Below are 54309 nucleotides of genomic sequence, written 5' to 3' on the forward strand. Positions count from 1 at the left end.
CTGCACACCGGCCCCGGCCAAGGACCCCGCCACACCACCTGGACCCTCCGCAACGGCCTGCAGATCACCACCCGACCCGAACCCCTGCCCGGCTGCGAAGACCCAACCGGGCGGTGAGCACCCCCAAGCCAGGACGAGGGCCCGGGGTCAGTCCGCCGTGTCGCCGCGCGCCCTGCGGGCACTGCGGTACGCCGGCTCGCGCAGCCGGGTCACCCAGGCGTACGGCGGCAGTCCCGGTAGGGGGTGCAGCACCGGGTCGAACGACACGTCGGCGTCCGCGGCGGTGCCGGGGGCGTCGTCCAGGCGCAGGGTGGCGAACGGATGCCAGGCGCCCGTGCCGCGAGCCCAGGCCAGCTCGACGGTGCGCTCACCCTGCGGGAGCGCGCGCAGGAGCACCGGCCCGCTCGCCGTCCGGTAGGGCAGCAGCGTGGTCATGGGCCGCTGGGGCGTGAACGCCGGCACGAGAGCGAAGCGCGTGAGCGGCCCGGTGCCGGTGGTGGAGAACAGCAGGTCGCCGTGCCGTCCGCCGTCGAGCTCGACGCGCACGGCGAGGCCGAAGACGTCTGGCGACGGTGCCGGCAGGCCGACGGCGCGCGACCAGCGCACCACCACGTCGTCGGTGCCCGCGGCGTCGAGCCAGGCGACGCCGGACGCCACCGCACCGCCGAACCGCTCGAGCACCCCCCGCGTCACCGCGCCGCGCGGGTGCAGGGGCTTGGCGGCGGGGCGCACCGCGTCGACCGCCCTGGTGGCGACGCGCAGCACCTGGCCGCCGGCGGTGCTGGCGGCTCGGGCGGCTCGGGCGGCTGGTGCGACGACGTCCATGGAACCCACCTACCCTCTCGACGCGGCGGCACGCGTCACCGCGGCGAGATGCCCCACGTCGCCTGGTGCTCGTCACCCGGCTCGAGGACGACGACCCCGGCCGCCCCGCGGTCGGTGGCGTTGAACGCGTCCGGCGGGCAGGTCATCGGCTCGACCGCCACGCCCCGGCGCCGCAGGGACGGCGGCAGCGTGTCGCCCGTGAACACCTGGGCGTACCCGTAGGCGGCGTCGGCCCACAGCTCGACGCCGCCGTCCGGGCCGTGCAACCGGGCCCGCCAGCGGCCGTCGCCGTCGCGGGCCAGGTCGGCGTAGGCGGTGTCGAGGACGCGGTCGCCGATGGGGTGCGGCTCGCGCAGGTCAGCGGGCGTGCCGTCGACCGCGCGCCGGCCCGTGGGGATGCCGCGCGCGTCGGTGTCGAAGCAGGTGGCGGCCGGCAGGGTGAGCGTGGCGTCGTCGACCAGCGCGGTACCGGCCGTCAGGTAGGGGTGCGCGCCGGTGCCGTAGAGGCAGCGGCGGTTGCCGACGTTGCGGGCGCGGGTGCTCACGGTGAGGCCGTCGTCGTCGAGCCGGTAGGTCACGTGGCAGTCCAGCGAGGTCGGCCACCCCGGCTGCGGCGGCACGACGTACCGCCAGGTCACCGCGTCGCCGCGGACGTCCACCGGCTGCCAGGTGACCCAGCGGGCGAGGCCGTGGATGGCGGTGTCGTGCTCGGGCTCGGTGAGGGCCAGCTGCTGGGCGCCGTCGAGCTCGTAGCGGCCCCCGGCGATGCGGTTCGGCCACGGGATGAGGCTCTGGCCCCGGCCCCCCGAGGGCCGCTCGTCCTCCGCGAACCCGTCGACGAGGTCGCGACCGTCGTAGCGGTAGGCGCGCAGGCCCGCGGCGACGGCCACCGTGTGGGCTTCGTGCCGGCCGTGCCGGATCGTCACCTGCTCGCCGCTGGGCGGCAGGGGCTGCGGGGTGCGCACCGGGCGGTCGAGGCTCATGCGCGCATTCTGGCGCAGTGAGGTCAGGCGCTGCCGGAGGTCGTGGACGACGAGCCGGTGGCCGACGGGCTGGGCGCCGGCGCGGTCCCGCGCTGGTGCTGGTCATCCGGCCTGGGTCCGTCCGGTCGCGCGCCCACCATCACGGCCGTCAGCGTCGTCCCGCTCTTGGTCGCGAGCACGCTGACGGTGTCGCCCTTCTTCAGTGACGTGATGCCACCCGACCGGGCCGCGACGCGCGTGGTCGAGGTGATGGCGTACGTCGCCGTGTAGCCGTCAGAGCTCTTGAGCGACAGGCTCTTCGCCGACACGGCGGTCACCGCGCCGGTCTGCACCACGACGGTCTCGGTGCCCGTGCCGTCGCGCTGCGGGACGACCAGCTCGCCGTGCAGCGCGCCGCGCGGGGCCATCATGGCGAACCCTCCAGGGCCACCGCGCCCGTGGTGCCCGCCGGGGCCCCAGCCCCCGCGCGCGTCACCGTCGCCGTCCGGGTCGCCGGGCTGTCCGGAGGGCTGACCGGAGGGCTGACCGGAGGGTGCCGTGGGCGAGCCGGTCGCGCTGGCCAGCCGGACCTCGTCGCCGCCCTGCTGGTGGTCGGCGACGAAGGCGGTGGCGCCCACCGCGCCGATGGCCAGCGCGGTGGCGAAGCCGGCCACGGTCAGCGCGCGGCGCGGGCGTCGGCCCGGCCCGCCGGGCTGCTCGGACGGCGCAGCGGACGGCGCAGCAGACGACGCAGCAGAGGGTGCAGCGGAGGAGAAGTCCGGGACCTCAGGGGTGCTCATACCCCCCAGGGTTCGTCACCTTCCTGAGAACCACACCGCCCCAACCTGCCAGTTCCCTGTGAACCAGCGCTCGAACCGGCGGCGCTACCGGGGCTCAGGCGTTGCGGACGGCGGCCGCGGCCTGCAGCCCGAGGATCTCGACGGCCTGCTCGCGCATCTCGACCTTGCGGATCTTGCCCGTCACGGTCATCGGGAAGGCGTCGGTGACGTGCACGTAGCGGGGCACCTTGTAGTGCGCGATCTGGCCGGTGCAGAACTCGCGCACCGCCTCGACGCTCAGCGGCTCGGCACCCGGCTTCATGATCACCCAGGCCATGAGCTCCTCGCCGTACCGCTCGTCGGGCACGCCCACCACCGAGACGTCGGCGACGTCGGGGTGGGTGTAGAGGAACTCCTCGACCTCGCGCGGATAGACGTTCTCGCCACCGCGGATCACGAGGTCCTTGATGCGACCGACGATGTTGACGTACCCCTCGGCGTCCATCGTGGCCAGGTCGCCGGTGTGCATCCAGCGGGCGGCGTCGATGGCCTCGGCGGTCTTGTCGGGCTCGTTCCAGTAGCCGAGCATCACGGTGTGCCCGCGGGTGCACAGCTCGCCGGCGGTGCCGCGCGGCACGGTGAGCCCGGTGACGGGGTCGACGACCTTGCTCTCCAGGTGCGGCATGGTGCGCCCGACCGTCTCGGTGCGGCGCGCGAGGTCGTCGTCCGTGCGGGTCATGGTCGACACCGGCGAGGTCTCGGTCATGCCGTACGAGATGGCCACCTCGCTCATGTGCATCTCGTTGACCACGCGCTTCATCACCTCGACCGGGCACGGCGAGCCGGCCATGATCCCGGTGCGCAGGGTCGACAGGTCGTAGTCGGCGAAGTCGGCCAGACCCAGCTCGGCGATGAACATCGTCGGGACGCCGTACAGCGAGGTGCAGCGCTCGTCCTGCACCGTCTGCAGCGTGGCGGCCGGGTCGAACGACGGCGCCGGGATCACCATGCACGCGCCGTGCGAGGTGGCCGCGAGGTTGCCCATCACCATGCCGAAGCAGTGGTAGAAGGGCACCGGGATGCAGATCCGGTCGAGCTCGCTGTAGTGCACGAGCTCGCCGACGAAGAAGCCGTTGTTGAGGATGTTGTGGTGCGACAGCGTCGCGCCCTTGGGAAAGCCCGTCGTCCCGGACGTGTACTGGATGTTGATCGGGTCGTCGAAGGCCAGCTGCGCCTCGCGCTCGGCCAGCCGGTGGTGGTCGACGTCGCCGCCGCGCTCGGCCAGGTCGCGCCAGGACTGCTCGCCGATGAAGACGACGTCCTCCAGGCCGGGGCAGTCGTCGCGCACCTGCTCGACCATGCCCCGGTAGTCCGACGTCTTGTGCGCCACCGCGCTCACCAGCAGCCGCATGCCCGACTGGTTCACCACGTAGGCGAGCTCGTGCGAGCGGTAGGCCGGGTTGACGTTCACCAGGATCGCGCCGACCTTCGCGGTCGCGTACTGCAGCAGCACCCACTCCGCGCAGTTCGGCGCCCAGATGCCGACCCGGTCGCCCTTCTCGATGCCGCGATCGAGCAGCCCCAGCGCGAGCTCGTCGACCTCGACATCCAGCTCGCTGTAGGTCCACCGCCGGTGCGTCGGCACGTCGACCAGCGCCTCGCGGTCGCCCCATCGCGCCACCGTGCGCTCGAGGTTCGCGCCGATCGTCTCGCCGAGCAGCGGGGTGTCGGACGTGGCGGAGGTGTACGAGAGCGCAGCGGAAGCGGTCGAGGCGGTCATGGCGTCATCCTGTCGCGTCGGCCACCGCCACGGAAGGCTCTGGAGAGCGCAACCGAGCCACGCTGTACGCCGCCGCGCCGAGCAGGCCGATCGCCATGACGACGAGCAGGATCCGGTAGTCGACGAATCCCACGAGCGCCGCGCCCGCGAGGATCGACAACAGCTGCGGCCCACCGGTGAGGAACTCGAACGCCGTGAACACCCGACCCTGCAGCGGTGCGGGCGCGTGCTTCTGCAGCAGCGTCGTGAGAGCCACGATGACGGCGGGCAGCCCGGCCCCGACCACCAGCGCGCCGAGGCCCACGACGACCACCGAGCGGCTCGACACCAGCAGGCACCCGGCCCCCATCAGCGCCAGGCCGAGGGGAACCAGCCGCGTCTCCCCCACCCGGTTGATGAGCAGGGTGACGGCGAGACCGGACGCCACCGCGCCGACGCCCTGCACCGTCATGAGCACCCCGAGGAACGCCACCGGACGGCCGAGGCCCTGGTCGACGACGGCGAGGAACACGCTCTCCCCCATACCGATCGCGAGCAGCGAGATCACCGTCGCGAGCACCGTGGCCCGCAGCACGGGCACCGCCCACAGGTGACGCGCGCCGAGGGTGGCGTCGTGCAGCACGTGGTGCTCGCGGGGGCCGCGCTCGGGCTCGGGCTCGGTGACGCGCATGAGCGCGAGGGCTCCAGCCGACAGCAGGAACGTCGCGGCGTCGAGCACCGCCACCGCCGGTCCGCCGAACGCCGCGAACAGCCCCGCCCCGGTCAGCGGCCCGACCAGGCGCAGCGCCTCGCGCACGGTGCTCAGGCTGCCGTTGGCCGGGCCGAGCAGCTGCTCGGGGACGATCGAGGGCAGCAGCGCCGAGCGCGCCGACTGGAAGAAGACGAGCGAGGCACCGTAGAGGAACGCCACGACGAACAGCAGCCACACGTCGCCGCGATCGCGCACGAGCAGGAGCAGCAGGACGACCGCGCAGGTGACGACGTCGGTCACGATCATCACGGTGCGACGACGGAACCGGTCGATCACCAGACCGCCGAACGGCGCCAGCAGCGAGGGCAGGACGAGCGCGGCGAAGACGCTGCCGGCGATCGAGTTCGACCCGGTGAGCTGCTTGGCCCACATGGCCAGCACGAGCAGCATCGCGGTGTCGCCGAACATCGACAGGGTCTGGCCGCTCAGCAGCAGGCGCAGGTCGCGGTGGCGCAGGAGGTCACGCACGGGAACTCCCCTTCTCATCGGCGCGGGGGAAGCCCACGGCGTCCAGGTGGACGAGTCGCGCGTCGTCCGGACGGCGACTCGGGTCGACGACGCGCTCGGCGTACGGACGCCAGAGCTCGTGCAGCTGCTCGTGCAGGTGAGCCAGCTCGTCGGCGGTGAGGTAGCCGTTGAACGTCACCTCCATCGCCGCCTTCTGCCACTCCTCGGGCAGCTCGTCGCGGCTGCGCTGGTAGTCGGCGTACAGCTCGGCGTCGTGCCGGCGGAACTGCTGGGTGAGGGCCTGCGCCGCCGCGCGCTCACCTGCGGGGGCGTCGGGGCCGGTGTCCCACCGGTGCCCGGTGGCCACCGACCGCCACGGCCGGTTGCGCCCCTTGCCCCCCTCGGCCTCTTCGACGAAGCCGTACTTGGCGAGCTGGCGCAGGTGGAACGAGCAGGACGCCGGCGACTCGCCCACGAGGTCGGCACACTGGGTGGCGGTCAGCGGCCCGCGCAGCGCGAGGTGCTCGAGCAGGCGCAGCCGCAGGGGGTGGGCCAGGGCGCGCATCGAGCGGGCGTCCGAGATGTCGCGGACGGGCAGGTCGGGCTGGTCATCGCTCACGGCGATGAAAGTAGTCTTTCGAAAGAGTTCTTGTCAATAGGTCAGAGCAGCTGCCCCGCCACCTGCTCCAGCACCGCCTCGTCCCCGGCGTAGACGCCCTCGGCCCGCGGCCAGTGCGTGACGACGTCGGTGAAGCCGAGCTCCTCGGCCCGGCCCAGCGCGTCGGCGAAGACCTCCGCCGAGCTGAGCGAGAACACGGCACCGGAGTCGAGGTTGAGGTAGCGGCGCACCGCGCCGCCTTCGCGCCCGGCCGCCTCCAACGCCTCGTCGAAGCGCCGGCTGAGCTCGCCCACGCCCCGCCACCAGGCGTCCTGCCCCGCTTCGGCCGCCGTGGCCCCCGTCGTCGCCCAGCCGTCGCCGAGCGTGGCCGCCACGGCCATGGCTCGCGGCCCGTTGGCCGCCACGACGAACGGCGGCCGACGTGGTCCGATCGGGCCGGACACCATGCGCGCCTCGACCGCCTCGAACCACTGCCCGCGCCAGGTCGTCGACGACTGCGTCAGCAGCAGGTCCAGCAGCCTGACGAACTCCTGCAACCGCTCGACCCGCTCGCGCGGCGTGAGCTCGTCCTGGCCCAGCACCCTGGCGTCCCAGCCGGTCCCGCCCGCGCCGACCCCCAGCACGAAGCGCGCGCCGCTGACGTCGTCGAGGCTCATGACCTCCTTGGCGAAGGGCACCGGATGGCGGTAGTTCGGCGAGGCGACCCACGTGCCGAGCTCGATGCGCTCGGTCACGGTGGCGGCCGCGGTGAGCGTCGGCACCGTGGCGAACCACGGCTCGTCCGCCAGGCTCTGCCACGCGAGGTGGTCGTAGGTCCACGCGTGGTCGAAGCCCATGGCCTCCACCGCGCGCCAGCGCGCCGCTGCCTGCGACCACCGCTGCTGCGGCAGGACGACGACCCCGACCCGGACCTTGCGCTCGCTGGCTGGCACGGGCGCCAGCCTAGGTGCGCCGACCGCGTAGCGTGGTCCGGATGGCATCGCGTCGACCGGCTGCACCGCGCAGCCTCGCGGACGAGCTGCGGTCGTGGGACGACGCGCGGCTCGTCGCGCTGCTGCGCGCCCGCCCCGACCTGGTGACGCCGGTGCCGCCCGACCTCGCCTCGCTCGCCGCGCGCGCCACCACCCGCGCGAGCGTCCACCGCGCGCTCGACGGCCTCGACGCCTTCACCCTCCAGGTGCTCGACGCCCTCGCGGCGCTCGACGAGCCGGCCGCCCGCAAGGACGTCGCTCGCCTGCTCGGCCTGCGCGTGGGGGACGTCGGCGCGTCCGTCGACCTGCTGCGCGACCTCGCGCTCGTGTGGGGCCGCGACGACGCGCTGCGCCTGGTGCTCACCGTGCGCGACGCCGTGGGGCCGTTCCCCGCAGGCCTCGGGCCGCCGTCCGCTACGCCCCTGCCGTCGGGCGCCGAGCTCGCCGCGCTGCTCGCCTCAGCCCCCGCCGGGGTCGATGACGTCCTGGCCCGGCTCACCTGGGGCCCGCCGGTGGGGGCCTTCCCGCGCGCCGACCGGCTGGTCGACCCCGACAGCCAGTCGCCCGTGGAGTGGCTGCTGGCTCGTCGCCTGCTCGCCGCGGCCGACCCGGCCCACGTGGTGCTGCCCCGCGAGGTCGGCCTGCACCTGCGGGGTGGTCGCGTGCACGCCGAGGTACGCCGTGAGCCGCCCGCGTGGGACGCCACCGGCCGCGACGTCACCGCCGTCGACTCCGCCGCAGGGGCGGCAGCCGGTGAGCTGCTGCGCTGGGTGGGCGAGCTCGGTGAGCTCTGGGGCGCCGCCCCGCCCAGCGTGCTGCGCGCGGGAGGCCTCGGGGTGCGCGACCTGCGGCGCACCGCGCTCGCGCTCGACGTCCCCGAGCCGGCGGCGGCGCTCGTCATCGAGGTGGCGTTCTCCGCGGGCCTCGTGGCCGACGACGGCGAGGTGGGGGCCTCGTGGCTGCCCACGCCGGCGTTCGACGCGTGGGCTGCCGCGGCGCCTCCGGCGCGGTGGGCGCAGCTGGCGCGGGCCTGGCTCACGTCATCGCGCGTGCCCGGTCTCGTGGGCACGCGCGACGAGAAGGACTCTCCCCGCGCCGCGCTGTCGGACGCGGTCGATCGTCCGGTGGCCGCCATCGTGCGCGCCGACACCCTGCGCGAGCTCGCCGACGCCTCGCCCGGATACGCCCCCACGTCGGCCGCCCTGCTCGACCGGCTGCGCTGGCGCCGCCCCCGCCGCACCGGCCGGCTGCACGACCAGCTGGTCGCCTGGACGCTCAGCGAGGCCGAGCTGCTGGGCGTGACGGGCCGCGGCGCGCTGTCGTCGGCCGGCCGGTCCCTGCTCGCCGGCGAGGGCGTCGACGACACCATCGCAACCATCGGGCGCCTGCTGGCGAAGCCGATCGACCACGTGCTGCTGCAGGCCGACCTCACGGCCGTCGCGCCCGGGCCCCTCGACACAACCGTCGGACGGCTCATGCAGCTGAGCGCCGACGTCGAGTCGCGGGGCGGGGCCACGGTCTACCGGTTCGGGCCCTCGAGCGTGCGCCGGGCCCTGGACGCCGGGGCCTCGGCCGACCAGCTGCTCGCCGACCTCGCCGCCGCGAGCCGCACCCCGGTGCCGCAGCCGCTGGAGTACCTCGTGCGCGACGTCGCCCGACGGCACGGTCGCGTGCGGGTGGGCTCGGCGTCGGCCTACGTGCGCAGCGACGACGAGGGCGTGCTGCGCGAGCTGCTGGCCGACCGGCGCGCCGCCGCCCTGCAGCTGCGGGCGCTGGCGCCCACGGTGCTGGCGAGCCCGGCCGATCCGGCGACGGTGCTCGGCGCCCTGCGTGAACTGGGCCTGGCCCCGGCGGCCGAGTCGGCGCAGGGCGAGGTCGTGGTGCGTCGTCCCGACGCCCGGCGCACCCCGCCGCGCCGCCCACCTGAGCCACACCGCGGGCGCGCCGTCGCACCCGCCGACCCGCTGCTCGAGGCGGTGGCCCGGGCCCTGCGATCGACGGCCCGGCACGCCCCGGCCGGCAGCGACGAGCAGCCGCGGCTCACCCCCGGCGAGCCCGCCGACACGCTGGCCCGGCTGCGCGAGGCCGTCGCGACGTCCGCGCGCATCTGGATCGGCTACGCCGACGGCAACGGGCGCGTGGAGCGCCGCGTCGTGCAGCCGCTGTCGGTGGACGGCGGGCGGGTCACGGCGTTCGACCACGCGAGCGAGCAGGTACGGACGTTCTCGGTGCACCGAGTCACCGGGGTGGCCCCGGCCGACGCCGCGAGTCCCTAGGCTGGACGTCGAGAGCGCCGGCCCATCACCTGCCGGCACGGACGAAGGGGACGGGCGTGGCAGACGAGAACGCACGGGACGAGGCCAGCAGCTCCGACGAGACGCAGGCGGTCGGCGGCGAGCCCACGCGGGCCGTACCCGAGCAGCCGGCCAACCCCTGGTCGAGCCCGGCGAGCGAGACGCCGTCCGCTGCGGTGCAGCAGCCCGATCAGCCGCCGCAGCAGCCCTACGGGCAGCCGCAGCAGCCGCAGTACGGGCAGCCCCAGTTCGGGCAGCCCCAGCAGCCGCAGTACGGGCAGCCGCAGTACGGGCAGCCGCAGTACGGGCAGCCGCAGCCTCAGCAGCCGCAGTACGGGCAGCAGCAGTACGGGCAGCCCGGCTACGCCGTCGGCCCCACCGGACCGGCGACGGCGGGCCGGGCCACTGCGGTGCTGATCACCGGCATCGCCTCACTGGTGCTGCTCTTCTCCTGCATCGGCTTCATCCCGGCGATCGTGGCGCTGGTGCTCGCGCCGGGCGCCGAGCGGGAGATCAACGCCTCGCAGGGCCGGCTCACGGGACTCGGCCAGGTGCGCGCGGGCAAGATCTGCTCGTGGATCACGATCGGGGTCACGGTGCTCTTCCTGATCGTGCTCGTCGGCCTCTTCGCCTTCCGGGGCTCCTGGGACAACACCAACGGTTACAGCTACTGACCCACGAGCCCCCGGACGGCGCCGCTCAGGTCAGGCAGAACTCGTTGCCCTCGACGTCCTGCATCACCATGAAGTGCCTGCCCTCCTCGAACCGCCACTCCAGCCGGCGGGCGCCGAGACCCTCGAGCCGCTCGACGGCGGCCATCACGGCGTCGTCACGCTCCTGAGCCGTGGCCTGCGGGTCGCTGATCCGCAGGTCGAGGTGGAGGCGGTTCTTCACGGTCTTGCCCTCGGGGACCTTCTGGAAGAACAGCCGCGGTCCGGCGCCGTCGGGGTCGACGACGGCCCACTTGGAGTCCCACTGGTCCTGCGGGACGCCCCACGCCTGCAGCGCGTCCTCCCAGGTCGCGAAGCCGGGCGGCGGCGGGTCGGTGACGTACCCGAGGGCGGCGGCCCAGAAGTCACCGACCGCTCGGGGCGAGGCGCAGTCGAACACGATCTGAACGGTGGTTGCCATGGCGGCACCGTGCCACCCGCCACCGACAGTCGCGATGCCTGAGACAATCGAGCGGTGACTGACGGCCCCCTCATCGTGCAGAGCGACAAGACGCTGCTGCTCGAGGTCGACCACGACGCCGCCGACGCCTGCCGCCGCGCGATCGCGCCGTTCGCCGAGCTCGAGCGCGCGCCGGAGCACGTGCACACCTACCGCCTGACCCCCCTCGGCCTGTGGAACGCCCGGGCCGCGGGCCACGACGCCGAGCAGGTCGTCGACACGCTGCTGACGTACTCGCGCTACCCCGTGCCGCACGCCCTGCTGGTCGACGTCGCCGAGACGATGGACCGCTTCGGCCGCCTGCGCCTGGAGAAGCACCCGACGCACGGCCTGGTGCTGCACGCCACCGACGTCCCGGTGCTCGAGGAGGTGCTGCGCAGCAAGAAGGTGCAGCCGCTCATGGGCACGCGGGTCGACCGCGAGACCGTGGTCGTGCACCCCAGCGAGCGCGGCCACCTCAAGCAGGTGCTGCTCAAGCTGGGCTGGCCGGCCGAGGACCTCGCCGGCTACGTCAACGGCGAGGCCCACCCCATCGCGCTCGACGAGAGCACCTGGCACCTGCGGCCCTACCAGTCCGAGGCCGTCGACGGGTTCTGGCACGGGGGCTCGGGCGTCGTGGTGCTGCCCTGCGGTGCGGGCAAGACCCTCGTCGGCGCCGGGGCGATGGCCCGCGCCAGCGCGACGACGCTGATCCTCGTGACCAACACGGTCTCGGCGCGGCAGTGGCGCGAGGAGCTGCTGCGCCGCACCACGCTCACCGAGGACGAGATCGGCGAGTACTCCGGCGCCCGCAAGGAGATCCGCCCGGTCACCATCGCGACGTACCAGGTGCTCACGGTGAAGCGGAAGGGCGTCTACCCGCACCTCGACCTGCTCGACGCCCGGGACTGGGGCCTGATCCTCTACGACGAGGTGCACCTGCTGCCCGCTCCGATCTTCCGGATGACGGCAGACCTCCAGGCGCGCCGCCGGCTCGGCCTCACCGCCACCCTCGTGCGCGAGGACGGCCGCGAGGGCGACGTGTTCAGCCTCATCGGCCCCAAGCGCTACGACGCGCCGTGGAAGGACATCGAGGCGCAGGGCTACATCGCGCCCGCCGACTGCGTCGAGGTGCGGGTGACCCTGCCGGACGCCGAGCGCCTGGCCTACGCGACGGCCGAGCCCGACGTCCGCTACCGGCTGGCCGCCTCCAGCGACGTCAAGACCCGAGTGGTCGAGCAGCTGGTGGCCCAGCACCGCGGCGAGCCCACGCTGGTCATCGGCCAGTACATCGACCAGCTCGACGAGCTGGGCGAGCACCTCGGCGCCCCGGTCATCAAGGGCGAGACGACCGTGGCCGAGCGCCAGCGGCTGTTCGAGGCCTTCCGCACCGGCGAGATCGACCTGCTCGTGGTGAGCAAGGTGGCGAACTTCTCGATCGACCTGCCGGAGGCGAGCGTCGCCATCCAGGTGTCGGGCAGCTTCGGTTCGCGCCAGGAGGAGGCCCAGCGCCTCGGGCGGGTGCTGCGACCCAAGGGCGACGGCCGCGCCGCGCGGTTCTACACCATCGTCGCGCGCGACACCGTCGACGCTGACTTCGCCGCGCACCGGCAGCGGTTCCTGGCCGAGCAGGGCTACGCCTACCGCATCGTCGACGCCGGCGACCTGCAGCAGGCCGACGAGCCCGACGCCTGACCCCGCCAGCCGACCCGGTGGACGACGGCAGCGTACGGCCAGGACGCAGCCGACGTTCAGCGAACTCCCAGGCTGAGCGCGCAGACTGGGAGGCATGTCAGCCACCAGCGCGCCCGAGGCCCGCCTGCTCGTGGTCGAGGACGAGCCCAACATCCGCGAGCTGCTCTCGACGTCCCTGCGCTTCGCAGGGTTCGAGGTGCACACCGCAGGGGACGGCCAGACGGCGCTGCGGCTCGCCGAGTCGACCCGCCCCGACCTGCTGGTGCTCGACGTCATGCTCCCCGACATGGACGGTTTCTCGGTGACGCGCCGGCTGCGCGACCAGGGCCGTCAGGTGCCGGTCGTCTTCCTCACCGCCCGCGACGACACCCACGACAAGGTGACCGGCCTGACCGTCGGCGGCGACGACTACGTGACCAAGCCGTTCAGCCTCGAGGAGGTCGTCGCGCGCATCCGCGCCGTGCTGCGCCGCACCGGGGGCCCGGGCGGCGACGACGGCGCGCGCCTGGTCTTCGCCGACCTGGAGATGGACGAGGACTCCCACGAGGTGCACCGCGGCGACCGGGCGATCGACCTGTCGCCCACCGAGTTCAAGCTGCTGCGCTACCTGATGCTCAACCCCAACCGCGTGCTGTCGAAGGCGCAGATCCTCGACCACGTCTGGGACTACGACTTCCGCGGCGAGTCGGGCATCGTCGAGTCCTACATCTCCTACCTGCGACGCAAGATCGACGCCGACTCCGACACCCCGCTGATCCACACCAAGCGCGGCGTCGGCTACGTCCTGCGACTCCCCCCCGGCCATGCCTGAGCTCCGCCGCCCACGCTTTCCTCGGCTCGCGCAGCTCTCGCTGCGCGACCGGCTCGTCGCCGTCCTCGTGGTGCTCGCCCTCGCGGCCCTCGCCGTCACCGGGGCGACCGCGGTGGCCCTGCTGCGCGGCGAGCTGATCAGCAAGGTCGACGACCAGATCGTCGCCAGCGAGCGCGCCTTCGTCGGCGGCCCGCAGGACGCCCCTGACACCTCGCCGGCACCCCGTGGCCTGCCGACGTCCACCTTCGGCATCGTCATCTTCGACGCCGGCTTCACCCGGCTGCTCGGCCGCCAGGTCGGGACGTCGGCCCCCGACCTCGACGAGGTCACCCCGCGGGCCATCGAGCAGCACGACGGCCGGCCGTTCACCGTCGACGCCGACGGTGGCTCCGGCCGCTGGCGCGTGGTGGCCGTCCGCGTCACCGACAACCACGGTCTGGGCGACGGGACGCTCGTCATCGGGCAGAGCCTCGCGGGCGTGCAGGACACCGTGACCCGCATGGCCGTGCTGCTCGTCGTGGTCGGCCTGTCGGTGCTCGTGCTCGTGGGGCTGCTCGGCTGGCTCGTCGTGCGGCAGGCCCTGCGCCCGCTGCGCCGGGTCGAGGACGTCGCCGGCGCCATCGCCGCCGGTGACCTCACCCAGCGCGTCCCCGAGCACCCGACGTCCACCGAGGTCGGGCGGCTGTCGGCCGCGCTCAACGAGATGCTCGCCCAGATCGAACGGGCGTTCGCCGCCCGAGAGGCGTCCGAGGAGCGCATGCGCCGGTTCGTCGCCGACGCCAGCCACGAGCTGCGCACCCCGCTGGCCGCCGTGCGGGGGTACGCCGAGCTGTACCGGCAGGGCGCCGTCAGCAGCCCCGACGACGTCGCGTCGGCCATGCGCCGGATCGAGGACGAGGCCACGCGCATGGGCGGTCTCGTCGACGACCTGCTCATGCTCGCCCGGCTCGACGAGCAGCGCCCCGGGCGCCGCAGCCCCGTCGACCTCACCGTCGTGGCCGCCGACGTCGTCCAGGACGCGCGCGCGCTCGACACCTCGCGCACCGTCTCCCTCGTCGGTCGCGGCGCCCCGGTGCAGCCGACGGTGGTGCTGGGAGACGAGGCGCACCTGCGCCAGGTCGTCACCAACCTCGTCGCGAACGCGTTGCGGCACACCCCACCCGGCACACCGATCGAGCTGGCAGTCGGCCCGGACGCCGGCTACGGCGTGCTGGAGGTGCGCGACCACGGGCAGGGCATCGAGCCCGAGCAGGTGCACCAGGTGTTCGAGCGATTCTTCCGCGCCGACGCCTCCCGCCAGCGGGCCTCCGGCGGCTCGGGACTCGGGCTCGCCATCGTCGCCGCCATCGTGGCCGCGCACCACGGGCAGGTCGGCGTGAGCCAGACGCCGGGCGGCGGCGCCACCTTCGCCGTGCGGGTGCCGGTGGTGCCCGACCCCGAGACCGCCACCCCGCCGAGGTTCACAGGTGGCTCCCAGGCAGTGTCAAGGGTCCGGCCAAGCTGATGCGGTCTGCTGGAGTCAAGCCAGCAACCGAGAGGTGACATCAGATGACCCACCCGACGCACGACACGCAGACCAACGACCCGCAGGTGCACTGGTACGGAGCCGAGCAGCCCACCCAGCCGCAGCCGTACCCGCAGCCGCAGCCTCCGCTCGGGCCGCCCCCGGCCGCTTCCGAGCCGCCCACCGGTGGCGGTCGCGGCCGGCGCCGCTGGGTCGACGTCGGCGTCGCCGCGCTCGTGGCCGCCGTGGTGGCTGGCGGCACGACCGCCGGCGTGGTGGCCGCCACCGACGACAACCAGCCCGTGGCCGCGACCTCGTCGTCGAGCACCGACGCCGGGTCGTCGAGCGTCAAGGCGCCGGTCACCCAGCCCGCCGGCCAACCCGTCGACTGGACCAAGGTCGCCAAGGCCGTGGAGCCCAGCGTCGTCGCGATCTCCAACCGCTCGCAGTTCTCGCTCAGCGAGGGCTCGGGCGTCATCCTCGACGACAAGGGCCACGTGCTCACGAACAACCACGTCGTCGCCGGTGCCAGCCAGGGTGGCCACCTCACCGTCACCCTCAACGACGGCCGGTCGTACCAGGCCTCGATCGTCGGCACCGACCCGTCCACCGACCTCGCCGTCATCGTCATGAAGGGCGCCACGAACCTCACCCCGGCCACCCTGGGTGACTCCGACGCCGTGCAGGTCGGCGCGCCGGTGATGGCCGTCGGCAACCCGCTCGGCCTGGCGGGCACCGTGACGACCGGCATCGTCAGCGCCCTCGACCGGCCGGTGACGACGTCCACCGAGTCCGAGGGCGGCCCGGCCGCCCTGCAAGGTGGCGGCACGCCGGTGGTCACCAACGCCATCCAGACCGACGCCGCCGTCAACCCGGGCAACTCCGGTGGGGCGCTCGTCGACGCCACCGGGCGCGTGATCGGCATCCCGTCGTCCATCGCCACGCTGGGTCAGTCGTCCGGTGGGCAGTCCGGCAGCATCGGCCTCGGCTTCTCGATCCCGATCAACGAGGCCAAGTCCATCGCCGACCAGCTGCTCGCCGACGGCAGCGCGGAGCACCCGTTCCTCGGCATCTCGCTGAAGGACGGCCAGATCACCCAGGGCGCCGCGCAGCGCGCCGCCGTGACCGTCGTGCAGGTGCAGCCGGGCAGCCCGGCCGACGCCGCGGGCCTGAAGGCCGGCGACGCGATCATCGCCGTCGACGGTGAGTCGGTGAACTCCGCGGAGTCCCTCGTGGCGCAGATCCGCGAGCGCGCGGTCGGTGACACGGTGAAGCTGACGCTGGTGCGCGACGGCAAGCAGCTCGACGTCACCGCCAAGCTCACGGCTCGCGCGTCGCAGTAGCGCCGAGCCGCAGCAGGCGGCCCCGCGCCGCCAGCGCGAGCACGAGAGCAGCACAGCCCGCGGCCACCGGGACGGCGAACGCCGCCCGGTGGCCGCCGGCGTCTGCGAGCAGTCCCCCGCCGCTGCTGCCAGCGGCGTAGCCGACGATCACCGCACTCGACAGCAGGGTCATCACGGTGGCCGCCCGCTCGAAGGGAGCGGACCGCTCCACCAGCGCGTAGAGCACGATCAGGTACGGCGCCACGGCACAGCCGAGCAGCAGGACGGCGCCCGCGGCCCAGCGCACCGACCCGACGAGCAGCAGGGGCGCGGCGAGCAGCGCGAGCGCCCCGGCGAAGGCCACCAGGCGGTCGGCCAGACGGAAGGCCGGCGGCAGGCCCGCGCTCGCCAACCCGGCCACCGCGCTGCCGACGCCGAGCAGCGCGTAGACCAGGCCGGCGGCACCAGGGCGACCGACCTCGGCGCTCAGGCTGGTGACCCCCACCTGCGTGCCGCCGAACACCAGGCCGAGCATGGCCCCGGCAGCGAGCAGCGTCGCGATGGCACCGCGACGCAGCGGCCGTGGGCCCGGCTCCCCCGCGACCTCGGCCGCGGCCTGCGGGTGCGCGTCGTGGCGCGGCCGCACGAGCGCCGCCGTGGGGTGCAGCGCGAACGCCAGGGCGGCGGTGAGCGACAGCCCGGCCGTCACCACGGGCCCCAGCCAGGGCCCGGCGGCGGACGCCAGCACCCCGACGAGCGCGGGCCCGGCGACGAAGCTGACCTCGTCGGTGGCGCTCTCGACCGCGAACGCCTCGGTGAGCCGGCGCGACCTGTCGTGGCGAGCTGCCCGCCGCACGATGGCGACCCACCGCACGCGCGCGAGCGGCCCGATCTGCGGGGCGAACAGTCCCGCCGCGGCGGCCACCAGCAGCAGCACCGCGGTCGGTGCCGCGCTGCGCGTCACCGCCACCACCGCGAGCATGCCGGCCGCGTACGCCACCGCTCCCACGGTGAGCACCCCGCGCTGACCCCACCGGTCGGCGAGCGCACCCGAGACCGGAGCCCCTACGGCCGAGCCGATGCCGATGGCCGCCGCCGCGAGACCGCCGGTGCCGTAGCTGCCGGTGCGGTCGGCCACCAGCAGCAGCACGCCGAGCTGCCCCATCGCCAGCGGCAGCTTGGCGGCCAGCCCGAGGGGGACGAAGGAGCGCCCGGCCAACCGCACGAGGGCAGAAGCGGCGGACGGCGTCACGCCCTCGAGAGTAGAGTCGCCGCTCGTGCCTGCCGCCGATCCCCTCGCCGCCGAGCAGGCGCACCTCAGCCACGCGCGCCGGCAGCTGGCCCGCATGCGCGAGCGCACGCTGTCGCTCGAGGCGCACGGCGGTGACGCCGTCTCCAGCGAGTACCTCGCCGCCACGCTCTACCGCCGCGCCGCCGCGTTGACCGACGACCCGACGTCCACGTTGTTCTTCGGGCGCATCGACACCGACGGCACGAACCCGACCGACGCCAACGGGCAACCCGAGCGCTGGTACGTCGGACGCCGGCACGTCGCCGACGAGGCCGGTGACCCGGTGGTGGTCGACTGGCGCGCGGACGTGTCCCGCGCCTTCTACCGCGCCAGCCGGGCCGAGCCCCTGGGCGTGCGGCTGCGCCGGCGCTTCGGCGTCGACCGCGGCCAGATCACCGCCTACGAGGACGAGCACCTCACCGACACCTCCGAGGCCGACCGCACCAGCCAGATCCTGGCCGGCGAGATCGAGCGACCGCGCGTCGGCCCGATGCGCGACATCGTCGCCACCATCCAGCCCGAGCAGGACGAGATCGTGCGCGCGGACGTCACCACGACGGTCTGCGTGCAAGGTGCGCCTGGCACGGGCAAGACGGCCGTGGGCCTGCACCGCGCCGCGTGGCTGCTCTACGCCTACCGCGAGCGGCTCGCCCGCAGCGGCGTGCTGGTCGTGGGTCCGAACCGCGCGTTCCTCGAGCACGTCGGCGCGGTGCTGCCGGCGCTGGGCGAGGTCGAGGTGTCGCACACCACCGTCGAGCAGCTGACGGCGACGATCCGCCTGCGCGCCAACGACTCTGCCGACGTCGCGGCGCTCAAGGGCGACGCCCGGCTGGCCGAGGTGCTGCACCGGGCGGTGTGGGCGTCGGTGCGCGAGCCGGACGACGCGCTCGTCGTGCCACGGGGGTCGCGGCGTTGGCGCGTGCCGACGCATGAGGTGCGCGAGATCGTCGCCGAGCTGCGCGCGCGGGGTGTGCGCTACTCCGCGGCGCGGGCCATGCTGCCCCACCGCCTGGCGCACGCGGTGCTCGTCCAGATGGAGTCGGCCGGTGACTCCCCCGATGACCGCGTGCAGGGCGCCGTCGCACGCTCACGTCCGGTGAAGGCGTACGCCGACGCGGTGTGGCCGGCGGTCGACGGCCCGCGTCTGCTGCTGCGCCTGTGGTCGGACGCCACGTTCCTCGCCGCCTGCGCCGACGGCGTGCTCACCCCCGAGGAGCAGGCGCTGCTGCTGTGGGACCGGCCGGCGAAGGGCACGCGCAGCGCGCCGTGGACGGCGGCCGACGCGGTGCTGCTCGACGAGGTCGCCGACGTCCTGGAGCGCACGCCGTCGCTCGGTCACGTAGTGCTCGACGAGGCGCAGGACCTCTCGCCGATGCAGCTGCGCGCGGTCGGGCGCCGCTGCTCGACCGGGTCGATGACCGTGCTCGGCGACATCGCGCAGGGCACCACGCCGTGGGCGACGCGCTCGTGGGCCGAGTCGCTGCAGCACCTCGGCCAGGACGGCGCGCACGTCGAGGAGCTCGTCCGCGGCTTCCGCGTGCCCACGGCCGTCATCGACTTCGCGGCCCGCCTGCTGCCGCACATGGCGCCCGGCCTCGCCGCACCGGTCTCTGTGCGCGACGACCCAGGGCAGCTGTCCGTCGTCCGGGTGAGCGACGGCGCGCTCGCCGCCGCGACCACCGCTGCTGTGCGCGACGCGCTCGCCCACGAGGGGTCGGTGGGGCTGATCGTCGCGGACGCGCAAGTGGCCGACACCTCACACGCGCTGGCCGACGCCGGCCTGGAGCACCTGCGGCTCGGACGCGACGACGAGCTGGATGCCGGCGCCGCCGACCACGAGGACGGCACCCACCGCCTGCACCTGGTGCCGGCGACGGTCGCCAAGGGCCTGGAGTTCGACCGCGTCGTCGTCGTCGAGCCGCGAGCCATCGCCGCCGCCGAGCCGGACGAGCGCACCGGCCTGCGCCGGCTCTACGTCGTGCTCACCCGTGCGGTCACGGGCCTGACCGTCGTCCACGCCCGCGACCTGCCCGCACCCCTCAGCGGCGCCTGACCCGGCAAATTCCCAAGAACTTGCACGCCTGGGCCGCGCCAGGCGCACAAGTTCTTGGGAATTTGCCGGTAGGTGGCGTGGGGCGGGGTCAGCGGCGGGCGATGAGCCAGATCACGATGCCCACGACGACCAGTGCGGCGACCCAGGGGCCGTAGCGCTTGAGCAGCACCGGCCCGACGACGCCACCGAGGTTGATCTCGGCGGTCGGCGGCGGGATCGGCGCGGCCGGCACGGGCACCGGCGCAGCACCCACGGGCGGCTCGCTGGCTGCTGCCGCGGCCGTGAGCTCGGCGGTGGTGGGCTCGGCCTCGGTGGTCGGCCCGGCGACCGCGGCCGCCTCCGGTGCGCTGACCGCCTCGGCCTCGACCGGAGCAGCCTCGTCCGGAGCAGCCTCGCCCAGCCGGGTCACCAGGCAGGCGGCGAACTGGTCGAGCAGCTTGGTGCCGACGTCCTGGATCACGCCGCGCCCGAACTGCGCGGGCCGTCCGGTGATCTTGAGCTCGGTGTCGACGACGACGCGCGTGCCCTCACCCTCGGGCTCGAGGTGCGCGCGGATCGTCGCACCGGCCGTGCCGTTGCCCCGCTTGTCCTTGCCCTGCGCCTCGATCACCGCCTGGTAGGTGGTGTCGTCGCGCGAGACCCAGAGCCCCTTGCCGGCGTACTGCAGGGCGATGGGCCCGAGCTTCACCTTGGCCGTGCCGTGGAACTCGTCCCCCTCGACCGAGGTGATCGTGGCGCCCGGCAGGCACGGGGCGATGCGCTCGATGTCGGTGAACGCCGACCACGCCTCGTCGATGCCGATGGGGACGGTGAAGGTGTGCTGGAGGTCCATCGCCCGGCCTCAGACGCCGGCGGCGGCGACGACGGCGCGGCCGGTAAGCACACCGGCGAGGTGCCGGCGGTAGTCGGCGTCCGCGTTGCTGTCGGACGGTGGCGTTGTGCCCGCAGCCGCTGCGGCGCAGGCACTGCGCACCGACTCGGCGGTCGGCGACAGCCCGACGAGCGCCTGCTCGACCTCTCGAGCCCGCACGGGCACCGACCCCATGTTGGTGAGCCCGACGCGCGCCTCGGCGATCGAGCCGCCGTCGACGCGCAGCGCCACGGCCGCACCCACGATCGCCCAGGCCTGCGAGATGCGGTTGAACTTCTCGTAGTGGGCACCCCAGCCGGTGTACTTCGGCACGCGCACCTGCACGAGCAGCTCGTCCTCGCCGACGGCCGTGGTGAACAGGTCCTCGAAGAACTCGGCCGCCGCGACGGTGCGCCGCGCGCCGCCCGGCCCCGCGATCACCATCTCGGCGTCGAGGGCGAGGGCGGGAGCCGGCAGGTCACCGGCCGGGTCGGCGTGCACCAGGGCACCGCCGAACGTGCCGCGGTGGCGCACCTGCGGGTCGGCCACGGTCTCGGTGGTGAGCGCGAGGAGCAGCGCGTGCTGCCGCACGACGTCGCTGCGCATCACCGCGTCGTGCGTCGCCATGGCGCCGATGACGACCGCGTCGCCGTCGTCTCGGATGTCGGCCAGGTCGGTGATGCGGCCGAGGTCGACGACCACCTCGGGGGCCGCGAGCCGCATGCGCAGCACCGGCAGCAGGCTCTGCCCACCGGCCAGCACCTTGACGTCACGGCCGTCGGAGACCGCCTGCCCGAGCAGCTGCACGGCCTCGTCGACCGACGTCGGCGCGTGGTAGTCGAACGGCGCCGGGATCATGACGCGCTCCCTTCCTGGATGGCGCGCCAGACCCGTTGCGGTGACATCGGCATCTCGACGTCCTTCACCCCCAGGTGGCGCAGCGCGTCGACCACCGAGTTGACCACGGCAGGAGTCGAGGCGATCGTGCCCGCTTCGCCGACTCCCTTGACGCCCAACGGGTTCGTGGTCGACGGCGTGGTGGTGCGGTCGGTGACGAAGTGCGGCAGGTCGGCCGCGCTCGGCACGAGGTAGTCGACGAAGGTCGCCGTCGTCAGCGTGCCCTGGTCGTCGTAGACGGCCTCCTCGTACAGCGCCTGGGCGATGCCCTGCGCGAGGCCGCCGTGCACCTGCCCCTCGACGATGAGCGGGTTCACCACCTCACCGATGTCGTCGACGCACACGTACGAGCGGATCTTCACCTGGCCGGTCTCGGTGTCGACCTCCGTGGCGCACAGATGGGTGCCGTGCGGGAACGAGAAGTCCTCGGGGTCGAAGGTCGCGTCGGAGTCGAGCGTCGGCTCGATGCCGTCCGGCAGGTTATGGCCCTGGAACGCCGCGAACGCGATCTCACCCATCGACACCGCCTGGTCGGTGCCGCGCACGGTGAACTTGCCGTCGCCGAACTCCAGGTCGTCGGCACTGGCCTCGAGCAGGTGCGCAGCCATCACCTTGGCCTTCTCCACGACCTTCTCGGCCGCCTTCACCACGGCGATCCCGCCGACCACGAGCGAGCGCGACCCGTAGGTGTCGAGGCCCTTGTGGGCGATCTGGGTGTCGCCGTGCAGCACCTCGACCTCCTCGAACGGCACGCCGAGCCGGTCGGCCACGATCTGGCTGAACGCCGTCTCGTGGCCCTGGCCGTGCGCGCTCGCGCCCGTGACGACCTCGACCTTGCCGGTGGGCAGCATCCGGATCGACGCGGACTCCCAGCCGCCGCCGACGTAGCTGAGCGCGCCCAGCACCCGCGACGGCGCCAGACCGCACATCTCGGTGAACGTCGAGACGCCGATGCCCAGCTGCACCGTGTCGCCGCGCTCGCGCCGCTCGGCCTGCTCGCGGCGCAGCCCCGCGTAGTCGAAGAGCTCGGTCGCCTTGGCCGTCGCCGCCTCGTAGTTGCCCGAGTCGTACGTCATGCCCGCCACCGTGGTGAACGGGAACTGGTCGTGCCGGATCCAGTTCTGCTCGCGCACCTCGATGGGGTCGCGGCCGAGCTCGGCGGCCAGCTCGTCCATCATCCGCTCGATGGCGAACGTCGCCTCGGGGCGCCCGGCCCCGCGGTAGGCGTCGGTCCAGGCCTTGTTGGTGAACACGTTGGTGCAGGTGAACCGGTAGGCGTCGAAGCGGTAGATGCCGTTGAACATGAACGCGCCGAGGATCGGCACGCCCGACGTCACGAGCCCCAAATAGGCACCCATGTCGGCCAGCAGGTCGACCTTCATCCCGGTCACCGTGCCGTCCTTGCGGGCCGCGAGGGTGAGCCGCTGGATCTGGTCGCGCCCGTGGTGGGCCGTCATGATCGACTCGGTGCGCGTCTCGGTGCTCTTGCAGGGCTTGGCGAGCCGCCGCGCGACGATGAACGTCACGAGCTCCTCGGGCGTGAACTGCAGCTTGCCGCCGAAGCCGCCGCCGACGTCCGGGGCGATCACGCGGATCTTGCTCTCGGGCACGCCCGTCACGAGCGCCAGGAAGATCCGCACGAAGTGCGGCACCTGCGTGGCGGTCCACATCGTGATCTGCTCGCTCGTCGGGTCGACGACGACCGAGCGCGGCTCCATGAACGCCGGCACGAGCCGCTGCTGGCGGAACGTGCGCTCGATGACGACGCCGTCCTGGCGGGCCGCCTCGATCGCGGCGTCGACGTCGGTGCCGCTGCCGGCCTCCGCCGAGTCGTAGACCCACGTGGCGCTGATGTTGCTGCCGAGGTCGGGGTGCGCCAGGTCGGCGCCGTCCTCGATGGCGGTCGGCATGTCGAGCACCGGGGGCAGCTCGTCGTAGTCGACGTCGACCAGCTCCGCGGCGTCGCGCGCCTCACGCAGGCTGCGGGCCGCGACGACGGCCACGGCCTCACCGGCGAACGCCACGTGGTCGACGGCGAGCGCCGGGTGCCGCGGCGCCTTCATGTCCGCGGTGATCGGCCAGGCGTTGGGCAGGCTGCCCTGCTCGGCGTCGAGGTCCGCCCCCGTGAAGACCGCGATGACGCCGGGGGCCTCCTTCGCCGCGCTCGTGTCGATGGACGTGATGCGGGCGTGGGCGAACGGGCTGCGCACGTACGCCAGGTGCAGCATGCCCGGCAGCGTGAGGTTGTCGGTCCAGCGGGTGCGCCCGGTGACCAGGCGCGCGTCCTCCTTGCGCCGTCGCGCGCGGCCGAGCTCGCGCCCGCCTTCGTCGGCGACGTCGGCGGGCCGGTCGTCGACGGCGGTCACTGAGCACCTCCCGCCGCGGCCTGCACGGCCTTGACGATGTTCTGGTAGCCCGTGCACCGGCACAGGTTGCCCTCGAGGTTGTGTCGCACGTCCGCCTCGGACGGGTTCGGGTTGTCCTTCAGCAGGGCCACCGACTGCATGATCATCCCCGGCGTGCAGAAGCCGCACTGCAACGCGTGGTTCTCGTGGAAGGCCTGCTGCACCGGGTGCAGCTGCCCGTCGGTGGCGAGCCCCTCGATCGTCGTCACCTCGCGGCCGTCGGCCTGCACCGCGAGCACGGAACACGACTTCACGCTCTGGCCGTCCAGGTGCACGGTGCAGGCGCCGCAGCTGCTCGTGTCGCACCCGATGACGGTGCCGACCTTGCCGAGCGTCTCGCGCAGGTACTGCACCAGCAGCATCCGCGGTTCGACGTCGTCGGTGTACTGGGTTCCGTCGACGGTGACGGTCACACGGGTCATGCGGCCTCCTGGGGCGAACGCGCGAACCTGCGGTGTACACGCATCTCACCCCGGGGGGTATCAGCGGCGCAAGGGGTCATCGGCGGTCGGCGCGATTTCTCCCCACACCGGCTCGCTCAGGGGGCGTCGGCCGCGCCGGGCTGCACCAGCCCCGTCTCGTACGCCAGCACCACCGCCTGCACGCGGTCGCGCAGGTCGAGCTTGCCGAGCACGCGCCCGACGTGGGTCTTGACGGTCGCCTCGCCCAGCACGAGCTGCGCGGCGATCTCGGCGTTCGACAGGCCGCGGGCCACCAGACGCAGCACCTCGAGCTCGCGCGCGCTGAGGGCCGCGAGCGGCGGGGGCACACCCTGCGCCGGGTCGGGCAGCCGGCAGAACCGCTCGACGACCCGGCGCGTGATGGCCGGTGCGAGCAGCGACTCGCCGCGCGCGACGACGCGCACGCCGGCGACGAGCTGATCGCGCGGGACGTCCTTGAGCAGGAAGCCGCTCGCCCCGGCTCGCATGGCGCGGTAGACGTACTCGTCGAGGTCGAACGTGGTGAGCACCAGCACCCGGGGCGGGTTCGGTACGTGCGCGAGCCGACGCGTGGCCTCGATGCCGTCGAGCCGGGGCATCCGGATGTCCATGAGCACCACGTCCGGCGCCAGCTCGCGCGCCCGGCGCAGGCACTCCTCGCCGTCCGCGGCCTCGCCGACCACCTCGAAGTCCGGCTCGAGGTCGAGGATCATCCGGAAGCCGGCGCGCACGAGCTCCTGGTCGTCGACCAGCAGGATGCGGGTCACGCGTCCCACCGCCTGTCTGCGTCCCACCGATGGGGCTGGCGCGGCAGGCTCGCCCGGACGACGAACCCGCCGTCCGGCGTCGGCCCGAGGTCCAGCCGGCCTCCGACGAGACTGACCCGCTCGCGGACGCCGACCAGGCCGTGGCCGCCGGGTGCCACGGCTGGGTGCTGGGGACGACCGGCGGCGTTGCGCACCTCGACGGTCACCGCGTCGTCCGCGTGCTGCACCAGCACGGCCGTGGAGGCGCGGCCCGCGTGCTTGAGCACGTTGGTGAGGGCCTCCTGCACGATCCGGTACGCCGACAGGTCGGCGCCCACCGGCAGCGCCACCGCCGGCCCGGTCACCTCGAGCCGCACCGGCAGGCCCGCCGCGCGCACCGACGCCACGAGCTCCTCGACGTCGGCGAGCCCGGGCTGGGGGTGCACCGTCTCGTCACCGTCGGGCCGCAGCAGAGCGAGCAGCTGACGCATCTCGTCGAGCACCTCGCGGGCGCTGGTGCGGATGACGTCGAGCGGCTCGCGCGCGCGCTCGGGGTCGACGTCCAGCACCGCCTGCGCGGCGTCGGCCTGCACCGCGATGACGCTGACGCCGTGCGCCACGACGTCGTGCAGCTCGCGCGCGATGCGGGCGCGCTCCTCGGCCACGGCCAGGCGCGCCCGCTCGCCGGAGTTGAGCTCGGCCACCATCGCCCGGGCTCGCCACTGCGTGACCAGCCGGCCGAGCAGCCACGCGCCGCCGAACACCACGACGACGAACAGGTAGTCGTGCCCGTGCTCCAGCCACTCCTGCAGCCACAGCACGCCGACCACGGCCGCACCACCCGCCGCCGCCCGGGCCTCGTTCCAGGCGACGGCCACCGAGTAGGCCGTGACGAGGTAGGTGGCGAAGGCCCACAGCGACCCCGGCTCCTGCGCCAGCACGGTCTGCACGAGCCCCGGCACCAGCACGAGGGCGAGGGTGAGGGCGGGCACCCGCGAACGCCACGCGAGCCCGGCGCTCATCAGCAGGGCCACGGGCACGGTGAGCGCCACCGGGCCGTCGTCGGGCAGGCCGAGCGCGGCACTGGGCACCGCGAGCAGGGCCAGCACGACGGCGAGCAGGACGTCGTTCCGCGGCAGCCAACCCCTCACCTGGGCCACAGTAGGGCGGCACGGGGGTGCGCGGCGTCCACCTCGAGGGTGAGAGGTGTCGCCCGGACGGCGGATCGGCGGCCCACGAAGGTCACCCGAGCGGTGCGTGGGTCGAGATCGCGGGCGGACGTGCCGGACGGGTCGCGGGCGCGACGGTGGTGGCACCAACCGCACCACCGAAGGAGCCACCATGCACCACCCCCTCGTCCCCAGCCGCTTTGCCGGCGCCGGCTTGCTCGCCGGCGTGCTCGCGTTCAGCGCCGGCGACCTGCTGCGCCGCGTCGTCGAGCCGACGGACGCGTCGTCGGCCGCGGCCATCACGGCGTCGGTCGACGCCCAGACCGGGCTGTGGCTGGCCGCCGGGCTGCTCGAGCTCGCGTCGGCGGCGCTGCTGCTGGTGGGCGCGCTGTCGGCCAGGCGGCTGGCCTCGGCCCGTGGCGCCCGGCTCACCGCGATCGGCGGCGGCCTGCTCGTCGCGGGCGCGGTCGCCTCGGTCGGCCACACGATCGGGTACTTCGGCACCTACGCGGGGTACGCCGACAGCGGGCTCGACGCGTCGACGCTGAACGGGCTGAGCCAGGCGAACGACGTCCTCGGCGGCGTGGCCATCGCCGTGTTCATGCTCGGGATGCTGCTGGGGCCGGTGCTGCTCACGATCGGCTTGCGGCGCGCCGGCGTCGTGCCGATCTGGGTACCCGTCGCGGCCGTGGTGTTCGTCGTCGCCGGAGCGGTGAGCGGGGTCGCCGCGGGTGTCGTCGGCCTGCTGGCCGGCCTCGCGTCGCTCGGCGTCGTGGGCGCCACCATGCTGCGCGCGGCGGCGTCCCGTCCGAGCGCAGCGACGGGCGCCGACCCGGCCGCCGCCCTCGCCTGACCACCACGCCAAAATCCCCGGAACTTGTACGCCTGGGCTGGGGCAGGCGTACAAGTTCCGGGGATTTCGGCGTCACGGGGCGGGCGCGGCGTTCGCCGGCTCGTCCGCGGTGTGGTGGATCGGGCCCTGCAGCTCGGTCAGCCGCTGCCCGCGCCCGCCCCACCGCAGCTGCACGATCTCGGCCGCCACCGAGACGGCCGTCTCCTCGGGCGTGCGCGCACCGAGGTCGAGGCCGATCGGCGAGCTGAGCCGGGCCACCTCGACGTCGTCCAGACCCGCCTCCCGCAGCCGCACCAACCGGTCGTCGTGGGTGCGCCGCGAGCCCATGGCCCCGACGTACGCCACCGGCAGGCGCAACGCCACCTCGAGCACGGGCACGTCGAACTTCGGGTCGTGCGTCAGCACCGCCAGCACCGTGCGCTCGTCGACCCGGCCGGCGTCCGCCTCGGCCTGCAGGTACTGGTGCGGCCACCGGACGACGACCTCGTCGGCGTCCGGGAACCGCGAGCGCGTCGCGAACACGGGCCGGGCGTCGCACACCGTCACGTGGTAGCCGAGGAACGAGCCCATCCGCGCGACGGCGGCCGCGAAGTCGATGGCGCCGAAGACGATCATCCGTGGCTTCGGCGCGTACGACGCCACGAAGACGCGCATGCCCTCGCCCCGCCGTTCGCCGTCCGGGCCGTAGGTGAGCGTCTCGGTGCGCCCAGCCGCGAGCAGGCCGCGCGCGTCGTCGACGACCGCGTCGTCGGCGCGCTGCGAGCCGAGGTCGCCGACCACCGGCTCACCCTCGGGCCGGACGACGAGCCGGCGTCCGCGCACCGCGGCGTCCGGGTGCTCGATCACCGTGCACACCGCCACCGGCCGGCCGGCCGCGATGTCGTCGGCGACGGCGGCCAGCTCGGGGAACGAGTCAGGGTCGACCCGCTCGACGTAGACGTCCAGGATGCCGCCGCAGGTGAGCCCGACGGCGAACGCGTCGTCGTCGCTCACGCCATAGCGTTGCAGCGCAGGGCTCCCGGACTCGATCACCTCCTGTCCCAGCTCGTAGACGGCGCCCTCGACGCAGCCGCCGCTCACGCTGCCGACGGCCTCGCCGTCGGGCCCCACGAGCATCGCCGCACCGGCCTGCCGCGGCGCCGAGCGCCAGGTGGCCACCACGGTGGCCATCGCGGCGGGACGCCCCGCGCGCCACCAGTCGAGCAGGGACGGGAGCACGTCACGCACGGCCCACCACCTCCATGAGCTGGGTGTACGCCGCCACCGAGTGACCGGCGACGAAGTCGTCAACGTACGGCAGCACCGCTGCGATCCCGCCCTGCACCGGTTCGTAACCGGCCTTGCCCCGGTGCGGGTTGACCCACACGATCCGGTGCGCCAGCCGCGACAGCCGCTGCACCTGCTCGCCCAGCAGCGCGGGGTCGCCACGCTCCCAGCCGTCCGAGCAGATCACCACCACGGCACCACGCGCCACGCCCCGCTGCCCCCAGCGGTCGACGAACGCCTGCAGGGTCTCCCCCAGGCGCGTCCCGCCCGACCAGTCGGGCACCTGCTGGCCGGCCGCGCGCAACCCGGTCTCGACGTCGCGGTGCTGCAGCGCCGTCGTCACGCGCGTGAGGCGCGTGCCGAGCGTGAAGACCTCGACGCGCGCCGGCCCGTGGCCGACCCCCGAGCGCAGGTGCGCGTGCGCGAGGCGCAGCAGCACCTCGGCGTACGGCGCCATCGAGCCCGACACGTCGACCAGCCACACCACCCGACGCGGACGCCGCCCGGCCCGGCGGTAGCGCAGCGGCCCGGGCTCCCCCGCCCGCCGCAGCTCCTCGCGCAGCGTGCGGCGCACGTCCAGGCGCCCTCGGCCGGCTGGGCGCTGGCGCGAGGAACGCCGGCTCGGCACCTGCACCGGCAGCGCGGCGAGCAGCCGGTTGACCTCGTCGCGGGCCACCGGGTCGAGATCGGCGACGTCACGGTGGCGCAGCACCTCGGTGGCGCTGGCGGCGGCGCGCAGCGGGTCGTCGTCGGGTGGGCCAGCTTCGCCGGGCTGCCCCGTGTCGAGCCGGGCCATGGCCCCCACCTGCACGGGGGGTGGCGCGGACAGCGTCAACCGCCCCGGCTCGCCGCCGAACCAGTCGGCGAAGGCGAGGTCGTAGAGCCGCTGGTGGTCGGGGTCGCTGCACAGCGTGGCGCGGCCGGCCCAGTAGACGTGCGCCCGCTGGTCGGCGCCCAGCTCGGCGGCGCAGGTGAGGAAGGCGGTCGTGCGGTCGAGCGTGACGGGCACCCCCGCCGCCCGGACGGCACGGGCGAACCCCGCGAGCGCGCGCGTGACGTCGGGCACCGGGTCCGTGCGAGCGCTCACGGCCGGGCGCCCCTCAGCCCGCGAGCAGCCGGTCGAGCCCGTCGCGCACGCGCTGGGCGTCCTCGCGGTACTTCAGCACCGCACCGAGCGTGCTGGCGGCGGTCTCGGCGTCGAGCTCGGTCGCGCCGAGCTCGAGCAGGCAGCGCGCCCAGTCGAGCGACTCGGCCACGCCGGGCGGCTTCAGCAGCCCGAACGTGCGCAGCCGCTGGCTGGCTGCGGCCACCTGCTCGGCCAGCCGCTGCGGCACCTCGGGGATGCGCGCCCGCACGATCTCGACCTCGCGGGCCAGCGACGGGTGCTCGACCCAGTGGTAGAGGCAGCGTCGCTTCAGCGCGTCGTGCACCTCGCGCGTGCGGTTGCTCGTGAGCACGACCACCGGCGGCGTCGCGGCGCTCACCGTGCCGAGCTCGGGCACCGTGACGGCGTACGTCGACAGCACCTCGAGCAGGAAGGCCTCGAACTCGTCGTCCGCGCGGTCGACCTCGTCGACGAGCAGCACGCTCGGGCTCGTGCGCAACGCCTGCAGCACGGGCCGGGCCAGCAGGAACCGCTCGTCGAACAGCGAGCGCTCGGCGCTCTCGACGTCCACGGGCTGCTCGCCGCGCGTGGCCTCCAGCGCCCGCAGGTGCAGCACCTGGCGGGTGACGTCCCAGTCGTAGAGGGCCTGGCTGGCGTCGATGCCCTCGTAGCACTGCAGCCGGATCAGCGGCGCGCCCGCCACCTGGGCGAGGGCCTCCGCGAGCGCCGTCTTGCCCGTGCCCGGCTCGCCCTCCAGCAGCAGCGGGCGGTGCAGGCGCAGCGCGAGCCACGCGATCGTGGCCAGCCCCGGGTCGGGCAGGTAGCCCGTGGCGCGCAGGGCGTCGGCCAGGGACTCGGCGCTGTCCGGCACCGGCTGCGCGGTCATGGGCTCAGCATGACACCACCGCCCGCGCAGTCGGGCAGGATGGAGCGTATGGAGCTCCTCGGCGGCTGGGTCCGGCACACGCGACGGCTGGCGCCCGGCGTCGACCGCACCGACCTCGAGGCGGCCGGCCTCGACCTGCTCGCTCGGTACGAGGAGCCGCACCGGTACTACCACGACCAGAGGCACCTCAGCGAGGTCGTGGCGGCCGTCGCGCTGCTCGCCGAGCACGCCCGCGACCTGTCGGCGGTGATGCTGGCCGCCTGGTGGCACGACGCGATCTACATCGTGGGGGCCGACGAGAACGAGGAGGCCAGCGCCCGCCTGGCCACTGCCACCCTCGCCTCCTGGGACGCCGACCCCGACCGCGTCCTGCACGTCGGCGACCTCGTGCGGCTCACCGCCACCCACGACCCCGAGCCGCAGGACGCCGACGGCCAGGTGCTCTGCGACGCCGACCTCGCGATCCTCGCGAGCCCACCGCACCGCTACGCCACCTACACCGCCGACGTCCGCCGCGAGTTCGCGATCGTGCCGGACGACGCCTTCCGGGCCGGACGCTCCCAGCTGCTTCGGGGGCTGCTGGAGCGCCCGCAGATCTACCGCACGCCCTCGGCGCACGAGCGCTGGGAGGCGGCGGCCCGGGCCAACGTCGGGGCCGAGCTGCGTGAACTCGCCCGCGAGGCCTGACTCCACCTCTAGACTCCCGCGAATGCGCAGCCACCTGTTTGACGAGGCCCTGCAGGAGAAGCAGTCCACCGAGGCGTGGACCATGCAGAGCTCCAAGATGCTCAAGGTCACGCTCGGCACAGACGTGCTGTCCGCCAAGGGGGCGATGGTCGCCTACCAGGGCAACGTGCAGTTCCACCACGAAGGCGCCGGCAGCGTCAACAAGATGCTGAAGAAGATGCTGACGTCGGAGGACACGCCGCTCATGCGCGTCTCGGGCCAGGGCGAGGTCTTCTTCGCCCGCCTGGCGCAGGACATCTTCACCGTGCAGCTCGAGGGCGACGCGATCAGCATCGACGGCGCCAACCTGCTCGCGTTCGACGCCTCGCTCAGCTGGGACATCCACCGGGTGCAGGGCGCCGGCGTCTTCAGCGGCGGCCTGTTCAACGTCGTCCTCAGCGGGCACGGCCAGGTGGCGCTCACCAGCGACGGGCCGCCGATGCTGCTCGACTGCTCGCAGCAGCCGACGTTCGTCGACATCCAGGCGGCCGTGGCGTGGTCGGCGAACCTCGTACCGCAGGTGCGCAGCAGCATGAACGTGAAGTCCCTGCTGCGCGGCGGCAGCGGCGAGGCCTTCCAGTACGCCTTCCACGGCCCGGGCTTCGTCGTCGTGCAGCCGAGCGAGAGCGAGGTCGGCGGCACCCAGCCGCAGCAGGGCGGCCAAGGTCCCGGCGGCATCGTCGGCAACCTCTTCGGCTGAGGGTCAGCGCCGGGCTGCGAGCCAGTCGACGAGCGGCCACCACCGCGGCGGGTCGGCACCGACGTCGGCAGCGCTCAGCCAGCGCGCGCCGTCCGGCACCGGCGCGGCCGCCGCGACGTCGGCCCGCAGCACCGTGCGCCAGGTGGCGCGGCTGAGGTCGGGGCCGGCGTCGCGCAGCGGTGACGTGCGCTCGTGCGCACACAGGTGCGCGCCGGCCACGTCGGCTCCCGCGGCGCGCGCGGCGTCCAGAGACAGCAGGTCCCAGCCGTCGTCCCCGGACCCGGCGAGCACCTCGGGCCCGCGCGAGCGCTGCACGAGCACGACGACGGGCGACGGCACCGGGGCGGCCAGCCGCGAGGCGATGAGGTCCCACCACAGGTGCTCGCCCACGGGTCCGGAGGCGATCACGCGCTCGCCCTTGCGCTTCGGCCGCCGCAGCCCGCTGCCCTGCAGCGCGCGCAGCAGGTCGCGCGAGGCCACGGGCAGCGCCCCCGCACTCACCAGGGCGTCGTAGCGGTCGGCCGGCACGTCGTAGTGATCGCCCTCGAAGGCCCGGCGCGGCACCGCCAGCCGGTCGGCGAAGGCGTGCAGCTCCTCGTACGACGTGTCGCTGGCCAGGTGCGACCACAGCCGCCCGTGCGCCGGCCACGACGGCGGGTCGATGAGCACTGCCACCCCTCGAGGGTAGGTGGCCGGAGCCTGTGGATGACGGCCGAGCCGCACCCGCCGGTTCCTCTAGCGTCGAAGGCTCACGGCGGACGAGCCGGACGGCGACAGAGAGGGCACAGCATGAGCACGCAGTTCCAGGTCGACACCGACCGCATCCAGGCGGCGGCCGGTGACGTGCACCGGATCAGCGCCGACATCGAGCGAGAGGTCGGCGCGATGATGACCCGGCTCGTGGGCCTGCAGGACGCCTGGCGGGGCCAGGCGGCCGGGCGCTTCCAGGAGGTCGCGACCGAGTGGCGCGGGGCCCAGGCCCACGTGCGCGAGGCGCTCGATCAGATCAGCCGCCTGCTCGGTCAGGCCGGCCAGCAGTACGCCGCCGCTGAGCAGGCGACGGCGGCGCTGTTCCGCTGACGTGCGCTCCCGTCGCGGGTGATCTGCGCCACGATCCCCGGCGTGGCGGCGCGCGCACCCTGCCGAGGTTCGATACAACAGGAGGGCAGACACGACGAGGCCCCTCCAAGTATGAGTTGGAGGGGCCTCGCGTGTGTGCGGGCTGCGGCTCGACTCGGTCGTAACCTGCCGGCCACCGGGTTGACGCCCTGCGCTCCGCCCGACCAGGCCCGCGCGTCCCGAGCACCTCGTCAACGGTGCTCCCCGAGCGGCAAGCCGCCCAGGTACGGAACGCCGGTCTCCTGACCGTCCACCTCAGCCTTGTCGGCGCCGTCCGGCCCGGGTCTCCCCGGCCCTTCCGGCCCCGCCGTCCGCTGCGGTGTGAGCAAGTTCTATCCCCTGCGATCGCTGCGGCGCAAGGGGTTTGGCGAACTTCTTCGCCTGCGGTGGGCGCCGGCTCGGTGCCCACCTGTGGACGTCCCTGTGGACCAGCTGTGGACTCGAGTGGTGCCGTCTGTGGACGGTGACGCGACCCAGGCGTGGACAGGTGTGGACGACGTCTCGGACGCCCCCTGTGGACGGCGCCGAAAGAAATCTTGGCCCCTGCCGGGGTCGGTGAGAGCGCCGCGCGCCTGGGAGAGTGAGTCCGTGCCGTCCACGCCCCGCTCCGCCCGCGAGACCCTGCGCCGCCGAGCCTCGCGCGCCGTGCGGTCGTCGTCCCCACCGATGCGTCCCCTCGCGCCGGCCGCCGGAGCCGACGGCGTCGACGACACGACCGCCCGCGCCGTGATCGACCTGGCACTGCGCACCGGTGAGGCGCTGCTGTCGACCGGCGCGCCGGCGCTGGACGTCACGGCGTCGGTGCTGCGCCTCGTCGAGGGCTTCGGCCTGTCGTCGTGCCACGTCGACGTCACGTACACCTCGATCACCGTGTCGTACCACCGCGGCGAGGTCGACGAGCCGATGACCGTGCTGCGCGTGGTGAAGGTCCGTGCGGCCGACTACAACCGCCTGCAGCACCTGCAGGCGATCGTGCGCGACGCCGCCGCCGGCGACCTCGACGTCCAGCAGGCCCGGGTGCGGCTGGAGGAGACCGTGCGCGCGCCGCACCCCTACCAGCGGTGGCTCGTGACCGTCGCGCTCGCCGGGATGGGCGCCGCGGTCGCCGCGCTGCTGGGCGGCGGGCCGCTGCTCATGAGCATCGCGGCCGCTACGACCGCCGCGATCGACCGCGTGCAGCGGGCACTCGAGCGGGTGGGCTTGCCCGCGTTCTTCACCCAGGCGGTCGGCGGGGCGATGCCGACCCTCGTGGCCGTCGGGCTGCTGTCTTTGGTTCCGCGCGGCGCCCTGCGCGACAGCCAGGTCTCGCCGTCGCTGGTCGTCGCCACCGGCATCGTCGTGCTGCTGGCCGGCCTGTCGGTGGTCGGCGCCGCCCAGGACGCCCTCGACGGCTTCTACGTCACCGCCGGCGCGCGCGGCCTGGAGGTGCTCGTGCTGACCCTGGGCATCGTCGCCGGCATCGTCACGGTGCTGTCGATGGCCCAGCACGTGGGGGTGCCTCTGCGCGTGGTCGCCAGCCAGTCGCTCGCGAGCGACCCCGTGGTGCAGGTGCTGGCCGCCGTCGGGGTCTCGGCCCTGTTCGCCGTGTCCGGCTACACCCGCGGCCGCGGTGTGGTCGTGGCGGCCGGAGCCGGCGGCCTGGGGTGGGCGGCCTTCGTCACCGCGACGACGGCGGGGGTCGGCCCGGCGGGGTCGTCGGCGTTCGCGGCGGCCGTCATCGGCCTGGTGGCTCAGGTGGTGGCCGAGCGCTGGCAGGTGCCCAGCCTGGTCATCACGACGGCCGGGATCGTGCCGCTGCTGCCCGGTCTCGCGGTCTACCGGGGGCTGTTCCAGCTCGTCGAGCAGGGCCCGACGCAGGCGCTCGGACCCGGCCTGAGCTCGCTCTTCGGGGCCGCTGCGACGGGCATCGGCCTGGCCGCCGGCGTCAGCCTCGGCGCGTTCGTCGGGCGCCGCCTGCGGCGCGAGCTCGACCAGTGGCACCGGCGGCTGCTGCGCCGTAGCGCCGGGTCGCTGCGCGACTGAGGCGCTCGCACCCCGGCACGCGAACGGGGCGGCCCTCCCGTAGGAGGACCGCCCCGCGCGGTGCTGCGTCGGCTTCTGGGATCAGAAGTCCATGCCGCCCATGCCGCCGTCGCCACCCGGCGCCGCCGGGGTCTTCTCCGGCTTGTCGGCGATGACGGCCTCGGTGGTGAGGAACAGCGCGGCGATCGATGCGGCGTTCTGCAGCGCCGACCGCGTGACCTTCACCGGGTCGTTGATGCCGGCCTTCAGCATGTCGACGTACTCGCCGGTGGCGGCGTTCAGGCCGTGGCCGGACTCCAGGCCGCGCACCTTCTCCGCCACGACGCCGCCCTCGAGGCCGGCGTTGATGGCGATCTGCTTCAGCGGGGCCTCGACCGCGACGCGCACGATGTTCGCGCCGGTGGCCTCATCACCCTCGAGCTCGAGCTTGTCGAACGCGGTCTTGCCCGCCTGGATGAGGGCGACGCCACCGCCGGCGACGATGCCCTCCTCGACGGCCGCCTTGGCGTTGCGCACGGCGTCCTCGATGCGGTGCTTGCGCTCCTTGAGCTCGACCTCGGTGGCCGCGCCCGCCTTGATGACGGCGACGCCGCCGGCGAGCTTGGCGAGGCGCTCCTGGAGCTTCTCGCGGTCGTAGTCGGAGTCCGACTTCTCGATCTCGGCGCGGATCTGGTTCACCCGGCCGGCGATCTGCTCGGCGTCACCAGCACCCTCGACGATGGTGGTCTCGTCCTTGGTGATGACGACCTTGCGCGCGCGGCCCAGCAGGTCGAGGTCGGTGGTCTCGAGCTTGAGGCCGACCTCCTCGCTGATGACCTGGCCACCGGTGAGGATCGCGATGTCCTGCAGCATGGCCTTGCGGCGGTCACCGAAGCCCGGCGCCTTGACGGCGACGGACTTGAAGGTGCCACGGATCTTGTTGACGATGAGCGTCGACAGGGCCTCGCCCTCGACGTCCTCGGCGATGATCACCAGCGGCTTGCCCGACTGCATGACCTTCTCCAGCAGCGGCAGGAGGTCCTTGACCGTCGAGATCTTGGAGTTGGCGATGAGGATGTAGGGGTCCTCGAGCTCGGTCTCCATGCGCTCGGTGTCGGTGACGAAGTACGCCGAGATGTAGCCCTTGTCGAAGCGCATGCCCTCGGTGAGCTCGAGCTCGAGCCCGAAGGTGTTGGACTCCTCGACGGTGATGACGCCTTCCTTGCCGACCTTGTCCATGGCCTCGGCGATGAGCTCGCCGATGGAGGCGTCGCCGGCGGAGATGCCGGCGGTCTGGGCGATCTGCTCCTTGGTCTCGACCTCACGGGCCGAGGCGAGCAGCTGCTCCGAGACGGCCTCGACGGCCTGCTCGATGCCCCGCTTGAGGGCCATCGGGTTGGCGCCGGCGGCCACGTTGCGCAGGCCCTCGCGGACCATCGCCTGGGCCAGCACGGTGGCGGTGGTGGTGCCGTCACCGGCGACGTCGTCGGTCTTCTTGGCGACCTCCTTGACCAGCTCGGCGCCGATCTTCTCGTAGGGGTCGTCGAGCTCGATCTCCTTGGCGATGCTCACACCGTCGTTGGTGATCGTGGGGGCGCCCCACTTCTTCTCCAGGACGACGTTGCGGCCCTTGGGACCGAGCGTGACGCGCACGGCGTCGGCGAGGGTGTTCATGCCCCGCTCGAGCCCGCGGCGGGCCTCCTCGTCGAAGGCGATGATCTTGGCCATGCTCTCGGGTTCCTCCCGTGATCGGGTGGTGGTGACCGCGTGGTGCCCGCGACGGACGAGCGGGGCCGGAGCGCTCTGGTCACGCACCGGCCGGCGCCCTCACCAGGCGGTCGACGTCTGTAGCACTCGGGGTTGCAGAGTGCTAGGTCAATGATTAGCACTCGGCCCCCTTGAGTGCAAATGGTTGGGCACAGGGTGCGCTGACGTGCATGATCACGGCATGGGTGCGGGGCTTCGCGGACGCGACCGGGTGCGCCAGGTGGTCAACGTGCTCACCCTGGCGACCCCCTTGGGGCTGCTCCTCGCGCGGCTGGGCCACGCGCGGCTGCACCCCGGACCACACGGCACGATCGTGGCCGCGGGGTATCGCTCGCGCTTCCCGGCGCCGCGCGCCCCGGCCCTGACGATCGGCGACGTGATCCTGCTGCGCCTGGACGACGCCGCGCTGGCGACCCGGCCCCAGCTGCTCGCTCACGAGGCGCGGCACAGCGTGCAGTGGGCCTGGCTGCTGGGCGTCGCCGGCTTCCCGCTGGCCTACGGGCTGGCCACGCTCTGGTCGCTGGCCACGGTGCGTGACACCGCCCTGGGGAACGTGTTCGAGCGGCGGGCCGGTCTCGTGGCCGGCGGCTACCTCGCACCCGAGCCCGACGGGCGCTAGGGCCGGAAGTCGCCGTCCAGCACCACCGTCACCCGGTTCGACCCGAAGTCGGCCGACTCGGTGACCGTGCCGAGTCCCAGATCGGCCGCCACGGCCTGGGCCGTGGCGCGCAGGGACGCGCTGCCGTAGAAGACCGTGGTGCCGCTCACGCCCCCGCGGTAGTTGCCGGTGCTGCGGATGGCCCAGCCGGCCGTCTTCAGCCGGGCTGCCCCCTTGCTCGCCAGGCCGCTGGTCGACGTGGAGTTCAGGACGGTGACGGGCAGGGTGCGGTCGGCAGTGGGCGCCGGGGTGGTCGGGGCGGGCGCCGCCGTCTTCGTGGTCGACCCCTTGGCGGTCTTGGCGGTCGACGGCGAGGAGCCGGCCTTGACGGTGCTGGACGCCGGCGCGTCCGAGCCGGTGAACCAGCCGCTCGCGAACCCCACGATGAGCAGGATCGCCACGGCGGCGACGAGCCACGGGATGGCCGACGTCGGGCCCTGGCTCGCCGGGCGGTGCGCGCCGCGGCGCTCGGGGAAGCCGGTGCTCATGCCGCGCACCCCCGGCAGCCGGCGCAGCCGGGCAGGGTCAGACCTGCAGGCCGAGTCGGCGCGCCGAACGCGCCCGCTGGCGCGAGGCGCGCATGCGACGCAGGCGCTTGACCAGCATCGGGTCGAACTCCAGGGCGTCCTGCCGGTCGATGAGGGCGTTGAGCACCTGGTAGTAGCGGGTGGCGGACATGTCGAACAGCTCGCGGATCGCCTGCTCCTTCGCGCCCGCGTACTTCCACCACTGCCGCTCGAAGGACAGGACCTCGCGGTCGCGCTCGGACAGCCCGCTGGCCACCGTGTCGGCGGTGCGGTCGGTCGTTGCGGCGTCCATGCTGACCCTCCTGCTCGGCGTGCGTTCCACGGTAGAGCGTAAACCACAGCGTTGTCATTCGCCGCACCCTCAGTCGATCGCGTGTCATGCCATCGTGTCGAGGATGGTCGAGATGTCACCCTCGGTGGTGTTGGGGTTGACGATGGCGAAGCGCGTGACGGTCTCCCCTTCGTGCGAGGTGGGGACGACGAACGCGAGGTTGGCGATGAGCAGGCGGTCGGACCACAGCTGGTACTGCTGCGGCGTCCAGCCCACGCGCCGGAACACCACGACGGAGGTGTCGGGCTCGCGCAGCAGCTCCAGGTAGTCGCGCCGCTCGATCTCGGCGGCGGCGAACCGCGTGACCTCGAGGGTGCGCTCGATGGCCTCGGTGTAGGCGTCGGTGCCGTGCGTGGCGAGGCTGAACCAGAACGGCAGCCCGCGGGCCCGGCGGGTGAGCCCCACCGAGTAGTCCGAGGGGTTGAACTCGGCCGCGTCGGTGAGCACGTCGAGGTAGCCGGCCTTCTGGGTGTGCGCGGCGCGGCCCTGCTGAGGGTCGCGGTAGATGAGCGCGCAGCAGTCGAAGGGCGCGAACAGCCACTTGTGCGGGTCGACGATGAACGAGTCACAGCGCTCGATGCCGGCGTAGCGGTGGCGGATGCTCGGTGCGGCCAGCCCGGCGCCGCCGTACGCACCGTCGACGTGGAACCACGCGCCCAGCTCGGCGCAGACGTCCGCGACGGAGTCGAGGGCGTCGACGATGCCGAAGTTCGTGGTGCCGGCCGTGGCCACGACGGCGAACAGCCCGTCGGCGCCGACGGTCTCCAGCGTGCGGCGCAGGTTCTCACCGGTGAGCCGCCCGTGCTCGTCGACCGGCACGCCGACGAAGTCGACGTCCATGACGTCGCACGCGCTCTTGATCGACGAGTGCGCCTGCGTGGTGCCGGCCACCTTCCAGCGGGCGGGCGGGTCGCCCGCACGGCTCACCTTGGCCGCGTGCCGCGCCGCGACGAGCGCCGAGAGGTTGCCGATGGTGCCGCCCGGCACGAAGACTCCCCCCGCCCCCTCGGGCAGCCCCACGAGGTCGCTGATCCACCGCAGGGCGGCGTTCTCGGCGTGCACGGCACCGGCACCCTCGAGCCACGAGCCGCCGTAGATGGACGACGCGCCCACCACGAGGTCGAACAGCGTGCTGGCCTCGGTGGGCGCGCACGGGATGAACGACAGGTAGCGCGGGTGGTCGGTGGAGATGCAGGCGGGGGCGAGCACCTCGGTGAACAGCTCGAGGGCCGTCTGGCCCCCGAGGCCACCGGCGGTGATGGTGCGGCCCGCGGCCTCGTCGAGCTCGGCGGCCGAGCGGGGCCCGTCGAGCGGCACCGGGTGCATCCGCGAGCGCTTGAGCGTGTAGTCGAGGACGGCCTGGCTCAGGGCCTCGACGTCGGAGTCGAATCGGTGCACGTGCGTGAGTGTAAGCAGCGCGCGGGCGGCTGCGAGATTCCGCTGCCGCCCGCGCGAAGGTCAGCCCAGGTCAGCCCAGGTCAGCCCAGGTCAGCCCAGGTCAGCCCAGGTCAGCCCAGGTCAGCCCGAATCAGCGGGGCAGCGCCAGGTGCTGGCCCACGAAGATGCGGTCGGGGTTGGAGCCCACGAGGCGCTTGTTCTTCAGGTACAGCGCGCGCCAGCCGCCGCGCACGTGCTGCTGAGCGGCGATCTTGCTCAGCGTGTCGCCCGAGCGCACGAGGTACTGGCCGCGCACCGCTCGGGTCGTCGCGACCTTCTTGGCGGCGCGGTGGGTGCGCGTGCGGTGCGTGACCTTGGCGGCGGCCTTCTTCTTCACCGTCTTCTTCACCGTGTGCTTGATCGCGGTGCGGCTGGTCGAGCGGCTCACGCGCGGCGCGCCGGCGGCGTCGGCGCGGCTCAGGCCGAGCTTGCGCGAGCACGACGGCCACGCACCCCAGCCCTGGGCGTCGAGCACGCGCTCGGCGATGACGATCTGCTCCGCGCGCGACGCGTGGTTGGCGGTGGAGGCGTAGGCGCCGCCACCGAACGCGCGCCAGGTGCTGGAGGAGAACTGCAGGCCGCCGTAGTAGCCGTTGCCGGTGTTGATGGCCCAGTTCCCGCTGCTCTCGCACTGGGCGAGGCGGTCCCACGTGGAGCCGCTGGCCGCGTGGGCCGGGCTGGCGAGGGCGAGGGGTGCGGCGACGACGGCGCCGGCCGTGGTGACGCCGGCGACGAGACGCGCGGAGCGGTTCGCAGCCGCGGGGGCGCGGTGACGAGGGGAGTACGAAGACATGGGTGACCTCTCACGGTGAGCGCCTTCGAGGTGAGCTGTCGGGTTCGGGTTCGTGAGTACCCGGCCAGTCGCGCTGGCTTCACCCCAAGACCACCGAAGCGGTCACGTACGTTGGGTCCCCCGCCTCCACCCACGGCGTGTATCTAGGAGCCGCGACCCGCTGGGTGGAGCTCGGCGCTGCGGGCGCGGTACGTCAGGACGACTCCACGACGGTACGTGAGGCCTCCGAAGATCACAACATGGTTACGTCACTTGGAGCATTGGCATGATCGCTAAGAGTGATCATCTTCTGCCGGTGGATCCCCCTCGATACAGTGCGCCGGTGCCGAGCCGACCCCTCAGCGACCTGGTGGAGCCCGGCTGGGCCCGCGCGCTCGAGGCGGTGGAGCCGCAGATCCGCGCGATGGGCGACTTCCTGCGGGCGGAGGCGGCCGCGGGGCACGGCTACCTGCCCGCCGGCGAGCACGTGCTGCGCGCCTTCCGCCAGCCCTTCGACGCCGTACGCGTGCTCGTCGTCGGCCAGGACCCCTATCCCACGCCCGGCCACCCGGTGGGCCTGTCGTTCTCGGTGGCACCCGGAGTGCGCCCGCTCCCGCGCAGCCTGCAGAACGTCTTCCGCGAGCTCGTCGAGGACGTCGGCTGCCCGCCGCCCGCCGACGGCGACCTGTCGCCGTGGTGCGATCAGGGCGTGCTGCTGCTCAACCGGGTGCTCACCGTCCGCCCCGGCGCGTCCGCGAGCCACCGGGGCAAGGGCTGGGAGGCGGTGACCGAGCAGGCGATCCGGGCGCTCGTGGCGCGTGGCGGCCCGCTCGTCGCCGTGCTGTGGGGACGCGACGCCCAGACCCTGCGGCCCCTGCTCGGCGACGTGCCGCGGGTCGAGAGCGCGCACCCGAGCCCGCTGTCGGCGTCGAGCGGCTTCTTCGGCTCGCGGCCGTTCAGCCGGGCCAACGCGCTGCTGGTGCAGCAGGGCGGTGCCCCCGTCGACTGGTCGCTGGGCTGAGCCGTGGCCGCCCGCGAGGTGCACCTGCTGCTGGTCGATGCCAGCGCCCGGCCGCTCGGGCTGCTCGGGCCGGTGGAGGCGCCCACGCCCTGGTGGCCCGACGTCGAGCCGGTGGTGCGGGCGGTGCGTGAGCGCTGGGACCTCGACGTCCAGGTGCTGCGGGTGCTGAGCGGCAGCTCACGTCCGCAAGCCGACGGCGACGCGGCAGAGGGCGGGGTGGTCACGTACCTGGCGCAGTGCCCGGGCGGCGCCGAGGGAGCCCCGCTGCGGGCCGCCGAACCGGGCCTCGTCGAGGCGGCGCTGGCCGGCGAACCGCTGAGAGCACCGTGGGCCCAGGTGGGCGGACCCGGCCGCATCGCCCGCTGGGCCGATGGGGTGCTCGCCGCCCGCGGTACGCCGCGCACCGGGCCGGTGGAGCAGGTCAAGACGTGGAACCTGTCGTCGATCCTGCGACTGCCCACGGACACCGGGCCGGTGTGGTGCAAGAGCGTGCCGCCGTTCTTCGCCCACGAAGCGGCGGTGATCGACCGCGTGGGACGCCGGCACGCCCGTCTCGTCCCGCAGGTGCTGGGCCGCGACGCGGCCACCGGCTCCATGCTGCTGGCCGACCTGCCAGGCACCGACCAGTGGCAGGCCCCGCTCGGGCGGCTGCTGCAGATGGTCGAGACCGTGGTCGACCTGCAGCACGACGCGGTGCAGTGGGTCGAGGAGCTGCGGCGCCTCGGGCTCCCCGACTGGCGAGGCCCCGCGCTCGCCTCGGCGCTGGCGGTGCTGTGCGGGCGCGCCGACGTCCGCGCGCAGCTCACCGCTCCCGAGCGGGCGGCGCTGGACGCGCTCGTCGCCGACCTGCCGCGCCGCGCGCACGAGCTCGCCGCCTGCGGCCTGCCGGACACCCTCGTCCACGGCGACCTGCACCCGGGCAACTGGAGGCACGGGCCATGTGGGCTCGTACTGCTCGACTGGGGTGACAGCGGCGTGGGCCACCCGATGCTCGATGGCCCGGCGTTCCTCGAGCGCGTGCCGCCAGCGAGCCGGGCCGACGTCCTGGCGGCGTGGACCGCGCGCTGGCGTCACCACGCGCCGCAAGCCGATGTGGCCCGCGCGATGGCCCTGGTGGAGCCGCTGGCCGCGTTGCGCCAGGCCCTGATCTACCAGGGTTTCCTCGACCGCATCGAGCCCGACGAGCGGGTCTACCACCGCGCAGACGTGCCGCGCTGGCTCCGCGCCGCGATCGCCATCGATCCAATATTTGGATGCGAGCAAACGTTGTAGTCACGGCTCGCGGCAGGTACAGTGATGATCATGAGCGCCCACCTCGCTGAGAACACCGCGAGCCCCTCCACCACCGACGCCGACCTCGACGCCCGGGCCGTGCAGGCCACCCTGGCCGCCTCCCGCGCCCTCATGGGCGTGATGGCGCGGTCGATGGCGAGCGTGCTCGACCAGATCACCCTGCCGCAGTTCCGCGTGCTGGTGCTGCTGTCGACGTCGGGCGCCCTGCGCACCGGCGCCCTGGCTGAGCGCAGCGGCGTCCACGCCTCGACCCTCACCCGCACAGCCGACCGCCTGGTGCGCGGGGGCTGGGTGCGCCGCCTGGAGAACCCGCTCAGCCGCCGCGAGGTGCTCATCGAGCTCACCGACGCCGGCGCCGCCCTGGTGCGCGAGGTGACCGAGCGGCGGGCGGCCGAGGCGGCCGAGATCCTCTCGCGCCTGTCGCCCGAGGGCCGAGAGCAGGTGCTCGCGGGCTTCGAGGCGTTCGCCACCGCGGCCGCTGAGCCGACGCCGCAGGACCTGCTGGTGCTCGGCGCCTGACCTGGCGCCGCTCAGACCTTCGCGCCCAGCTCCTCAGCTTCCGCCGACGCCTCGGCGCGGGACTGCTCGACGTGCTCCGCGACGGCGTCGGGGTGCAGCCGCACCGCCAACGCGATGGCGTAGATGACCGCCGTGAGGACGCCGATCACGAGGAACGACCAGCCGAAACCGATGACGTCCCGGCCGCCACCGTAGGGGCCGAGGTAGCTGATGACGGCGAGGCCGGCCATCCACGGCACCATCCAGCTCGCGCCCGAGCGCCACTCCATCTTCGCCTTGAGGTGGCCGGTGACGTGGAAGACACCCATGAGCACCAGGCCGATGAGCACGGCGACGAACAGCTTCCAGTTCACCCGCCAGCCGGCCCAGAACACGATCAGGTTCGAGGAGTAGAAGGCCAGCAGCGGGATGACGTCGCCGCCGATGAGGCGGAAGGTGCGCGGGTGGTCGGGCGCCTGGCGGCGCAGGGCCGCGAGCACCAGCGGGCCCGAGGCGAACGAGAGCACCGTGGCTGAGGTGATGAAACCGACCAGCTGCTGCCAGCTCGGGAACGGCAGGAAGATGATGAGCCCGACGACGAACGCCACGACGAGGCTGATCCACGGCACGCCACTGCGGTTGGTGCGAGCCAGCGACTCCGGGGCGTTCTGGTTGCGCGCCATGGCGTACGAGATGCGCGACGTCGTCGTCGTGTAGATCAGGCCGGTGTCGGCCGGCGACACGACCGCGTCGGCGTAGAGCAGCACCGCGAGCCAGGCCAGGCCGATCGCGCTCGCGATCGCGGCCAGCGGGCCGAAGTCGTTGGCGAACTGCAGCTTCGCCCAGCCACCGGACGACGACAGCGTGCCGGGGTCGACCGCCGCGATGAAGGCGAACTGCAGGGCCACGTAGATGATCGCCGTGATCACGACCGAGCCGATGACGGCGAGGGGCACGTTGCGCTTGGGGTTCTTGGTCTCACCCGCGAGCTCGACGCCCTGCCGGAAACCGAGGTAGGAGAACACGATCCCGGACGTCGCGATCGCCGTGAACACGCCTTGCCAGCCCTCGGGCCGGAAGCCGTGCGAGGTGAAGTTCTCGCCGTGGAACGACGTCACGAGGAACGCGACGATGACCAGCGTGATGATCGCGAGCTTCCACCAGACGAGGATGTTGTTGACCTTGGCGAACCACCGGACGCCCACGTAGTTGATGACGACGAACGCGGCCATCGCGATGACGGCGACGACGTAGCCGAGCGACGTCAGCGTGTGCACGATCTCGCCGTGCACGGTGTGCTTCTCGGTGAACGGTGCGTACTTCGTCGCGTACTGCAGGGCACCCTCGACCTCGATCGGTGCGACGGTGGCGCAGGCCAGCCAGGTGATCCACCCGGCCTGGTAGCTGGCGAACGAGCCGAACGACAGGTGCGGGAAGCGCACCACCCCGCCGGAGAGCGGGAACATCGTGCCGAGCTCGGCGTAGACCAGGCCGATGAGCAGGATCATGAGACCGCCGAGAGCCCACGAGATCATCGCCGCCGGGCCGGCCTCCTGCGAGGCGTTGAGGGCGCCGAACAGCCATCCGGAGCCGATGATCGACCCCACGCTGGCGAACAGCAGGCCGACCAGGCCCACGTCCCGCCGCAGTCCCTGCCGCCCGTCCGCTTCTTGAACGTCGCTGCTGCTGGTGCTCATCTGCGCCTCAACTCCTTGGTGGTGCGCGCCAGTTGTCGTGGGGCATCGATCCAACGCCAGCAACGTAGACCCGGTGGGCCGTTCGCGCCTTTCGAGATCATCTGCGGGGGTGGGGGTGATCGGCGTGCGGCCGGGACGCGACCATGGGGACATGTCGCAGACCGCCGATGCCTGGACCTCGCCCTGGCGCCGCTACGTCGCCCTCGGTGACAGCTTCACCGAGGGCCTCGAGGACCTGACGGACGACGGCACCTACCGCGGCTGGGCCGACCGGCTCGCCGCGCTCCTGGCCGCTGCGGCACCGGGCGACGCGTCCTTCGGCTACGCCAACCTCGCCGTGCGCGGGCGGCTGCTCGGCCAGATCCTCGGCGAGCAGGTGCCGGCGGCCCTCGAGCACGGCGCCGACCTCGTGAGCCTCGTGGGCGGGGGCAACGACATCCTGCGCCCCGGCAGCGACCCCGACGCGCTGGCCGCCGACCTCGAGCGCGCGGTGGAGCGACTGCGGGCGTCGGGCGCCGACGTCCTGCTGGCGACTCCGGTCGACCCGGTGCAGTCGCCCATCATCAACCTGACGCGCGGCAAGGCGGCGGTGTTCGGCACGAGCATCTGGTCGATCGCCCAGCGACACGGTGCGTACGTCATCGACCTGTGGGGCATGAGGTCGTTGCAGGACAGGCGGATGTGGGCCGCCGACCGCATCCACCTCACCACTGGGGGGCACGAGCGCGTGGCGCGCTACGCCGCGGACGTGCTCGGGCTGCGCGGCGACGGCAGCTGGCACGAGCTGCTGCCACCGGCGCCCGCGCGGGTGCGCCGCGAGGCGTGGCGTGAGGACGCCCAGTGGCTGCGGCAGTACGTCGGGCCGTGGGTGGGTCGCCGCCTGCGCCGGCAGTCGTCCGGTGACACCGTGCAACCCAAGCGCCCGCGACCCGAGCCGCTGCAGCCTCCAGGGGACTGACCGGTGCGCGACGAGCAGCGCCTGCCGACGCGGACGCCGGAGTCCCGCGCCTTCGCCGAGCGCGTGCAGACCGTCATGGCGCTCACGGCGCGGCTCAACGCGCTGCCGTTCGACGACCTCGCGGGCCGACGCGGGCTGCTGGCGGAGATCTTCGGCCAGCCGCTGCCGGAGTCGCTGACGGTGCTGCCGCCGTTCTACTGCGACTACGGGCTGGGCTCGTCGTTCGGCGAGCGCGTCTTCGTCAACCAGGGCTGCTTCTTCCTCGACTTCGGCGGCATCACGATCGGCGACCGGGTGCTCATCGGGCCGCGCGTCACGCTGAGCACCGCCGGGCACCCCGTGGAGCCCGAGGAGCGGTTCGACTTCATCACCCACGCGCCGATCGTCATCGAGGACGACGTGTGGATCGGGGCTGCGGTCACCGTGACGCCCGGGGTGACGATCGGCCGCGGGTCGGTGGTCGGCGCCGGGGCCGTCGTCGCGAAGGACGTGCCACCGATGAGCGTCGTGACGGCCACGAGCGCGGTCGAGCGGCGGAGGCTGGGGAACTAGCCCAAGGCGCGGACGGCGTTCGAGGGGCTCGGGCGCCCCATGACGCCGGCGAGCCAGACGCTGGTGGCGACCAGCGCCTCGAGGTCGACGCCCGTCTGGATGCCGAGACCGTGCAGCTGCCAGACGAGGTCCTCCGTGGCGAGGTTGCCCGTGGCCGACTGGGCGAACGGGCAGCCGCCGAGGCCGCCCGCCGAGGCGTCGACCGTCGTGATGCCCTGCTGCAGCGAGACCAGGGTGTTCGACAGCGCCTGACCGTAGGTGTCGTGGAAGTGCACGGCCAGCTGTGCCCGCGGCACACCGGCGTCCGCGAGCGCGTCGAGCAGCCGGACGACCTGGCCCGGCGTCGCGACGCCGATCGTGTCGCCGAGCGAGATCTCGTGACAGCCTTGCTCGCGCAGCGCGACGACGACGTCGACCACCGCGGCCGGGTCGACGTCGCCTTCCCACGGGTCACCGAAGCACATCGAGACGTAGCCGCGCACCGAGCGGCCGGCCGCCAGGGCGCCCGACACGACGTCGGCCGACATCGCGAGCGCCTCGTCGCGGGAGGCGTTGAGGTTCTTGCGCGCGAAGGACTCTGTGGCGCTCACGAACACCGCGAGCTCGGGGACGTCCCGGGCCAGCGCCCGCTCCAGCCCGCGCTGGTTGGGCACCAGCACCGGTGCGCGCACGCCGGCGAGCGGGCCGGTCGACAGCGGCCCGAGCAGGTCGAGGAGCTGCTCGGCGTCGGCGAGCTGGGGCACCCACTTCGGGTGCACGAAGCTGGTGAGCTCGACGGCGGACAGCCCCGTGGCGACCAGGCGGCGCACCAGCTCGGCCTTGACCTCGACCGGCACGACGGCCGCTTCGTTCTGCAGGCCGTCGCGGGCCCCGACCTCGTAGACGGTGACGCGGTCGGGCAGACCGGACATCGGAGACAGTTGGGGCGATCGCACGGCCTACTCCTTGGTCAGTGGGTGCGGGCCGACCTTACGCCGGGGCAGAATGCGCACGTGATTCAGTCCACTCCTGACGGCAACCGGCCGACGCTGGCCGAGACCTTCGCCGAGCTCGCCCGCCTGGTGCACTCGCAGCCGGGACTGGACGAGGTGTGCCAGGCCGTCGTCGACGCCGCCACCCGGCTGGTGCCCGGCTGCGACCACGCCAGCATCATGCTGCGCGAGCGCGGCCGGTTCCGCACCGCCGCGTCGAGCGACGCCATCGGGAGCCGCGTCGACGAGCTCGAGCGCGAGGTGGGCACCGGGCCGTGCGTCGACGCCATCGAGACCGAGTCCTACCAGCTCGACGCCGACATCGCGGAGCACTCGCGCTGGCCCGCGCTCGCCGAGCGGGTGCTCGCGGAGACTCCGGTGCGGGGTATGGCGGGCTACGGCTTGCTCGTCGACGGCCGCAAGACCGGTGCGCTGAACCTGTTCTCCGACACACCCGGCGCGCTGACGGCGGAGTCGGCCGACGCCGGCGTTGTGCTGGCGTCGTTCGCCTCGGTGGCCCTCGGCGGCTCGTCGAGCCACGAGGAGGCGCGCACGCTGTCGGAGGGCATGGCCAGCAACCGCGAGATCGGCATGGCGATCGGCCTGCTCATGGCGGCGCACGGGCTGAGCGCCGAGGAGGCGTTCGCGACCCTGCGCAAGGCCTCGTCGCACCTGAACCGCAAGATCTCTGCCATCGCTCGCGAGCTCGTCGAGAACGAGGGCGTGCACCCGCCGTCCCGCGAGTAGGGGCTCACCGGCGGCGAGCGGCGAGCGCGGCGGCGAGGCTGGGCGCGAGCGGGAGGCGCGGCAGCAGCGTGGCCTGCAGCGCGTGGTAGACGTCGGGCTTGCCCGACCACACGGTGTGCGCCGGCCGCTGGTCGGGGTCGAGCTCGTGCCACCAGCTGCCCCGCGCGTCGTCGAGCAGGTGCTCGCGGGCGTACTGCCACCACTCCTCGTAGTGCTCGCGGTACCTGGCCTCGCCCGTGACCTGGTAGAGCACCGCAGCCGCCGAGATGGCCTCGGCCACCACCCAGTGCATGCGCTGGCGCACCACGGGCACGCCGTCCCAGTCGACGGTGTAGACGAACCCCGGGTTGCCGTCGGCGGCCCACCCCTCGCCGACCGCGGTGTCGAACAACGCGCACGCGGCGGGAACGAGCCACGGCTCGGCGGCGACCTCGGTGGTCACTGCGCCGGTGGCGCCGGTGGCATCGGTGGCGCCGGTGGCGTGCAGCGCCAACGCGGCATCGAGGTGCACGAGCAGCCGCGACCACTCCAGGCCGTGCCCGATCGTGGCGCCGTAGGGGCGGAACGGGTCAGCCGGGCTGTCGCGCGCGTAGTCGGGCTGGGGGGTCCAGTCGGCGGCGTAGTGCTCGGGCACGCGCCAGCCGGCCGCGCGGGCCTCTCGGCCCACGAGCCGATCGGCGATCCGGGTGGCGCGCGCGAGCCAGACGGTGTCGCCCGTGGCGTCGGCCGCGGCGAGGAACGCCTCGACCCCGTGCATGTTCGCGTTGGCGCCCCGGTAGGGCTCGGGGGCCGACCACGCGGCGTCCCAGGTGTCGACGAGAGCCCCTGCGTCGTCGTCCCAGAAGTGCTGCTCGATGACGTCGATGGCTTGGCGCAGAAGGGTTTTCGCGCCAGGTCGTGCCGCCTGCACGGCCGTGCTGGCCGCCAGCAGGACGAACGCGTGGTCGTAGGCGCTCTTGCGCGTCTGCGTGGGCTTGCCGTCGGCGTCGACCGCTGACCACCAGCCGCCGTGCTCGTCGTCGTGCAGCAGGCCGGTGAGCGCCTCCAGCCCGCGGTCGCAGAGGGCTCCGGCGCCCGGGACGTCGAGCAGCTCGCCCAGGCCGAACACGTGCGTCATGCGCGCGTTGACCCACAGGTGCAGCGGCTGGGACGCGTCCAGCCGACCGTCGTCGTCCAGCCACCCGAAGCCGCCGCGCGGGTCGACCGCCTGCTCGGCGAACCGCAGGAGGCGCCGCCCCTCGGCGTCGAGGAACGCCGTCACACGAGCACGCCGGAGGTGCGCAGGCCGTAACCGTCGGGCACGTCCGCCGGGTCGGTGCCGCGCTCGACGATGCGGTTGGCCTCGTCGACGAAGACGACCTGCGGCCCCCGGTCACGCGCCTCGGCGTCATCGAGCAGGCCGTAGGCGATGACGATGACGACGTCACCCGGGTGCACGAGGTGCGCCGCCGCGCCGTTGACGCACACCACGCCGCTGCCCCTTTCGCCCTCGATCACGTACGTCGTCAGCCGAGCGCCGTTCGTGACGTCGACGACGTCGACCTGCTGGCCCGCGAGCAGCCCGGCGGCGTCGAGCAGGTCGGCGTCGAGCGTGAGCGACCCCACGTAGTGCAGGTCGGCCTCGGTGACCGTGGCGCGGTGGATCTTGCCGAGCAGCATGGGGCGCAGCATCAGGGGTCCGATTCGTCAGGGCGCGGGCAGTTCGCCCCCAGGGTAGTGCGGGTCGCGAGGCCGCTCAGAGCAGGCGAGCCGGGCCGTTGACCGTGACGCCCACGAGCTCGCCGACCGACGGCGCGGTGCTGCCGGGCAGTCGCGCCAGCACCTCGACGTCCGCGGGCTCCAGCCGCAGCCGCACCGACGCGTCGTGCCCGTGGTAGCTGACCTCGACCACGCGGGCGCGCAGCGGTGCCGACTCGGCCGACGCGAGCGCGATCTGTTCGGGGCGCACGAGCACCAGCCCGCTACCGGACCACGGCTCACCGACCAGGGGCAGGTCGCCGAGCGCTGAGCTGGCGGTGGTGCCGGAGACCTCGGCAGGCAGTACCACGGCGGCCCCGACGAACTCGGCCACGCCGCGGTCGACCGGCGCCTCGTAGACCTCGCGCGGCGTGCCGACCTGCGCCACGCGGCCTGAGCGCATCACCGCGACCTGGTCGGCGAGCGACAGCGCTTCGTCCTGGTCGTGGGTGACGAGGATCGCGGTGGCTCCCGTCGCCTGCAGCGCCTGGATGACCGCGCGTCCGGTCTCCTCGCGCAGGCCGGCGTCGAGGGAGGAGAACGGCTCGTCGAGCAGCACCACGCGCGGCTCGGGAGCCAGCGCGCGCGCCACGGCCACCCGCTGCTGCTGGCCGCCCGACAGCTCGTGCGGGAAGCGGCGGGCCACCCCGGCGGGCAGGCCGACGAGGTCGAGCAGCTCCTCGACCCGCCGTCCGGAGCGGCGCGCGCGGCGGTCGAGGCCGAAGGTGATGTTGCGCGTGACGTCGAGGTGCGGGAACAGCGCGCCCTCCTGGGCGACGTAGCCCACCCGGCGCCGCTCGGTGGGCACGGCCGTCGTGGGATCGGCCACCAGCTCACCGCCGAGGCGGATCAGGCCGGCGTCCGGGCGCAGGAAGCCGGCGACCAGCCGCAGCAGGGTCGTCTTGCCGCAGCCGGACGGCCCGAGCACCGCCGTGGTGCTGGCCTGCGCGACCTCCAGGTCGACGCCGACGAGCACCGGCAGGTCGTCGAAGCTCTTCTGCAGGCCGTGCACGGTGACCGACATCATGCGGTGGACGACCTCCGGGCCTCGCGGGTGAGCAGGAACGTCGCCGGCAGCGAGATGAGGATCATCATCGCGGCGTAGGGCGCCGCCGCACCGTACGCGATGCTGCTGCTGTTGCTCCAGAACTGGGTGGCGAGCGTCTGCGTGCCGATCGGCGAGAGCAGCAGCGTGGCCGTCAGCTCGGTGGCCACGGCGATGAACACCAGCGCCGCGCCGGCACCCAGCCCCGGAGCGATGAGCGGCAGCGAGACCCGGCGGAACGTGCCCCACCGGCTGACGCCCAACGAGTGCGCGACGTCGTCGAGGATCGGCGGGGCCTGCACGATCGCCGCTCGCGCGCTGACCACCCCGCGCGGCAGGAACATCGTCACGTAGGCCAGCACGAGCAGCAGCGTGGTCTGGTACACCGGCTGGGCGAACCGGATCGCCACCGTGACCAGCGCGAGCGCCACGACGATGCCGGGCAGCGCGTTGGCGGTGTAGGTGCCGCGCTCGATGAGCGTGGTGGTCCAGCGCGGGTAGCGGACGGCGAGCCACGCCACGGGCAGCGCGGCCACCACCGTGAGGGCCGCGGCCCCTGCGCCGAGCGCGAGCGACGTCACCGTGGTCGACACGAGCGAGCCCACCGGGAAGGCGGTGGACGAGCCCGACACCAGCCAGTGCACGAGGCTCGCCACCGGGACGCCCAGCGCCAGCACGGCCAGCAGCGCCAGGGCGAGCAGGGCGAGCGGCAGCCACGGGCCGAGTCGCACCCGCTCGATCTGCCGCCGGGCGCCGCTGCCGACCCGGGCCAGCCGGGCGTGCCCGCGCGCCCGCTGCTCACCGAGCAGCAGCACCAGGCAGCAGAGCACCAGCACCCCGGCGAGCATGTTGGCCGCCGGGCCGTTGAACGACGAGCGGTACTGGTCGTAGATCGCCGTGGTGAACGTCGGGAACCGCAACAGCTGCAGGGCACCGAACTCGGCCAGCAGGTGCAGGCCGACGAGCAGCGAGCCGCCGAGCAGGCCGGGGCGCAGCTGCGGCAGCACCACGCGCCAGAAGGTGCGCCACCGGCCGTGGCCGAGGGCGGCCGCTGTCTCCTCCAGCGCGGGGTCGAGACCACGCAGGGTGGACGCGACCGGCAGGTAGACCAGCGGGAAGTACGACATCGTCACGATCAGCACCGCGCCGGCGAAGCCCTCGACCTTCGACGTCAGCGAGACCCAGCCGTAGCTGTTGACGAACGCCGGCACCGCCAGCGGCGCGACGAGCAGCGCGTTCCAGACCTGGCGCCCCGGCAGGTGGGTGCGCTCGACGAGCCAGGCGGCCGCCGTCCCGATCACGGCGGAGGCGACGACACCGCCCACCACCAGCCGCACGGTGTTGACGAGCAGCTCGCCCACGCGGGGCCGCACCAGCAGGCGCCACGCCTCGTCCCACCCGGTGCTCACGGCGTAGACGACGACGAACACGAGGGGCACGAGGGCCAGCGCGAGCACCGGCAGCGACAGCCCGAGCACGACAGCCGGGGGACGCCGTCCGCGCGCGTCGGCACGGCGACGCGCCGCACGCCCCCTCACCGGGGCGGACGGCGCGTCGATCGCGGGGAGGGAGGCGCTCAGAGCAGACCCGCCTGGCGCATCAGCTCCACGACCTGCGGACCGTTGAGGGACGCCACGTCGAGCGTGGGCGCGTCCAGGCTCTTCAGCGGCGGCAGCGCGGGGTTGGCGGGCACACCACTGCCCACGGGGTACTCGAGGGCGTCGCTGTCGGCGAGGATCTTCTGCCCCTTCTCGGAGGTGAGGAAGGCGACGAGCTGCTGCGCCTCGTCCTGGTGCTTGCTGGACTTCAGCACCCCGGCGCCCGAGACGCTGACGAACGCACCCGGGTCCTGGTGGCCGAAGAAGTGCAGCTTGACGTTCTTGCTGTTGTCACCGGCCTCGGCCTGGTCCTTGTACCAGTAGTAGTGGTAGATGACGCCAGCCGCGATCTCACCGGAGTTCACCGCGCGCATGACCGCACCGTTGCCCTGGTAGATCTTCGCGTTGGTCTTCAGGCCCTTGAGCCACTGCTCGGTCGCCGCCTCGCCCTTCAGCGCCAGCACGGCGCTCACGATGGCCTGGAAGTCCGCGCCGCCGGCCGCGATGCCGACCTTGCCCTTCCACCTCGGGTCGGCCAGGTCGAGCAGCGAACCCGGCAGCTCGGCGTCCTTCACCTGCGTGGGGTTGTAGGCGAGCACCGTGGCGCGGGCGGCGAAGCCGACCCAGCTCTTGTCGGACGGCGTGTAGCGCTCGGGCACGTTCGACAGCGCCTCGGAGCCGACCGTGGCGAACAGGCCCTTGCCGTCGACGAGCGTCATGGCGGGCGAGTTCTCGGTGAGGAACACGTCGGCCGGCGAGGCCGAGCCCTCCTGCACCAGCTGGTTGGCCAGCTCGAAGTCCTCGCCGTTGCGCATCTGGACCTTGATGCCGGTGTCCTTGGTGAACCCGTCGACCATCAGCTTGATGAGGTCCTCGTGCTGGGCGTTGTAGAGCGTCAGCGTGGGCTTGTCACCGCCGGACGCGGCGCCGGAGCCGCCACCGCAGGCGGCGAGCACCAGGCCGGCCGCGGCGACGGACGCCACGGCGGCGGCCACGCGCAGGCCAGGACGGCGGGAGGCTCGCTGACGGACGGGGGTAGGACGCAGGCGCACGGCACTCTCTCTCACGACGGGAGGGTCAGGGGGTCGTCCGGTGAGGCAACATAGGTGAGGCTCACCTAAGTCGAGGGTAGAGGCTGACCCGGTCACCGACCAAACCGGCGCCGGGACCATTGGCCCTGCGATCCGGCGCCCGCGACCGGCAGGGTCGAGCCGAGGGAGGACCACCATGACCACCAGCCCCACCGCCCGCGAGATCGTCGTCGGCATCGACGGCTCCACCGTCAGCGACCTGGCCGTCACGTGGGCTGCCGGCGAGGCGACGCGCCGCCGGCTACCGCTGCACGTGCTGCACGCGTACCCGTGGGAGACCGTCTACCCGCGGGCCGGCGGGCTGCCGCTGCCGGGCCAGGAGCTCATGGCCATCGAGGCGGCGCGCCGCGACGCCGCCGAGGCGCTCGTCGAGCACACCCAGCAGCAGCTGCGCCGCACCCACCCGGACCTCGAGGTGCGCACCACGACGGCGGCTGGCTCGCCGTCCGGCATGCTCGTCGACGCCTCGCACGGCGCCGACACCGTCGTGGTGGGCGCGCACGGCGCGGGCTGGCTGCACGACCTGGCGCTCGGCTCGGTGTCGCTGGCCGTGGCGGCGCACGCGGCGAGCCCGGTGGCCGTCGTCCACACTCCCGCGGACGCCGACCGACTGCGCTCCGGCATCGTCGTCGGCGTCGACGACGCGCCGCAGGGGCAGCGCGCGCTCGAGTACGCGTTCGCCCGTGCCGCCGAGCGCGACGCGGAGATCACCGCCGTGCACACGTGGTGGATGGACACGCTCGTCGCGCCGCCGCTGATGGCTGCCTGGGAGGACGTCGACCAGGCCGAGGGCAAGCTGCTGCGCGACACCCTCGCGCCGTGGCAGGAGCGCTACCCGGACGTCAAGGTGCGCTGGGTGCTCGTCCAGGGCCACCCGGCGACGTCCCTGGTGCGCGCGAGCGAGTCGGCCGAGCTGCTCGTGGTGGGAAGCCGGGGCCGCGGAGGCTTCGCGAGCCTGCTGCTCGGCTCGGTGAGCCGCGGGGTGCTGCACCGCGCGAGCTGCCCGGTGGTCGTCGCGCGCTGAGGGCGGCGCTGGCATGCTGCGAGCGTGCGTGATCTGACGCCGTCCGACGCCGAGCGCGCCCTGGCGCAGCCCCCTACCGGCGAGCGTAGCGAGAGAAGTTGCTGCGGCAACAACTGACATGGCTGTCGGTGGTCTCTTCTAGGTTGGTGGGCATGGAGAACACCGCCCT

Annotated in this window: 50 protein-coding genes, 1 pseudogene and 1 riboswitch; of the genes and pseudogenes, 20 read left to right on the forward strand and 31 right to left on the reverse strand. The window is 73.7% G+C overall.

What is annotated here, in order from left to right:
* Positions 1–147 precede the first annotated feature (147 nt).
* The 7 genes from ASD06_RS04910 to ASD06_RS04940 all read right to left on the reverse strand — a co-directional run bounded on the left by ASD06_RS04910 (position 148) and on the right by ASD06_RS04940 (position 7095).
* Positions 148–825, reverse strand: coding sequence for a hypothetical protein (locus ASD06_RS04910; protein WP_056674055.1), 678 nt, complete (start codon positions 823–825; stop codon positions 148–150).
* A gap of 35 nt (positions 826–860) precedes the next feature.
* The gene (locus ASD06_RS04915) at positions 861–1808 is read right to left on the reverse strand and encodes an aldose 1-epimerase family protein (RefSeq protein WP_056674058.1); all 948 of its coding nucleotides are present in this window, start codon (positions 1806–1808) and stop codon (positions 861–863) included.
* A 23-nt stretch (positions 1809–1831) separates the two neighbouring features.
* On the reverse strand, positions 1832–2587 hold the full coding sequence (locus ASD06_RS04920; RefSeq protein WP_157371526.1) for a hypothetical protein: 756 nt from the start codon (positions 2585–2587) through the stop codon (positions 1832–1834).
* Between the two features lie 94 nt (positions 2588–2681).
* The gene (locus ASD06_RS04925; protein WP_056674065.1) at positions 2682–4346 is read right to left on the reverse strand and encodes an AMP-binding protein; all 1665 of its coding nucleotides are present in this window, start codon (positions 4344–4346) and stop codon (positions 2682–2684) included.
* A 4-nt stretch (positions 4347–4350) separates the two neighbouring features.
* Positions 4351–5565: an MFS transporter gene (locus ASD06_RS04930; RefSeq protein ID WP_056674068.1), complete on the reverse strand. Its 1215-nt coding sequence runs from the start codon at positions 5563–5565 to the stop codon at positions 4351–4353.
* Positions 5558–6163, reverse strand: a complete 606-nt coding sequence (locus ASD06_RS04935; RefSeq protein ID WP_082537720.1) for a helix-turn-helix transcriptional regulator — start codon at positions 6161–6163, stop codon at positions 5558–5560. The genes ASD06_RS04930 and ASD06_RS04935 overlap by 8 nt, the downstream gene beginning before the upstream one ends.
* Positions 6164–6204: 41 nt before the next feature.
* The gene (locus tag ASD06_RS04940) at positions 6205–7095 is read right to left on the reverse strand and encodes an LLM class flavin-dependent oxidoreductase (RefSeq protein WP_056674071.1); all 891 of its coding nucleotides are present in this window, start codon (positions 7093–7095) and stop codon (positions 6205–6207) included.
* A gap of 41 nt (positions 7096–7136) precedes the next feature.
* Here ASD06_RS04940 and ASD06_RS04945 point away from each other — a divergent pair, with 41 nt between their 5' ends.
* Both ASD06_RS04945 and ASD06_RS04950 read left to right on the forward strand, forming a co-directional pair.
* Positions 7137–9410, forward strand: coding sequence for a helicase C-terminal domain-containing protein (locus tag ASD06_RS04945; RefSeq protein WP_056674074.1), 2274 nt, complete (start codon positions 7137–7139; stop codon positions 9408–9410).
* A gap of 56 nt (positions 9411–9466) precedes the next feature.
* Entirely contained in the window at positions 9467–10102 is a 636-nt protein-coding gene (locus ASD06_RS04950; protein ID WP_056674075.1) for a DUF4190 domain-containing protein, read from the forward strand.
* 25 nt (positions 10103–10127) lie between these two features.
* Here ASD06_RS04950 and ASD06_RS04955 read toward each other — a convergent pair whose 3' ends face one another.
* On the reverse strand, positions 10128–10559 hold the full coding sequence (locus ASD06_RS04955; RefSeq protein WP_056674078.1) for a VOC family protein: 432 nt from the start codon (positions 10557–10559) through the stop codon (positions 10128–10130).
* A gap of 54 nt (positions 10560–10613) precedes the next feature.
* On the opposite strand from ASD06_RS04955, the gene ASD06_RS04960 reads away from it, so the two are divergent.
* The 4 genes from ASD06_RS04960 to ASD06_RS04975 all read left to right on the forward strand — a co-directional run bounded on the left by ASD06_RS04960 (position 10614) and on the right by ASD06_RS04975 (position 15930).
* Positions 10614–12272 carry a DNA repair helicase XPB gene (locus ASD06_RS04960; RefSeq protein WP_056674081.1) on the forward strand — a complete coding sequence of 553 codons (1659 nt, stop codon included), beginning with the start codon at positions 10614–10616 and terminating at the stop codon, positions 12270–12272.
* Between the two features lie 94 nt (positions 12273–12366).
* Complete coding sequence (locus ASD06_RS04965) at positions 12367–13083, forward strand: response regulator transcription factor (RefSeq protein WP_056674084.1); 717 nt, start codon at positions 12367–12369, stop codon at positions 13081–13083.
* On the forward strand, positions 13076–14587 hold the full coding sequence (locus tag ASD06_RS04970; RefSeq protein WP_056674087.1) for a cell wall metabolism sensor histidine kinase WalK: 1512 nt from the start codon (positions 13076–13078) through the stop codon (positions 14585–14587). Before ASD06_RS04965 ends, ASD06_RS04970 begins: the two co-directional genes overlap by 8 nt.
* 44 nt (positions 14588–14631) lie before the next feature.
* Positions 14632–15930, forward strand: coding sequence for a S1C family serine protease (locus ASD06_RS04975; RefSeq protein ID WP_082537721.1), 1299 nt, complete (start codon positions 14632–14634; stop codon positions 15928–15930).
* On the opposite strand, the gene ASD06_RS04980 is transcribed toward ASD06_RS04975, so the two are convergent.
* Complete coding sequence (locus tag ASD06_RS04980) at positions 15908–17161, reverse strand: MFS transporter (protein WP_162248041.1); 1254 nt, start codon at positions 17159–17161, stop codon at positions 15908–15910. The two genes, ASD06_RS04975 and ASD06_RS04980, sit on opposite strands and share 23 nt — an antisense overlap.
* Positions 17162–17186: 25 nt before the next feature.
* On the opposite strand from ASD06_RS04980, the gene ASD06_RS04985 reads away from it, so the two are divergent.
* Entirely contained in the window at positions 17187–19253 is a 2067-nt protein-coding gene (locus ASD06_RS04985) for an AAA family ATPase (protein ID WP_056674094.1), read from the forward strand.
* An 88-nt stretch (positions 19254–19341) separates the two neighbouring features.
* Here ASD06_RS04985 and ASD06_RS04990 read toward each other — a convergent pair whose 3' ends face one another.
* The 6 genes from ASD06_RS04990 to ASD06_RS05015 form a co-directional block, all read right to left on the reverse strand.
* On the reverse strand, positions 19342–20085 hold the full coding sequence (locus tag ASD06_RS04990; protein WP_056674097.1) for an SRPBCC family protein: 744 nt from the start codon (positions 20083–20085) through the stop codon (positions 19342–19344).
* 9 nt (positions 20086–20094) lie between these two features.
* On the reverse strand, positions 20095–20961 hold the full coding sequence (locus tag ASD06_RS04995; protein WP_056674100.1) for a xanthine dehydrogenase family protein subunit M: 867 nt from the start codon (positions 20959–20961) through the stop codon (positions 20095–20097).
* On the reverse strand, positions 20958–23366 hold the full coding sequence (locus tag ASD06_RS05000; RefSeq protein ID WP_056674103.1) for a xanthine dehydrogenase family protein molybdopterin-binding subunit: 2409 nt from the start codon (positions 23364–23366) through the stop codon (positions 20958–20960). The genes ASD06_RS04995 and ASD06_RS05000 overlap by 4 nt, the downstream gene beginning before the upstream one ends.
* Positions 23363–23827 (reverse strand): (2Fe-2S)-binding protein, encoded by a 465-nt coding sequence (locus tag ASD06_RS05005; RefSeq protein WP_056674106.1) that lies wholly within the window; start codon positions 23825–23827, stop codon positions 23363–23365. The genes ASD06_RS05000 and ASD06_RS05005 overlap by 4 nt, the downstream gene beginning before the upstream one ends.
* Positions 23828–23943: 116 nt before the next feature.
* Complete coding sequence (locus ASD06_RS05010) at positions 23944–24612, reverse strand: response regulator transcription factor (RefSeq protein WP_082537728.1); 669 nt, start codon at positions 24610–24612, stop codon at positions 23944–23946.
* On the reverse strand, positions 24609–25742 hold the full coding sequence (locus ASD06_RS05015) for a sensor histidine kinase (protein WP_162248042.1): 1134 nt from the start codon (positions 25740–25742) through the stop codon (positions 24609–24611). The genes ASD06_RS05010 and ASD06_RS05015 overlap by 4 nt, the downstream gene beginning before the upstream one ends.
* 190 nt (positions 25743–25932) lie before the next feature.
* Between ASD06_RS05015 and ASD06_RS05020 the strand changes: the two genes are divergently transcribed.
* Positions 25933–26613 carry a hypothetical protein gene (locus ASD06_RS05020; RefSeq protein ID WP_056674112.1) on the forward strand — a complete coding sequence of 227 codons (681 nt, stop codon included), beginning with the start codon at positions 25933–25935 and terminating at the stop codon, positions 26611–26613.
* A gap of 72 nt (positions 26614–26685) precedes the next feature.
* On the opposite strand, the gene ASD06_RS05025 is transcribed toward ASD06_RS05020, so the two are convergent.
* Genes ASD06_RS05025 through ASD06_RS05035 form a run of 3 tightly spaced genes read right to left on the reverse strand, consistent with a single transcriptional unit; the run spans position 26686 to position 29870 of the window.
* Positions 26686–27840 (reverse strand): XdhC family protein, encoded by a 1155-nt coding sequence (locus ASD06_RS05025; protein ID WP_056674115.1) that lies wholly within the window; start codon positions 27838–27840, stop codon positions 26686–26688.
* Complete coding sequence (locus tag ASD06_RS05030; RefSeq protein WP_056674118.1) at positions 27833–28966, reverse strand: VWA domain-containing protein; 1134 nt, start codon at positions 28964–28966, stop codon at positions 27833–27835. Before ASD06_RS05030 ends, ASD06_RS05025 begins: the two co-directional genes overlap by 8 nt.
* Positions 28967–28979: 13 nt before the next feature.
* A complete protein-coding gene (locus ASD06_RS05035) occupies positions 28980–29870 on the reverse strand; it encodes a MoxR family ATPase (protein ID WP_056674121.1) in 891 nt (296 codons plus the stop codon).
* A gap of 48 nt (positions 29871–29918) precedes the next feature.
* Between ASD06_RS05035 and ASD06_RS05040 the strand changes: the two genes are divergently transcribed.
* On the forward strand, positions 29919–30557 hold the full coding sequence (locus ASD06_RS05040; RefSeq protein WP_082537722.1) for a hypothetical protein: 639 nt from the start codon (positions 29919–29921) through the stop codon (positions 30555–30557).
* A gap of 22 nt (positions 30558–30579) precedes the next feature.
* Positions 30580–31296, forward strand: a complete 717-nt coding sequence (locus ASD06_RS05045) for an AIM24 family protein (RefSeq protein WP_056674124.1) — start codon at positions 30580–30582, stop codon at positions 31294–31296.
* 414 nt (positions 31297–31710) lie between these two features.
* Here the strand turns inward: ASD06_RS05045 and ASD06_RS19915 are convergent.
* A pseudogene (locus ASD06_RS19915) lies at positions 31711–31971 on the reverse strand (DUF4031 domain-containing protein); the annotation flags it as partial.
* Between the two features lie 114 nt (positions 31972–32085).
* Between ASD06_RS19915 and ASD06_RS05055 the strand changes: the two are divergent.
* Together ASD06_RS05055 and ASD06_RS05060 are read left to right on the forward strand one after the other, a co-directional pair.
* A complete protein-coding gene (locus ASD06_RS05055; protein ID WP_056674128.1) occupies positions 32086–32376 on the forward strand; it encodes a WXG100 family type VII secretion target in 291 nt (96 codons plus the stop codon).
* A gap of 627 nt (positions 32377–33003) precedes the next feature.
* The gene (locus tag ASD06_RS05060; protein ID WP_056674131.1) at positions 33004–34437 is read left to right on the forward strand and encodes a threonine/serine exporter ThrE family protein; all 1434 of its coding nucleotides are present in this window, start codon (positions 33004–33006) and stop codon (positions 34435–34437) included.
* Between the two features lie 81 nt (positions 34438–34518).
* Here ASD06_RS05060 and groL read toward each other — a convergent pair whose 3' ends face one another.
* On the reverse strand, positions 34519–36144 hold the full coding sequence (gene groL / locus ASD06_RS05065; RefSeq protein WP_056674197.1) for a chaperonin GroEL: 1626 nt from the start codon (positions 36142–36144) through the stop codon (positions 34519–34521).
* 220 nt (positions 36145–36364) lie between these two features.
* On the opposite strand from groL, the gene ASD06_RS05070 reads away from it, so the two are divergent.
* The gene (locus ASD06_RS05070; protein WP_056674134.1) at positions 36365–36802 is read left to right on the forward strand and encodes a hypothetical protein; all 438 of its coding nucleotides are present in this window, start codon (positions 36365–36367) and stop codon (positions 36800–36802) included.
* On the opposite strand, the gene ASD06_RS05075 is transcribed toward ASD06_RS05070, so the two are convergent.
* The 4 genes from ASD06_RS05075 to ASD06_RS19820 all read right to left on the reverse strand — a co-directional run bounded on the left by ASD06_RS05075 (position 36799) and on the right by ASD06_RS19820 (position 39929).
* Positions 36799–37329 (reverse strand): LytR C-terminal domain-containing protein, encoded by a 531-nt coding sequence (locus ASD06_RS05075; protein ID WP_056674138.1) that lies wholly within the window; start codon positions 37327–37329, stop codon positions 36799–36801. The genes ASD06_RS05070 and ASD06_RS05075 overlap by 4 nt on opposite strands.
* 37 nt (positions 37330–37366) lie before the next feature.
* Entirely contained in the window at positions 37367–37660 is a 294-nt protein-coding gene (locus ASD06_RS05080) for a DUF3263 domain-containing protein (RefSeq protein WP_056674140.1), read from the reverse strand.
* Positions 37661–37744: 84 nt separating this feature from the next.
* Positions 37745–39097, reverse strand: a complete 1353-nt coding sequence (locus ASD06_RS05085) for a pyridoxal-dependent decarboxylase (protein WP_056674143.1) — start codon at positions 39095–39097, stop codon at positions 37745–37747.
* Between the two features lie 130 nt (positions 39098–39227).
* A complete protein-coding gene (locus ASD06_RS19820) occupies positions 39228–39929 on the reverse strand; it encodes a transglycosylase family protein (protein ID WP_056674146.1) in 702 nt (233 codons plus the stop codon).
* Between the two features lie 4 nt (positions 39930–39933).
* Positions 39934–40077: riboswitch (cyclic di-AMP (ydaO/yuaA leader) on the reverse strand.
* A gap of 174 nt (positions 40078–40251) precedes the next feature.
* On the opposite strand from ASD06_RS19820, the gene ASD06_RS05095 reads away from it, so the two are divergent.
* The 3 genes from ASD06_RS05095 to ASD06_RS05105 are packed head-to-tail and all read left to right on the forward strand — an operon-like array spanning position 40252 to position 42741.
* On the forward strand, positions 40252–40929 hold the full coding sequence (locus ASD06_RS05095) for a uracil-DNA glycosylase (protein WP_056674149.1): 678 nt from the start codon (positions 40252–40254) through the stop codon (positions 40927–40929).
* 3 nt (positions 40930–40932) lie between these two features.
* Positions 40933–42201 carry a phosphotransferase family protein gene (locus tag ASD06_RS05100; RefSeq protein ID WP_056674151.1) on the forward strand — a complete coding sequence of 423 codons (1269 nt, stop codon included), beginning with the start codon at positions 40933–40935 and terminating at the stop codon, positions 42199–42201.
* A 30-nt stretch (positions 42202–42231) separates the two neighbouring features.
* On the forward strand, positions 42232–42741 hold the full coding sequence (locus ASD06_RS05105; protein WP_082537730.1) for a MarR family transcriptional regulator: 510 nt from the start codon (positions 42232–42234) through the stop codon (positions 42739–42741).
* An 11-nt stretch (positions 42742–42752) separates the two neighbouring features.
* Here the strand turns inward: ASD06_RS05105 and ASD06_RS05110 are convergent, their stop codons facing one another.
* The gene (locus ASD06_RS05110) at positions 42753–44417 is read right to left on the reverse strand and encodes an APC family permease (protein WP_056674155.1); all 1665 of its coding nucleotides are present in this window, start codon (positions 44415–44417) and stop codon (positions 42753–42755) included.
* A 151-nt stretch (positions 44418–44568) separates the two neighbouring features.
* On the opposite strand from ASD06_RS05110, the gene ASD06_RS05115 reads away from it, so the two are divergent.
* Both ASD06_RS05115 and ASD06_RS05120 read left to right on the forward strand, forming a co-directional pair.
* Entirely contained in the window at positions 44569–45375 is an 807-nt protein-coding gene (locus tag ASD06_RS05115; protein WP_056674203.1) for an SGNH/GDSL hydrolase family protein, read from the forward strand.
* Positions 45376–45378: 3 nt separating this feature from the next.
* Positions 45379–45927: a sugar O-acetyltransferase gene (locus tag ASD06_RS05120; protein WP_056674157.1), complete on the forward strand. Its 549-nt coding sequence runs from the start codon at positions 45379–45381 to the stop codon at positions 45925–45927.
* Here the strand turns inward: ASD06_RS05120 and ASD06_RS05125 are convergent.
* A complete protein-coding gene (locus ASD06_RS05125) occupies positions 45924–46838 on the reverse strand; it encodes a hydroxymethylglutaryl-CoA lyase (RefSeq protein WP_056674161.1) in 915 nt (304 codons plus the stop codon). The genes ASD06_RS05120 and ASD06_RS05125 overlap by 4 nt on opposite strands.
* Positions 46839–46919: 81 nt before the next feature.
* Here ASD06_RS05125 and ASD06_RS05130 point away from each other — a divergent pair, with 81 nt between their 5' ends.
* Complete coding sequence (locus ASD06_RS05130; protein WP_056674163.1) at positions 46920–47645, forward strand: GAF and ANTAR domain-containing protein; 726 nt, start codon at positions 46920–46922, stop codon at positions 47643–47645.
* A gap of 4 nt (positions 47646–47649) precedes the next feature.
* Here the strand turns inward: ASD06_RS05130 and ASD06_RS05135 are convergent, their stop codons facing one another.
* From ASD06_RS05135 to ASD06_RS05155, 5 genes are all read right to left on the reverse strand, one after another.
* Positions 47650–48906: an AGE family epimerase/isomerase gene (locus ASD06_RS05135; protein WP_056674166.1), complete on the reverse strand. Its 1257-nt coding sequence runs from the start codon at positions 48904–48906 to the stop codon at positions 47650–47652.
* Positions 48903–49316, reverse strand: coding sequence for an aspartate 1-decarboxylase (gene panD, locus ASD06_RS05140; RefSeq protein WP_056674169.1), 414 nt, complete (start codon positions 49314–49316; stop codon positions 48903–48905). Before panD ends, ASD06_RS05135 begins: the two co-directional genes overlap by 4 nt.
* A 64-nt stretch (positions 49317–49380) precedes the next feature.
* A complete protein-coding gene (locus ASD06_RS05145; RefSeq protein ID WP_056674172.1) occupies positions 49381–50409 on the reverse strand; it encodes an ABC transporter ATP-binding protein in 1029 nt (342 codons plus the stop codon).
* The gene (locus ASD06_RS05150; protein WP_056674175.1) at positions 50406–51965 is read right to left on the reverse strand and encodes an iron ABC transporter permease; all 1560 of its coding nucleotides are present in this window, start codon (positions 51963–51965) and stop codon (positions 50406–50408) included. Before ASD06_RS05150 ends, ASD06_RS05145 begins: the two co-directional genes overlap by 4 nt.
* A 38-nt stretch (positions 51966–52003) precedes the next feature.
* Positions 52004–53020, reverse strand: coding sequence for an iron ABC transporter substrate-binding protein (locus ASD06_RS05155; RefSeq protein ID WP_056674178.1), 1017 nt, complete (start codon positions 53018–53020; stop codon positions 52004–52006).
* Positions 53021–53252: 232 nt separating this feature from the next.
* Between ASD06_RS05155 and ASD06_RS05160 the strand changes: the two genes are divergently transcribed.
* Entirely contained in the window at positions 53253–54140 is an 888-nt protein-coding gene (locus ASD06_RS05160) for a universal stress protein (RefSeq protein WP_056674181.1), read from the forward strand.
* The last annotated feature ends 169 nt before the right edge of the window (positions 54141–54309 follow it).

The sequence above is a fragment of the Angustibacter sp. Root456 genome (assembly GCF_001426435.1).
Lineage (GTDB): Bacteria > Actinomycetota > Actinomycetes > Actinomycetales > Angustibacteraceae > Angustibacter.

Excerpts from the sequence above, each read along its gene's own strand:
- ASD06_RS05045 (WP_056674124.1), top strand. The coding sequence starts at position 30,580 with ATGCGCAGCCACCTGTTTGACGAGGCCCTGCAGGAGAAGCAGTCCACC.
- ASD06_RS05020 (WP_056674112.1), top strand. The coding sequence starts at position 25,933 with ATGCACCACCCCCTCGTCCCCAGCCGCTTTGCCGGCGCCGGCTTGCTC.
- ASD06_RS04955 (WP_056674078.1), bottom strand. The coding sequence starts at position 10,559 with ATGGCAACCACCGTTCAGATCGTGTTCGACTGCGCCTCGCCCCGAGCG.
- ASD06_RS05040 (WP_082537722.1), top strand. The coding sequence starts at position 29,919 with ATGGAGCTCCTCGGCGGCTGGGTCCGGCACACGCGACGGCTGGCGCCC.
- ASD06_RS05105 (WP_082537730.1), top strand. The coding sequence starts at position 42,232 with ATGAGCGCCCACCTCGCTGAGAACACCGCGAGCCCCTCCACCACCGAC.
- ASD06_RS05005 (WP_056674106.1), bottom strand. The coding sequence starts at position 23,827 with ATGACCCGTGTGACCGTCACCGTCGACGGAACCCAGTACACCGACGAC.
- ASD06_RS04970 (WP_056674087.1), top strand. The coding sequence starts at position 13,076 with ATGCCTGAGCTCCGCCGCCCACGCTTTCCTCGGCTCGCGCAGCTCTCG.
- ASD06_RS04965 (WP_056674084.1), top strand. The coding sequence starts at position 12,367 with ATGTCAGCCACCAGCGCGCCCGAGGCCCGCCTGCTCGTGGTCGAGGAC.
- ASD06_RS05145 (WP_056674172.1), bottom strand. The coding sequence starts at position 50,409 with ATGATGTCGGTCACCGTGCACGGCCTGCAGAAGAGCTTCGACGACCTG.
- ASD06_RS05070 (WP_056674134.1), top strand. The coding sequence starts at position 36,365 with ATGGGTGCGGGGCTTCGCGGACGCGACCGGGTGCGCCAGGTGGTCAAC.
- ASD06_RS05055 (WP_056674128.1), top strand. The coding sequence starts at position 32,086 with ATGAGCACGCAGTTCCAGGTCGACACCGACCGCATCCAGGCGGCGGCC.
- ASD06_RS05080 (WP_056674140.1), bottom strand. The coding sequence starts at position 37,660 with ATGGACGCCGCAACGACCGACCGCACCGCCGACACGGTGGCCAGCGGG.
- ASD06_RS05110 (WP_056674155.1), bottom strand. The coding sequence starts at position 44,417 with ATGAGCACCAGCAGCAGCGACGTTCAAGAAGCGGACGGGCGGCAGGGA.
- groL (WP_056674197.1), bottom strand. The coding sequence starts at position 36,144 with ATGGCCAAGATCATCGCCTTCGACGAGGAGGCCCGCCGCGGGCTCGAG.
- ASD06_RS05125 (WP_056674161.1), bottom strand. The coding sequence starts at position 46,838 with ATGTCCGGTCTGCCCGACCGCGTCACCGTCTACGAGGTCGGGGCCCGC.
- ASD06_RS05075 (WP_056674138.1), bottom strand. The coding sequence starts at position 37,329 with ATGAGCACCGGCTTCCCCGAGCGCCGCGGCGCGCACCGCCCGGCGAGC.
- ASD06_RS05035 (WP_056674121.1), bottom strand. The coding sequence starts at position 29,870 with ATGACCGCGCAGCCGGTGCCGGACAGCGCCGAGTCCCTGGCCGACGCC.
- ASD06_RS04990 (WP_056674097.1), bottom strand. The coding sequence starts at position 20,085 with ATGGACCTCCAGCACACCTTCACCGTCCCCATCGGCATCGACGAGGCG.
- ASD06_RS04945 (WP_056674074.1), top strand. The coding sequence starts at position 7,137 with ATGGCATCGCGTCGACCGGCTGCACCGCGCAGCCTCGCGGACGAGCTG.
- ASD06_RS05160 (WP_056674181.1), top strand. The coding sequence starts at position 53,253 with ATGACCACCAGCCCCACCGCCCGCGAGATCGTCGTCGGCATCGACGGC.
- ASD06_RS04910 (WP_056674055.1), bottom strand. The coding sequence starts at position 825 with ATGGACGTCGTCGCACCAGCCGCCCGAGCCGCCCGAGCCGCCAGCACC.
- ASD06_RS04975 (WP_082537721.1), top strand. The coding sequence starts at position 14,632 with ATGACCCACCCGACGCACGACACGCAGACCAACGACCCGCAGGTGCAC.
- ASD06_RS19820 (WP_056674146.1), bottom strand. The coding sequence starts at position 39,929 with ATGTCTTCGTACTCCCCTCGTCACCGCGCCCCCGCGGCTGCGAACCGC.
- panD (WP_056674169.1), bottom strand. The coding sequence starts at position 49,316 with ATGCTGCGCCCCATGCTGCTCGGCAAGATCCACCGCGCCACGGTCACC.
- ASD06_RS04925 (WP_056674065.1), bottom strand. The coding sequence starts at position 4,346 with ATGACCGCCTCGACCGCTTCCGCTGCGCTCTCGTACACCTCCGCCACG.
- ASD06_RS04915 (WP_056674058.1), bottom strand. The coding sequence starts at position 1,808 with ATGAGCCTCGACCGCCCGGTGCGCACCCCGCAGCCCCTGCCGCCCAGC.
- ASD06_RS04995 (WP_056674100.1), bottom strand. The coding sequence starts at position 20,961 with ATGATCCCGGCGCCGTTCGACTACCACGCGCCGACGTCGGTCGACGAG.
- ASD06_RS05115 (WP_056674203.1), top strand. The coding sequence starts at position 44,569 with ATGTCGCAGACCGCCGATGCCTGGACCTCGCCCTGGCGCCGCTACGTC.
- ASD06_RS04920 (WP_157371526.1), bottom strand. The coding sequence starts at position 2,587 with ATGAGCACCCCTGAGGTCCCGGACTTCTCCTCCGCTGCACCCTCTGCT.